Source organism: Streptomyces caeruleatus, from assembly GCF_001514235.1.
Classification (GTDB): Bacteria; Actinomycetota; Actinomycetes; order Streptomycetales; family Streptomycetaceae; genus Streptomyces; species Streptomyces caeruleatus.
This window is the reverse complement of the sequence record NZ_KQ948945.1, coordinates 60,088-117,758: the sequence shown is the minus strand read 5'-3', so window position 1 is coordinate 117,758 and position 57,671 is coordinate 60,088. Positions and strand designations below refer to the sequence as shown.

Genomic DNA, 57,671 nt, shown 5'->3' with positions numbered 1-57,671 from the left:
GGACTGAACGACACTGGGCAAGCGACAGCCCGTAGGCCCGCCGCCCGCACCCGCGGTGCAGCGCATCCGACTGCGCTACACCAAGCGCGGCCGCCTCCGGTTCACCAGCCACCGTGACTTCCAGCGCGCCTTCGAGCGTGCGCTGCGCCGTGCCGAGGTGCCCATGGCGTACTCGGCGGGGTTCACGCCGCATCCGAAGGTGTCGTACGCCAATGCCGCACCCACCGGCACGGGCAGTGAGGCGGAGTACCTGGAGATCGCGCTCACCGAGGCGCGCGACCCGGAGCAGCTGAGGCTGCTCCTCGACGAGTCGATGCCCGCCGGGCTCGATGTCGTCGAGTCGGTCGAGGCCCGCACCTCCGGGCTCGCCGACCGGCTCACGGCGTCCGTCTGGGAGCTGAGACTCGACGGCGTGGACCCGGCCGAGGCCGACCGCGCGGTCGCCGTCTTCAACGCAGCGGAGGCCGTCGAGGTCCAGCGCATGACCAAGAACGGCGTACGCACCTTCGACGCCCGTCCGGCGGTCGCCCACCTGGAAAGCACCAACGGAACAGAAACACACAGTACGCAGGCTGATAGGCCGACCGACCAGCCCTGTGCGATACTGCGGCTGGTTGTTCGGCACGTGACGCCTGCCGTACGACCCGACGACGTCCTGTCCGGTCTCCGCGCCGTGGCCGACCTGGCGCCGCCGGTCCCCGCAGCGGTGACCAGGCTGGCGCAGGGGCTGTTCGATGAAGAGACCGGCACGGTAACCGACCCGCTCGCGCCCGACCGCGAGGCAGCGACGGCCCCAACCGAGGCCGAGAACGCTGCCGCCGCGACGGCGCCGGCGTAAGGAAGGTTCCGCGTAGGGACGGACGTCGAAGCGCCGCCCTCGTACTCGGGAGCCACCTGGGTCGGGCAGCGCACCGACCAGAAGACTTTCGCCAGGCCGTACGCATTCGGCGTACGGAACCGGCGAGACAGGACACAGAGAGCTCCCGTGCGGCGCCCGCGCCCCGGACGGCGGCAGTCGCGCAACGCGCGAGCCGCGGACGTCACCGGCATACCGCCGGACCAGGCGCGGCGCCCGGGAGCCTGACGGGAGAAACGCCCGCATGCTCGAACCGACCGAACCCACCGAGGGTTCCGAACTGAACACTCCCAGCGACACCCTGCCGCCGCGTCGTCGGCGCCGTGCCGCGTCCCGACCGGCGGGCCCGCCGACGGCTGCCGCCGAGACCCAGCCCGCAGAGGTGGTCGAGCCAGCCATACCGGTCGCCGAGGCCGCCGATGTGGCGGCGCTGAGCGACGAGGCCGAGACGGCTGAGAAGCCGGACGAGAGCGTAGAGGCAGTCGAGGCCGAAGCGAGCGCGGAGACCGAAGCGGCAGAAGAGACGGCCGAAGAGGTCGCTGAAGCCGCACCTGCCGGCCGTACGCGTCGCCGCGCGGTGCGCCGCGCGTCCGCGCCCGCCGGGGCCCCCGCCGCCGAGGCCGCCGAGACCGTGGTCCCCGTGGCCGCCACCGCGCAGGTCGCCGAGGAGTCCCCGGCCGCGGCCGAGAGCACCGAGGTGACCGAGGAGGCGGCGCCGCCTCGCACGCGTCGTCGTGCGGTGCGCCGCGCGTCCGCCCCTGCCGGCGCCCCCGCCGCGGCCGAGGCCGCCGAGAGCGCCGCCCCCGCGGAGGTGCCGGCCGCCGCTGAAGCAGCCGCCCCCGCCGCGGCGGAGGAGACCGTCGAGGCTGCCGAGGAGGCCGCCCCGCGTCGTTCGCGTCGCCGCGCCACGCGCCGGGTGTCCGCACCCGAGAGTGCTCCGGCCGACGAGAGCGCCGAGGCGCCCGCGAGTGCCGAAGCCCCCGCCGCGGCGGAGGAGACCGTCGAGGCTGCCGAGGAGGCCGCCCCGCGTCGCTCGCGTCGCCGTGCCACCCGCCGTGTCTCGGCTCCCGCCGAGGCCGCTGCCGAGGAGGCTCCCGCCGAGACCCCGGTGACGGCGGAGACGCCCGTGACCGCCGGTACCGAGACCGAGGCCGCCGCTGTCGCCGCGCCCGCCGAGGCGCCCGCGGCCGAGGCCGACGAGGACGCCGGCCCCCGCCGTCGCCGCAGGGTCGTCCGCCGGGCCGCCGCCGGATTCGCCGCGCCCGCTCAGGCCGCCGCCGGCGACTCCCCCGAGGCTCCGCGCCCGGCGCGCCCCGCCGTGGCCGTGTTCCAGGCGCCCGTGTTCACCGAGCCGCAGTTCCAGACGCCCCAGCGGGCTGCCGCCGAGGCCGCCGCCGAGGCGGAGACGGAGGACGTGGCGGAGGACGTGGCGGAGGCGGAGGCTCAGGAGCAGCCCGCGGCCGCGCGGCGGCGTCGTCGCCGCCGTGGCGCCGGCGAGGAGACCGAGGCCAAGGCCGTCGAGACCCCCGTCGAGGACGAGACCGAGGAAGCCGACGAGGCCGCCGAGGACGCCGTCGAGGGCGAGGACTCCGACGAGACCGAGGAGACCGGCTCGCGCCGTCGCCGTCGCCGCGGTGGCCGTCGCCGTCGTCGTGGTGAGGCCTCCGACGCCGACTCCGAGGACACCGAGGGCGACGAGGCCGCTGCCGAGCAGGCCGAGCAGGACGCCGAGGACACCGCCGAGCAGGAGGAAGAGGACGACGAGGACGCCCGCGAGGAGGGCGGTGGCTCCAGTTCCAGCAGCCGTCGCCGCCGTCGCCGTCGTCGTCGCGCCGGTGACTCCGCCGTCGACACCGAGCCCGGTGACGGCGACCCCGAGCGCACCGTCGTCAAGGTCCGCGAGCCCCGCCCGAAGGCCGAGCCGTCCGACGAGGTGCAGTCCATCAAGGGCTCCACGCGTCTGGAGGCCAAGAAGCAGCGCCGCCGCGAAGGCCGTGAGCAGGGCCGCCGCCGCGTCCCGATCATCACCGAGGCCGAGTTCCTGGCCCGCCGTGAGGCCGTCGAGCGCGTGATGGTCGTCCGGCAGAGCGGCGAGCGCACGCAGATCGGCGTCCTCGAGGACAACGTGCTCGTCGAGCACTACGTCAACAAGGAGCAGGCGACCTCGTATGTCGGCAACGTCTACCTGGGCAAGGTCCAGAACGTGCTGCCGTCGATGGAGGCCGCGTTCATCGACATCGGCAAGGGCCGCAACGCCGTCCTGTACGCCGGTGAGGTCAACTTCGAGGCGCTGGGCATGGCCAACGGCCCGCGGCGCATCGAGTCCGCCCTGAAGTCCGGCCAGTCCGTGCTCGTCCAGGTGACGAAGGACCCGATCGGCCACAAGGGCGCCCGTCTGACCAGCCAGGTCTCCCTCCCGGGCCGCTACCTCGTGTACGTCCCCGAGGGCTCGATGACCGGCATCAGCCGCAAGCTGCCCGACACCGAGCGCGCCCGGCTGAAGACCATCCTCAAGAAGATCGTCCCCGAGGACGCGGGCGTCATCGTGCGCACCGCCGCCGAGGGCGCGAGCGAGGACGAGCTGCGCCGCGACGTCGAGCGCCTCCAGGCGCAGTGGGAAGAGATCCAGAAGAAGGCCAAGAACGGCAACGCCCCGACGCTGCTGTACGGCGAGCCGGACATGACCGTCCGGGTCGTCCGGGACATCTTCAACGAGGACTTCTCCAAGGTCGTCGTCAGCGGTGACGAGGGATGGGAGACCATCCACGGGTACGTCTCGCACGTCGCGCCCGACCTCGCCGACCGGCTGCAGAAGTGGACCAGCGAGGTCGACGTCTTCGCCACGTACCGGATCGACGAGCAGCTCGCCAAGGCGCTGGACCGCAAGGTCTGGCTGCCCAGCGGCGGTTCGCTGGTGATCGACCGGACCGAGGCGATGGTCGTCGTCGACGTCAACACCGGCAAGTTCACCGGCCAGGGCGGCAACCTCGAGGAGACGGTCACCAGGAACAACCTGGAGGCGGCCGAGGAGATCGTCCGCCAGCTGCGGCTGCGCGACCTCGGCGGCATCATCGTCATCGACTTCATCGACATGGTGCTGGAGTCCAACCGGGACCTGGTGCTGCGGCGCCTGCTGGAGTGCCTGGGCCGGGACCGTACGAAGCACCAGGTCGCGGAAGTGACCTCGCTGGGCCTCGTCCAGATGACCCGCAAGCGGGTCGGCCAGGGCCTGCTGGAGTCCTTCTCCGAGACCTGCGTCCACTGCAACGGCCGCGGTGTCATCGTGCACATGGAGCAGCCGACCTCCGTCGGAGGCGGCGGCAAGCGCAAGAAGCGTGCGCGGGCCGGTGCCGGTCCGGAGCACGTCCACGAGGCAGCCGTCGCCGTCGAGCCGCAGGAGACGGCCGAGGAGGAGGCGGAGACGGAGGCCGAGGTCGCCGCCGAGGCAGCCGAGCCCGCCGCGCTCCCGGAGCCCGCCTTCGCGCCGGACGAGGAGCTGTACAGCAGCGTCGCCGAGGCGGAGGCCGCGGCCGGCCGTGGTGGCCGTTCGCGCCGCCGTGGCGGTCGGCGGGCGTCCGCTCCGGCGGGTGCGCCCAGGAAGTCCGAGGCCGTTCCCACGGCCCAGGACGTGACCGTCGCCGACGAGGTCGCCCGCCCGGTGCAGCCGGAGTCGGCCGCCGAGGCGAAGGCCGAGCCGGTGGCCGTGGAGGACGCGGTCGTCGAGGCCGCGGCCAGCGAGGCCCCGGCCGTCGAGGAGGCCGCGCCCAAGGGGCGTACGCGGCGTCGCGCCACCCGCAAGGTGTCCGCGCCCGCCGGGTCGCCCGCGGGCGCAGAGGCCACCGTGGTGACCGTCGCCGAGACCGCGGCGCAGGCGCCCGAGCAGGTGGCGCAGGCCCCGGCCGAGGCTCCGGCGGAGCAGCCCGAGGCGCCGGCGGCCGAAGCGGTCGCCGAGAGTGCCGCCCCGGCCCGCCCGCGGCGCCGTGCCGTGCGCAAGGCCACCGCGCCGACCGCCTCCGAGGACACGGCCGTCGTGGTCGTCCCGGCCGCGGAGGCCGAGGCCACCGCTGAGGCCCCGGCCGCCGAGGAGGGCGTCGAGGAGACGGCTCCGGCCAAGAAGACGGCCCGTAAGACGGCCAAGAAGGCGACGGCGAAGAAGGCCGCCACCAAGAAGACCGCGGCCAAGAAGACGGTCGCGAAGAAGGCGACGGCCAAGAAGGCGGCGAAGACCGCCAAGACGGCCGCTGCCAAGTCGACGGCGAAGAAGACCACGGTCTCGGCCGCCACCGACGAGAGCTGACCCGCGGGGTGTGCGGCCGGTCCACGTGACCGGCCGCACACCTGCGGGGCCCGACCCGGTTTGACCCCCTCGGCCACGGCCCCGTAACCTTGACCGTCGGCGTGTCCGTGGATATAGGCACGCCACATCCCCGTAAACCCTTTTCCTCCGGAGCACTGGGTGCCCTGGAGAGGCTGTCCGCGTGCGGGCGGCTGGACTGCGGGGGTGCCGTTCCCGAGCGAGAGAGTGAGATCCGCGTGTACGCCATCGTGCGCAGCGGTGGTCGCCAGCACAAGGTTGCTGTCGGCGACATCGTTGAGGTTGACAAGATTTCCACTGCCAAGGTTGGCGACACGGTCGAGCTCTCGACCCTGCTCGTTGTCGACGGCGACGCTGTGACCAGTGACCCGTGGGTGCTGGCCGGCATCAAGGTCCAGGCCGAGGTCGTGGACCACCACAAGGGCGTCAAGATCGACATCCTTCGCTACAAGAACAAGACCGGCTACCGCCGTCGTCAGGGCCACCGCCAGCAGTACACGGCGATCAAGGTCACTGAGATCCCCGCGGCTGCGAAGTAAGGGACTGAGGAGAGATGGCACACAAGAAGGGCGCATCGTCCACCCGTAACGGTCGTGACTCCAACGCTCAGCGCCTCGGCGTGAAGCGCTTCGGTGGTCAGGTCGTCAACGCGGGCGAGATCCTGGTCCGTCAGCGCGGCACCCACTTCCACCCGGGCGCGGGCGTCGGCCGTGGCGGCGACGACACGCTGTTCGCCCTGGAGGCCGGTTCGGTGCAGTTCGGCACCCACCGTGGCCGCAAGGTCGTGAACATCGTTCCGGTCGCCTGATCGGAAGCTTTCGCGAGGCGGACCTCACTTCCCTCACGGGAAGCGGGTCCGCCTTTCGCGTGTTGGTTCTCAGAGAACACCCCGTACGTAACTGGAGGCACATCCCATGACCACCTTCGTGGACCGCGTCGAGCTGCATGTCGCCGCGGGTAGCGGAGGCCACGGCTGTGCCTCCGTCCACCGGGAGAAGTTCAAGCCGCTCGGCGGGCCCGACGGCGGCAACGGCGGGCGCGGCGGGGACGTGATCCTCACCGTGGACCAGTCGATCACCACGCTGCTCGACTACCACCACTCCCCGCACCGCAAGGCCACCAACGGCAAGCCCGGCGAGGGAGGCAACCGGTCCGGCAAGGACGGCCAGGACCTGGTCCTCCCCGTGCCGGACGGCACCGTCGTGCTGGACAAGGCCGGCAACGTCCTCGCCGACCTGGTCGGGCACGGCACCTCGTACGTCGCCGCGCAGGGCGGCCGGGGCGGCCTCGGAAACGCCGCGCTGGCGTCGGCCCGGCGCAAGGCGCCCGGGTTCGCGCTGCTCGGCGTGCCGGGGGACCTCCAGGACATCGTGCTGGAGCTGAAGACGGTCGCCGACGTGGCGCTCGTCGGGTACCCGAGCGCCGGCAAGTCCTCGCTGATCTCCGTGCTGAGCGCCGCCAAGCCGAAGATCGCGGACTACCCCTTCACGACGCTCGTGCCGAACCTCGGTGTGGTGACCGCCGGTTCGACCGTCTACACCATCGCCGACGTCCCCGGTCTCATCCCGGGCGCCAGCCAGGGCAAGGGCCTGGGCCTTGAGTTCCTGCGGCACGTCGAGCGGTGCAGCGTGCTCGTGCACGTCCTGGACACCGCGACGCTGGAGTCCGACCGCGACCCCGTCTCCGACCTGGACATCATCGAGGCGGAGCTGCGGGAGTACGGCGGGCTCGACAACCGCCCGCGGATCGTCGTCCTGAACAAGATCGACGTACCGGACGGCAAGGACCTCGCCGAGATGGTGCGGCCGGATCTGGAGGCCCGTGGCTACCGGGTCTTCGAGGTGTCCGCGGTCGCGCACATCGGGCTGAAGGAGCTGTCGTTCGCGCTGGCCGAGCTGGTCGGCAAGGCGCGTGCCGCGAAGCCGAAGGAAGAGGCGACGCGGATCGTGATTCGGCCGAAGGCCGTCGACGACGCCGGGTTCACCGTGACCCGCGAGGAGATCGACGGCGAGCCGCTGTTCCGGGTGCGCGGCGAGAAGCCCGAGCGCTGGGTGCGGCAGACCGACTTCAACAACGACGAGGCGGTCGGGTATCTCGCGGACCGGCTCAACAGGCTCGGTGTCGAAGAGGAGTTGATGAAGGCGGGGGCCCGCTCCGGTGACGGTGTCGCCATCGGACCCGAGGAGAACGCCGTCGTCTTCGACTGGGAGCCGACCGTGATGGCCGGCGCGGAGATGCTCGGCCGGCGTGGCGAGGACCATCGCTTCGAGGCGCCGCGGCCTGCCGCGCAGCGGCGGCGTGACAAGCAGGCAGAGCGGGACGAGGCGGCGCAGGAGTTCGACGACTTCGAGCCGTTCTGAGGAAGCGGTGGCTGAGGGGGCGCCCGGCGTTGCCGGCGCCCCCGCCCGGGAATCGCCGCCCCCAGGCCCCCGCCCCCACTGGCCGATTTGGTTAACGTCGAGAAAACTCCCGGCGTACCCCGGGGCAACCCCCTCGCTCCCCGGTGAGTCGTACTGGGCGGCGCGGACGAGGATCTTGAACCTCGCCGCGCACTCCAACCGCCCTTCCGATTCCCGGAGTCGACGTGGTCCCCAGAAAGCTCGCCCTCGCCACCGGTATCGCCGTCGCCCTCGGCGCGCTCACGGCACCCGCCGTCCATGCCACCCCCACGAACGCCCCGGCCGCCGCGCCGAGCGGCAAGCCCGCGCACGACGACTTCAACGGTGACGGCTACGCCGACCTCGCGGTCGCGGCGCCCGAGGCCACCGTCGACGGGAAGGTGCGGGCCGGGTACGTCGCCGTGGTGTACGGGTCGGCGAGCGGTCTTGACGCCGGCTCCAGGCAGGTGGTCAGCCAGAACACCCCCGGCGTCACCGACTCCGCCGAGACCGACGACGGGTTCGGCAGCGCGGTCAGCAGCGCCGACCTCGACCAGGACGGGTACGCGGACCTGGTCGTCGGCGTCACCGGCGAGGACTCCGTCGAGGGCGGTGCCGAGACCGGGCTCGTGCAGGTGGTCTGGGGCGGGGCGGGCGGCCTGTCCGGCGGCGCGCCGCTGGCGTACGGGCACGACACCTACGACCGGCTCAGCGCCCGGGCGCAGCTCACCGTCGGGGATGTCGACGGCGACGGGGCCGCGGACCTGGTCGTCGTCGAGGGCCTCGCCAACCTGCGGGTCATCAAGGGCCCCTTCGGACGGGACGGTTCCACGAGTGCCGGGGAGCAGATCGTCCACGACGACTCCGATCCCCGTTTCCTGGACCTGGCCTCCGGCGACGTGAACGGCGACGGCGTCGACGACGTCGTCGGCACCATGAACGACGGCGACGAGTACGACGCCCGCCGCGTCACGTACTGGCAGGGCACGCGGGACGGGCTCGCCGCGGGGGTCGTGCTGCGCGACAGCAGGGGCTGGCGGGTGCAGGGCGGTGAGTCGCTCGACCTCGGTGATGTGAACGGGGACGGGTACGAGGACATCGTGGTCGGCCGGCCCGTCGACGGCTACGACAGCGACGTCGACACCCCGATACCCCTGGGTGGCCGGGTCGCCTTCGTCCCGGGTTCCGCGAACGGGCCCGTCGGCACCAAGGCGATGTACGTCAACCAGGACAGCGCCCAAGTCCCGGGCGCGGCCGAGCGCTCCGACGGCTTCGGCTCCGACGTCGCGGTCGCCGACGTCGACGGTGACGGGTACGCCGACGTGTCGACGGGCGTACCCGGCGAGGACTTCGACGGGCTGAGCAACGCGGGCGGGGCGATCGTGCTGCGCGGCGCCGCGAGCGGCCTGTCAGGCACCGGTGCCACGGGCGTCAACCAGGACACCGCCGGCGTGCCGGGCGCGGCGGAGACCGACGACGCCTTCGGCCGCACCACCCATCTGGTCGACGGCGACGGCGACGGCCGCGCGGAACTTGTCGTCGGCGCACCGGGGGAGAACGCGAACGCCGGGTCGGTGTGGGTGTTCAGGTCGACGTCGGCCGGGGTCACCGCGACCGGGTCCGTCACCTTCGGAGCCGGGACCCTCGGCACGGTCGCCGCCAACGCGAAGCTCGGCTCCGGGTTCAACTACTGATCGACCGCCAGACCCGTTGTGGCAAGGGCACGTTCCCGTGCCATGACGGGTCTTCTGTTGTCTCCCTAGTTGTCATGCACGCGAAGCTCGCAGTTCAGCAGCCGGACCGCCCACGGGCGTGAGCATCCGAAGTGTCCAAGAGGCCAGCGAGGCAGGGGAGTTCGTTGATGACCGGTGTTTCCGGATCCGTATCGCCCGACCGACGCCGCTTTCTGACCGCCGGAGCGGCGGTGCTCGGCGCGGCGGCGTCCGCCCAGCTGTGGCTGCCGACCGCCGCCCGGGCCGCGGAAACCCCGCTGCCCGACGGCGTGTTCAGCCTGGGCGTCGCCTCTGGTGACCCGCTGCCCGACGGCGTCGTGCTGTGGACGCGCCTCGCCCCGGACCCGCTGAACGGCGGCGGCATGCCCGACCGCGCCGTGGCCGTGGAGTGGGAGGTCGCCGAGGACGAGCGGTTCAGAAAGCCGGTGCGCCGCGGCGTCGCCCAGGCCCGGCCCGAGCTGGGGCACAGCGTCCACGTCGACGTACGCCGGCTGCGCCCGGGCCGGACGTACTGGTACCGCTTCCGCGTGAGCGGGCAGATCTCGCCCGTCGGCCGCACCCGCACGGCACCCCACCCGGCGAGCTCCGGCGGCCGGCTGCGCATGGCGCTGGCCTCCTGCCAGAACTGGCAGCACGGCTACTTCACGCCGTACGCCGACATGCTGGACCAGGACCCCGACTTCGTCCTCTTCGTCGGCGACTACATCTACGAGTCGGCCCCGTCGGCGACGGGCGTGCGCCGGCACGAGGGCACGGGCGAGCCGTACAGCCTGGTCCAGTACCGCAACCGGTACGCCCAGTACCGCACCGACCCCGACATCGCCGCGATGCACGCGAACGCGCCCTGGGTGGTCACCTTCGACGACCACGAGGTCGACAACGACTTCGCCGGTGACATCCCGCAGGACCCGGACAAGCAGCCGCACGACGCGTTCGTGGCCCGGCTGACCGCGGCCTACCAGGCGTACTACGAGCACATGCCGGTCAGGGCGAGCGCCGTCCCGAACGGCCCGCACATCCAGATGTACCGCCGTCTGGAGTTCGGCCGCCTCGCCCGGCTCAGCGTGCTGGACACCCGCCAGTACCGCAGCGACCAGGCCACCAGCCAGGAAGGCGCCCAGGACTCCTCGCTCACCATGCTCGGCGCCGAGCAGAAGCAGTGGCTGCTCGACGGGCTGCGGCACTCGCCGGCCCGCTGGAACATGATCGGCTCGCAGATCATGATGGCCGAGACCGACCTCAAGGTCGGCGAGGGCAAGCTCTGGTACTACGACGCCTGGGACGGCTACCAGGCCGAACGCAACGCCCTGATGCGGGAGTTGAAGAAGGTCCGCAACCCGGTCGTGTTCTCCGGTGACCGCCATCTGACGATGATCAGCGACCTCAAGGAGGACTACGCCGACCCGAACTCGGCCGTCGTGGGCGCGGAGTTCGTCGGTACGTCCATCTCCAGCAACGGCGACCAGGACCAGGCCGCCTTCCACAAGGAGTGGGACCCGCGCCTGCCGGACAACCCGCACTGGAAGCTGCTCGACGCCCACCGCGGCTACCACCTCTTCGACATCCGCCGCGACGGCATCGACGCGCAGGTGCGGATCGTGGACACGGTGCGCCAGCAGGCGGCCACGCCGAGCACGCTGGCGAGGCTGCGAGTCGAGGCGGGGCGGCCGGGCGTCGAGGTCGTGTGACCCCGTAGCGGCCGGACTCCTCGTAACTCCCGTAACGGCTGGTGAGTGACCTGGGACTCATCCGTGTCCCAGGTCACTCTCAGCACAGTCTCAGGAAGCCCTCTTGCCGTCCTCTGACCATAGAGACGGACCCGGCACCCCATGGAGGCGGTCCTGGCCGCCTGCGCCCGCACCGGGATGATGGGCGACACCGCGCCGACCGAGCGGCACTGGGAGCGGTTCCTTGAGCAGGTGCGCGCCACCAGCAGAACGGTCTGCGCATGGGCTACGGGGACTGGCTGGAGCACATGCTTAGGAAGCCGCCGTACGAGAAGCCCAACCCCAGCTTCTGGCACCGGCACCAGCACCGGCACGACCGACTCGTGTCTTCGAGGCGCTGCTTGGGGCTGCCCGCGCAGCTGCTGAACCCCGTTCCGAACGCGGTGAATCGCTCGCTCACCCTCGCCGAGACCGAAATGCTGCGGAATCTTAATAAGGAATTCCGCGCCAATGAACTGCCCGCGGAGCTCTATTCACAGCTTGTTCGGAACGGCGCCGTGATGCGTATGAAGAACACGTGCGCCCCCGGTCCCAAAGGCGTGAAGATCCGGACCCCGCAGTGGGCCGTGGAGGCCGCCGCCGAGATCGGTGCGGAGATCGCGGAGCGTATTGACGGCACGGGCGTACGGGTCATCGGCGACATGCGCCTTTTGTCCGCAGTGCAGTTGTCCGCCACGCAGCACTCCGCGACCCGGTCCGACCAGGAGCGAGCCGCGCATCGCCCCCGAGGCCGCGGCGCAGGCGCTCTACGGGGCTCTCGCGGCGGCGGCCGCCGCGCCCGTGCGGCACACCGTGGCCGCCAAGTCGCGCACCGTTCACCAGGCGTCGTCGAAGGAACTCGTGCGGGTACTCGGCCATCGTTGCCTCAAGCGGCTACGGCTTCGCTGAGCCTGTGCCGTTACTCACAGCAATTACCGTGAACCGCCGCAGGGTCTCTCGGCAATGACCATGCGTACAAGGTGAATGACAGGTTGCGCGCACATATGCGGCCGGGGACGCTCACCTTGCACTGCGGTAACCCCAAGTGGGACCATTTCCAAGTTCCCAGTCGCCACAAGGTAGGTCACCTGTGTCCCAGCACATAGCCAAGCCCCGTACCACCGCAGTGATCCTGGCCGGTGGCACCGGTCAGCGCGTGGGTCTGTCGATCCCCAAGCAGCTGCTGAAGATCGCCGGCAAGGCAGTCATCGAGCACACGCTGACCACCTTCGAGAAGGCGGACTCGATCGACGACGTCATCGTGCTGATGGCACCCGGTTATGTACCGGACATCGAGAAGATCGTCGCAAAGGCCGGATTCACGAAGGTCAAGAAGATCATCGAGGGCGGCTCGACCCGGAACGAGACGACCGAGCGCGCCATCGACGCCCTCGGCGAGGGCCTGGCCGAGGGCGAGGACCTCAACGTCCTCTTCCACGACGCCGTACGCCCCCTGCTGTCACAGCGCGTGATCGACGACTGTGTCGTGGCGCTGGAGCGTTTCCAGGCCGTCGACGTCGCCATCCCGTCCGCGGACACCATCATCGTCACGCGCACGCACGGCGAGGACGGCGAGTTCATCACCGAGATCCCGGACCGCTCCCGGCTGCGCCGCGGCCAGACGCCGCAGGCGTTCAAGCTGTCCACGATCAAGCGGGCCTACGAGGTCGCCGCCGGCGACCCCAACTTCCAGGCCACCGACGACTGCTCCGTCGTACTCAAGTACCTGCCGGACGTGCCGATCCACGTCGTCGCGGGTGACGAGTACAACATGAAGGTCACCCAGCCCGTCGACGTCTTCATCGCCGACAAGCTGTTCCAGCTGGCCTCCACCGCCACGCCCGAGCAGGTCTCCGAGGAGGCCTACCGCGAGCTGCTCACCGGCAAGACCGTCGTCGTCTTCGGCGGCAGCTACGGCATCGGCAAGGACATCGCCGAACTCGCCGAGTCCTACGGCGCCACGGTGTACGCGCTGGGCCGCTCCACCACCGGCACCCACGTGGAGAACCCGGAGGAGGTCGACGACGCGCTGTCCAAGGCGTACGCCGAGACCGGGCGCATCGACTACGTCGTGAACACCGCCGGTGTGCTGCGCATAGGCAAGCTCGCCGAAACCGACAACGCCACCATCGAGGAGGCGCTGAAGGTCAACTACCTGGCCCCGGTGCAGATCGCGCGCTCCTCGTACAAGTACCTGTCCGAGACCAAGGGCCAGTTGCTGCTGTACACCTCCAGCAGCTACACCCGCGGGCGCGCCGAGTACAGCCTGTACTCCTCGACCAAGGCCGCCATGGTGAACCTCACCCAGGCCCTGTCCGACGAGTGGGCCGGCGACGGCATCCGCGTCAACTGCATCAACCCGGAGCGCACCGCCACCCCCATGCGCACCAAGGCCTTCGGCCAGGAGCCTTCGGGCAGCCTGCTCTCCTCCGAGGCCGTCGCCCGGACCTCCCTCGACGTGCTGCTCTCCGAGCTGACCGGCCATGTGATCGACGTCCGCCAGCAGGACCCGACCGCCCCCGCCGGAAAGGCGTCCGGCTTCGAGCAGGCGCTGGCCAGTGTTCTGGACCGCCAGGACGGCATGGCATAATCGGCAGTTAATAGCCTTATGGAATTCAGGCCTCTGCGATTCTTCGTTCACGAAGAATTCACAGGGGCCTGAGTCCTTCCCCCTTCAGACCGGCCCCTCTCCCTGAGCAGGTTCTCCGTGATATCCACCGCTATTCGCGTCGCCCGGGTGGGCAGCGCGGCCGAGCTGGCCGCGGCGGCCTTCATGATGCTGGGCTTCCCGGCACTCATGCTCGCCGCGCTCGTCCCGAGCGTCCCCGCCTTCGCGGCCGCGGCCGCCGTGACGTACCTGGCGGACCACTATCTGCACCGCAAGAGCAGCTATCTGGTCAACCGCCTCAGCAAGGTGCGGGCAGGTCTGTCGATCCGGTTCCTGATCAGACAGCTCCTGCTGATCCTGCTGCTGGCCCGGATCGGCCTCGCGGACGACCTGATCTACTACGGCGCCATCGCCTGCTTCATCGCCTTCTACGGCCTTCAGGCCCCGCACGGCGCGCTGGTCACCCTGATCCGCAACCGCCGCCGTATGCCGGTCGCCACCCGCAACATCGACCTCGCCTCGCGCATCCGCATCCCGGACGCCCCGCCGCGCGGACTGCTGCACCGCTCCGCCGAGAAGATGCTGCACCTCGACCTCGCGGCCGTCGCCGGCATCCTCGTCTCGGCGTCCCTGGAGTCGTCCGTGGCCGGCTTCGTCGGCATCGGCGTCACGGTCGGCGTGGGTTGCCTGTACGTACTGGCGCTCGTGCCGTACGTCCGCGGCGCGAAGGTCCCGCCGAACGCGGAGAAGGTCCTGGCCGCCGTCGACGCCTGGCTGGCCGAGTACCGGCCCGAGACGGTGCTGTACTTCTCCGGCTCCAAGGACTCCGCCTACCAGGTCAACATGTGGCTGGAGACCATGGAGCAGCTGGACTCCAGGCCGCTGATCATCCTGCGTGAGCGGGCCATCCTGAACAACCTGGCCCCCACCACGGTCCCCGTCGTCTGCGTGCCCGGCGGTGTGCACCTGATGAACCTGGACCTGTCCAACGTGCGCGTCGCGCTGTACGCGGCGAACGTCGGCAAGAACATCCACCTGCTGCGCGTCCCCACCATGAAGCACGTCTTCATCGGCCACGGCGACAGCGACAAGCTGGCCAGCGTCAACCCGTACAGCAAGGTCTACGACGAGGTGTGGACCGCCGGCCGCGCCGGCCGCGACCGCTACGCCATAGCCGACGTCGGCGTCCGCGACGACGACATCGTCGAGGTCGGCCGCCCGCAGCTGGCGCCGATCCAGGGCTGGAGCGGTGTCCCCGAGGGCCGTATCCCGACCGTCCTGTACGCGCCGACCTGGGAGGGCTGGGACGGCAACCCCGGCAACACCTCGATCGTGCTCGCCGGCGAGAACATCGTGAAGAAGCTGGTCAAGGCCGACCCGCCGGTCCGCGTCCTGTACAAGCCGCACCCCTTCACCGGCACCGTCAGCAAGGAGGCCGGCGCCGCGCACCGCCGGATCACCGCCCTGGTCGAGAAGGCCGCCGCCCAGCGCGCCACCGACGCGCGCTTCACGGCCGACGCCGCCGCGCAGACCGCCGCCAAGGCCGAGCTGAGCCGCATCGAGGCCCGCCTCGCCGAGCTGGCCGGCAAGGCCGCCGGCAACGGCAAGGGCGACGAGGCCGAGGCCACCCGTGACGGGCTGGTCGACGTGGCCCGGCACGAGGAGGTCGCGCGGCTGCGCGCCGAGTGGAACACCGCGTACTGGCGTTCCTTCCCCGGCCACGAGCACCGCGTCATCACGGGCGCCGAGCCGCGCCTGTACGACTGCTTCAACGTCTCCGACGCGATGGTCTCCGACATCTCCAGCGTCGTCTCCGACTTCATCGCCAGCGGCAAGCCGTACGCCGTGACGGACTCCGCCGAGCTGGGCGTGGAGGAGTTCAAGCGGCAGAACACCGCGGTGCGCGCCGCGACGATCCTGTCCAACAGCGCGGCCGAGCTGGGCGAGCTGCTGGCCGCCGTACGGGACCCGGCGGCGGACCCGCTGGCCGAGGACCGGGGCGACCTCAAGCGGTATCTGCTCGGCCCGGACGAGCCGACGTCCATCGACCAGTTCAACACCGCCGTGGCGAACCTCGCGATCAAGGCGGAGGCGCGCAACGTCGGCCAGGAGTCACGGACGGCGGCCGGAGCCGCCGAGGCCCAGCCGGGGGGCGTGCCCGCCCAGCGGGTCGTGACGGCAGAGGACGACGTGACGGCCTGACCCCGCGCGACGACAAACGGCGCGGCCCCCGAGGAGCGAATCCTCGGGGGCCGCGCCGTTTCTGGCGGGCCTCTTACGTTGCCCGATTAACGTGATCCCATGTCAGCTCCTGTTTGTGACCTGAGTCACGAAAACACAGGTTCTAGGCAACCGGTTGCATCGCTTGACCGTCTGACCAGTTGGCGAATGAGGCGATACGGGGGAGATATCCCGTTAACAAGGGGGAAACGTGACCGCTGCGCAGCCTGATGTGAGCGTGATCATCGGGGCGTACGAAGCGATGCCGTATCTGGTCGAGTGCCTGGCATCTGTCGAGGCACAGACCATCGACCCGGAGCGCATCGAGGTCATCGCCGTCGACGACGGTTCGACGGACGGGACGGGGGAGTGCCTGGAGGAGTTCGCGGCCCGGGTGGCGATGCCGGTGACCGTCATCCGGCAGGAGAACTCCGGCGGGCCCAGCGGCCCGCGCAACGTCGGCCTGGGCAAGGCGGCCGGGCGGTACGTCTTCTTCCTGGACGCCGACGACCGGCTGGGCCCCGAGGCCCTGGAGCGCATGGTCGCGATGGCCGACCGGAACGGCACCGATGTCGTGCTCGGCCGGGTCGAGGGCGTCAACCGCACCGCGCCCAAGTCGATGTGGGGCAAGACGCTGGACCGCACCGACGTCTACTCCTCCAACATCAAGTTCACGCTGAGCGCGCAGAAGCTGTTCCGCCGCGAGCTGCTGACCCGCCATCACATGCGTTTCGACGAGTCCCTGTGGACCGGCGAGGACGCGCTGTTCACGATGGAGGCCTACCTGCGGGCCGACGGCGTCTCCGTCATCGCCGACTACACCTGCTACTACCTGGTCGGCCGCGACGACGGCAAGCACGTGACGAAGAGCGGCGGTTACACCCTGCGCTTCGACTCCGCGCGCGCCCTGATGAACCTGATAGCCGAGCTCGTACCCGCCGGCGACCGCCGCGACCTGCTCATGGTCCGCCCGTTCCTCATCACCCTGCTCCCGCAGTTCGGGCCCAAGTACGCCAAGGACAGCGAGAAGGTCAGGCAGCACAAGCTGGAACTGGCGAAGCCCCTCATGGACGCCTACTGGACGCCGGACATCGCCCGCCGCCTCAAGGTCGAGGAACGCCTGCGGCTGCACCTGGTCGCCGCCCAGCGCGCCGATCTGCTGCTGCCCGTCGTGGAGTTCGTCAAGGCCAAGAAGCAGGCGGCGGCCCTCCTGGAGAAGAAGGGCCGCCGGGTCTACCTCGCCTACCCGTACTTCCGCGACGCGGCGGCGGGCATACCCGACTCGGTGTACCTCGCCGAGCCGCGTGAGGCCCGCGTCTTCCCGGGCTACCGGGAGGGCGGCGCGGACTCGTTCCTGCGGCGGGCGGTGCGCAAGGCGCGGCGAGTGCTGAGGTCCTCGGGCCGGGCTACGCCGGGTGGGCGGGCCGCCGCGGCGTGACGGACCGCCGCTGATCGGGGATCTCGGGGGCCTCCGCCGCCATGCGCTCGGCCATCCGGGCCCGGTGTTCCAGCGCCGCCGAACACAGCGACTGCACGGCCTCGTTGAAGCGCACCTGCGACGTCGGCTCGTCCGGCCCCAGCAGGTGGCGCTTCAACTCCGCCCGCGCCTCGATCAGTTCGTCCTTCTCCGGGCGCCGCACCGTGTCCAGCAGCTCCGGCACCCCGGCCGCGTCCGGCGTCAGCACGGTCGCCGCGCGCACGGTCGGGAAGGCCTTGCGGAACACGTCCTCCGCCAGGCCGCTGGTGTTCGCCACGGCATACGGCTTCCCGCTCGCCAGGAAGTCGCTGATCACGCTCGACACATCGCTGATCAGCAGGTCCGCCTGGTTGTAGCAGGCGTACAGCGTGGGCCTGACGTCGGTGACGATCTGGTGCTCCCACTCGGGCAGCGACGCCCAGTACGCCTCCTCCCAGGCGGCCGTGGCCCGCGCCACCGCCTCCGCCCGCCCCGGCTCCGGCGCCGACTGGTGCAGCATCCGCTCCACCTGGTCGGCGCTGGCCCGTCCGGCGATCGTGGTCAGGTCGTCCAACTCCGCGGTCAGGCGGGCGAGTTCCTCGCCGCCGCCCGGCCGCTCCCCGGTCCGCTCCCGGTTCGCCGCCCTGATCAGCTCGCGGATCCGCAGATCGGCCGCCCCGGCCCGCGGATCCACGGACCCCGTGAGCGGGTGCGGCTTGTACAGCAGCCTTACGGCCGGGTCCGCGAGCAGCGCGCGCACGAGGTTCTCGCCTGCCTCGATCACCGAGGTGTTGCCGGGATTGCCGTCCCAGCCCTCCCACGTCGGCGCGTACAGCACGGTCGTGCACGCCCCGGCCGGCGCGCCCTCGTACGGCCGTACGCCGTCCAGCTGCGGGCGGCCGATCTCCACCACGTCCTTGTCCTCGACGCCGACCTCGGCGTACGCGTACCGCTCACGCGCCGCCGGACCGGCCACCCACACCTCGTCGTAGGCCTTCGCGTACGGGTTGCAGGACGACAGCTTGTCGCTCTCCCCGTGGTTGACGAAGGTGTGCTTGAGCGTGGGGATGCGCAGGACCTGGGAGGTCTTGCCGGAGTTCGAGGGGTGGATGAGGACCTGGAGCGAGGACTCCTCCAGCCGCATCAGCGTGGAGACCTTCGGCAGACACAGGATCGGGACGTCGGTCGGCGCGATCTTCTGCACCATGAACCGCTCCCGCAGCACGATCAGCGGCCGGCCGTCCAGCTTCGCCAGCGGCTCCAGCCACATGTTCGCCTGGTACGCCGAGGACGCGCCGCCGGAGAAGTAGAGCCCGACCGTCGGCCGGTACTCCGCCAGCCAGGCGTCCAGCCACTCCAGCGACTCCCGCTCGCTCGCCGGGCGACGGCTCGGCAGCAGCCGTACGAGAAGGTCGTACAGGCCGAGGAGGGCGAGCCCCAGGGACAGCGCGATGCCGAGGGCCCCGCAGCGGGGGTCGTCGGTGGCCGCCGTGGCCAGCAGGCCCGCCGTGGCCGGGAGGCCGAACACCAGCAGCCGGTGGGCGGGGCGGCGCAGCAGGACCGACGGGGCGGCGGACAGGCGCAGGGCGGAGGCGTCGATGTTGCGGGTGACCACCGGCAGCGTGCGGGTGCGGCGGACCAGCACCGAGACCGCCTGGATCGCGCAGTGCAGGGCGTAGAAGGCGAGCAGCCCGGCGACGAGCGGCGTGTACAGCGTCTCCCGGTGCTGCTCGCCGAGCCGCAGCAGCGCCACGACCAGCAGCAGGTCCCGCAGCACATGCCGCACGGTGATGTCCGCGTGCGACTTGGCGAACACCGACAGCACGCCGCGATGCCAGCGGTACAGCACGCCCTCGACGGCCAGGGACACGACCGTCGCGGCGAGCAGCAGCGGGACGTGCGGACGCAGCGCCGCCACGGCCTGGGCGCAGAAGGACGCGGCCAGCAGAGCCGTGACGAGCGCTCTGGCCGGGATGCGGGACAGGGGTACGGGCAACGCGGTCACTCCAAGGTCGGCGCGGGACGTCGTGCGTCCGGGTTAACGCGCGGCGGCCTGCAGACGACACGCATGTGTCCCAAGGGCCCGGCGGCGGGCGCGGACGGTCACCGCCGCCCTGTCCGGGGGCTGGAATCCCCGCGCGCCGGACGATCCACTTCGCGTAGATTGCCGAGCAGGCAACCGGATGGACGCGAGGGGAAAGAGCACAGGTGGCAGGGGCAAGGCAGGGTGTGCGCGAGGCCCGCAGGATCGTCGTCAAGGTGGGCTCCTCGTCGCTGACCACCGCCTCGGGCGGCCTGGACGCCGACTGCGTGGACGCGCTCGTCGACGTCCTCGCCAAGAGCCGAAGCGGCGGTGAGAAGGAGGTCGTCCTCGTCTCCTCCGGCGCCATCGCCGCCGGACTCGCCCCGCTGGGCCTGCGCCGCCGCCCCAAGGACCTGGCCCGCCAGCAGGCCGCCGCCAGCGTCGGTCAGGGCCTGCTCGTCGCCCGCTACACCGCGTCCTTCGCCCGGCACGGCGTCCGCGTCGGCCAGGTGCTGCTGACCAGCGACGACATGAGCCGCCGCGCCCACCACCGCAACGCCTCGCGCACCCTCGACAAGCTCCTCGCGATGGGCGCCTTCCCGATCGTCAACGAGAACGACACCGTCGCCACCGACGAGATCCGCTTCGGCGACAACGACCGCCTCGCCGCCCTCGTCGCCCACCTCGTCCGCGCCGACCTCCTGGTCCTGCTGTCCGACGTGGACGGGGTGTACGACGGCGACCCCAGCAAGCCGGGAACCTCGCGGATAGCCGAGGTGCGCGGGCCGGAGGACCTCGCCCACGTCGAGATCGGCAGCGCGGGCAAGGCCGGCGTCGGCACCGGCGGCATGGCCACCAAGGTCGAGGCGGCCCGGATCGCGGCCGCCGCCGGTATCCCCGTGGTCCTGACCAGCGCGATCCACGCGGCCGAGGCGCTGCACGGCGGCGACACCGGCACCTACTTCCACGCCACCGGCAAGCGCTCCGCCGACCGTCTGCTCTGGCTCCAGCACGCGTCCACCCCGCAGGGTTCGCTGACGCTGGACGACGGCGCGGTCCGGGCGGTCGTCGAACGCCGCAAGTCGCTGCTGCCGGCCGGCATCGCCGCCGTCGAGGGCGACTTCAGCGCGGGCGACCCCGTCGAACTGCGGGACACCACCGGGCGCGCCGTCGCACGCGGGCTCGTGAACTTCGACGCCAAGGAGATTCCGCAACTGCTCGGCCGTTCGACACGGGAGCTGGCGCGGGAGCTGGGCGCGGAGTACGAGCGGGAGGTCGTGCACCGGGACGACCTGGTGATCCTGGAGCCGTAGCCACCTCCCGAAAACAGGGGGAACGCCCCGCTTCAAACGTCGCCCTGAGGTGGACGTTCCGCGCCGCATTGCCCCGGGGGCCAACCCCCGGACCCCCGGCCGAAAACAGGGGGAACGCCCCGCTTCAAACGTCGCCCTGAGGTGGACGTTCCGCAAAACCGCCCCGCGAGCCCGTGCGGCCTGCTCAACTTTGTCTCAGGGACATTCCGCACGACCACCGAGTCGGTCACTGCGTAAAGGAGGCCGTCGTGAGACGAGTGCGCCCTGGGACGGCGTCCCGCAGTGCCGGTGGGGCCTCGTCCCGCGCGGCCGGTGAGGAGCGCGCCTTGACGAGCGTCGCGGCCGGCGACCGGTACGAGGAGCCCAAGGACCTGCCCCGTCTGTGGCACGTCACCCTCAGCGTCTCCGGCCAGGAGGCCCCGCTGAAGGAGGTGCGGCGCGCCCTCGAACAGCTCGCCCACGACCACCCCTTTCTGCTGACCAGCCGGTACGCGGGCGACCACGCCGAGATCCGCTACTGGGAAGAGGCCCGCGACCTGCACGACGCGGCCGCCGTCGCCCTGCGCCTGTGGGGCGAGCACCGGCAGAGCGCGGGACTGCCGCCCTGGGAGATCGTCGGCCTGGAGGTCATCGACCGCGAGACCTACCACCAGCGGATCGCGGAGGGGTACGGACTGCCTCCGGCGAGCCCGGTGGGAGTACATCCCTATTGACCGGCCTTGAGTGACCTGCGGTCCTTGTCTCGGGGTTTGGAACGAACGCTGGACCGGCCTCGCAGTCGCACTACCCTTCTTTCATGACCACGCTCTCGCCGTACGACTCCATGTCCCCGGTCAACCGGGCCGCCTACCGCGCCAAGTCCGCCGCCGCCGACCTCGCCCCGCTGCCGCGGGCCGAGAAGGACGACGCGCTGCTCGCCATCGCGGACGCGCTGGAGGTCCGTACGAGCGAAATCGTCGAGGCCAACGCCCGGGACATCGCCAAGGCCCGCGAGGCCGGCACCAGCGAGGCGATCATCGACCGGCTGACGCTGACCCCGGAGCGCGTGCGGGCCATCGCCTCCGATGTGCGCGACGTCGTCGCCCTGCCCGACCCGGTCGGCGAGGTCGTCCGCGGCTCCACCCTGCCCAACGGCATCGACCTGCGCCAGGTCCGCGTCCCGCTGGGCGTCGTCGGGATCATCTACGAGGCCCGCCCGAACGTCACCGTGGACGCCGCCGCCCTCTGCCTGAAGTCCGGCAACGCCGTGCTGCTGCGCGGCTCGGCCTCGGCGTACGAGTCGAACTCGGCACTCGTCCGGGTGATCCGCGACGCCGTCGGCGGGGCCGGGCTGCCCGCCGACGCCGTGCAGCTGGTGCCCGGGGAGAGCCGGGACAGCGTGCGCGAGCTGATGCGGGCCCGCGGCCTGGTCGACGTGCTGATCCCGCGCGGCGGCGCCTCGCTGATCCAGACCGTCGTCACCGAGTCCGTCGTCCCGGTGATCGAGACCGGCACCGGCAACTGCCACGTCTACGTCGACGCCCACGCCGACCTCGACATGGCGATCGAGATCCTGATCAACTCCAAGGCCCACCGGGTCAGCGTCTGCAACGCCGCCGAGACCCTCCTGGTCCACCAGGACATCGCCCCCGAGTTCCTGCCGCGCGCCCTGGACGCCCTCGCGGAGGCCGGCGTGACCGTGCACGCCGACGAGCGGGTGACGGCGTACGCCAAGGACTCCAAGGCGACGGTCGTCGAGGCCACGACCGAGGACTGGGAGACGGAGTACCTGTCGTACGACATCGCCGCCGCGGTGGTCGACTCCCTCGACAAGGCCGTCGAGCACATCCGGCTGTGGACCTCCGGCCACACCGAGGCCATCGTCACCACCTCGCAGCAGGCCGCCCGCCGGTTCACCCAGCTGGTCGACTCCACGACGGTCGCCGTGAACGCCTCCACCCGTTTCACCGACGGCGGCCAGTTCGGCTTCGGCGCGGAGATCGGCATCTCCACGCAGAAGCTGCACGCCCGAGGGCCGATGGGGCTGCCGGAGCTGACCAGCACCAAGTACATCGTCACCGGGGACGGGCACGTACGGCGCTGAGCAATCCCCCGCACCGGGGGCGCGCCCCCGCTGACGGGGGCGCGTCGGAGCGCCGCTCGGCGCGTGACGCACCCGAGGTGTCTCGCAGGCCGGATGAATTTCCATACCGTCTGCCCAAATTGACCCCCCAGGACTACTCTGGATCCGTGCCGGAGGACGTGGGGGGCACGCCGTTCCCTGACGGCTGGGAGCCCGACGACGACCACGACCGCGGGGTGTCGGACGAAGAGTTCGCCTCCGTGGTCTTCGACGAGGCCTTCGTACAGGCGGCCGTGGTGCACGAGCCGACCGCCGTGGAGCGCCTCCTTGCCGCCGCCCAGGCCAGAGCGGAGGCCTCCGAGGCCGAGGCCCGCCGGGCACACGGCCGGGGCGAGCGGTACGACGACGGGTACGGCCCCGACGGCCGCACCGCTTTCGGCCATGATCCCGAGCTGGACGATCTGGACGACCCGGACATCCTCGAAGGTCGCTACGGCGCTCCCGGGGCGTACGGCAAACAGGTCCGCTGGCACCGTCCCGTCGCCTGGATGCTCGCCCTCGTCATGGGCATCGGCATGGTCGCGCTGGCCTTCACGGCGGTCTACCGGGGCGCGTCCTCGAACAGCAGGGACCAGGTTCCGCCGCCGGCGTCCACGGGTCTCGAACAGGGCAGGGAAGCGTCGCCGTCGGCGTCCGCCGACTACTCCCAGCCGGCCGTCTCGGCGACACCGCGCACGCCCTGACCGGACCCCGACCCATGGCCTGAGCACTACCGAGGGCAGCCTTCCCGTCCTGGTGAGAACCTGTCAGAACTTGTCGTGTAGCAGGGCGTTTACCGGACCTCCCGGCGACCTACCCTGAAGATATGGGAGGGCCAGGCGACCCACCTGAGGGGACACCTGAGGGCAGCCCCGGAGGTGGCGAGGACGAGTACCGATCCGTCGTCTTCGACGAGTCGTTCGTCCGTGCTGCCCGCCTCCAGGAGTTCTCCGCGCAGGAGCGCATGGCCGACCACGCGCCCGCCGTACGCCGCCGCGCACCACTTCGCCGGGGCCTGTCCCGGCAGGCGCTGGTCCTGGTCCTGCTGATCGCCGTGGCCTTCGGTACGGCGATCTACATGGGTGTACGGCACCCCTACCAGACCCCCGCGAACTCCGGGCCGCCCGCCGAGCCGCTGCGCATGACCGTCATCCCGCTCGCCCCGCAGGGCACGGTGCCCGGGGCGACCGATCCGGAGTACCTGTACGCGCACAGTCCCGCCGCCCAGTTCCGCATCGGCGCCGAGGGCATCCCGCTGCCGGCCGCGCGGCGCACCGCGCACTTCTCGGACAGTCAGGTGACGAACGCGCTGAGCATCGCGAAGGACTACATCGTGCGGTCCGCGCTGTATCCGGACGTGCTGACCGGCGACCAGATCCGTCCGGTCCGGGTGCTGCTGGACCCCGAGCAACTGGACCAGTTCGATCAGAGCTTCGGGCATCCGGCCGCGGACGGGCGGCATGCGCCGACCGGGTGGCTGGTTCGCTTCGACGCCTCCCAGGCCGAGCTGGCCGACCGCAGGATCCGCGTGCAGGGCACGCTCCAGGCAGCGGAGACCGACTCCGCGACGCTGGAGGTCACGGCCGATCACACGTTCGTGTACGCGTTGCGGGCCGCGGAAGGGGAGGGCGCGGCCGAGGCCTCGCTGTTCACCGTGCGGCGGGAGCTGCACTTCCGCTTCGACCGCGAGGACCTGCGGCTGCGCCAGGCCCAGCTCGTCGTCTCCTATGTCCAGGCGGGGCCGCTGTCCTGCGCCGAGGACTCGACGAACCGGCTCCATCCGCTGCTGGCCGGGCAGACGGCCAAGGAGGGCGGTCCCGCGGGCACCGACCCGTATGCCACGGGTGGGGCTACGGCGCTGTGCGGGTCGTTGGCGGTGGGATCACAGCCGAAGGTGTGAGCGGACGGTTTTCCGCCCCCGCCGCCCCTACCCGTCCCGTCCCTGGTGGCTGCGCCCCCAGACCCCCGCTGTCGGCCCTCCGGGCCTCGTCCTCAAACGCCGGACGGGCTGAAGTAGTCAGCCTCTCCGGCGTTTGAGGAGCGGGGTCTGGGGCGGAGCCCCAGAAGGATGGGACGGGTAGGGGCGGCGGGGGCGGAAAACCGCTGCGGAAGCCACAGGTGGCCGTCAGGCGTTGCCGTCCCCGCCGTCCTCCCGGCGCGGCTCCTCCTTGGGAGCCGTACTCGTGAAGCCGCCGAAACCCCGCCGCACCCGCCCGCTCAGATCGCCCGCCCCGCCCGCGATGTCCGTGACCAGCTTCATCAGGGGGTCCTTGGAGGACTTCACGTGCGTGGCGTAGTGGGAGGCCGACTCACGGAAGGAGTCGGTGACCGAGGTGTCCTTGTCCTCCGCCCGGCGCGGATAGTGCCCGTCCATGATCCGCTGGTGGTCGCGGGACTCGGCCCACTTCTTCAGCTCGGCCGCGCGGACCGTGGTGAAGGGGTGGGATCGGGGCATCACGTTGAGGATCTTCAGAACGGAGTCGCGCAGATCGCCGCCCGCCTCGTACTCCTCGGCCTGCTTCAGGAACGCGTCCACGTTCATCTCGTGCAGATGGTGGCCGCCCGCGAGCTTCATCAGGCCGCGCATCGAGGCCGTGAGGTCCTGCCCGACGAGCAGCCCCGCCCGGTCGGCGGACAGCTCCGACTTGCGGAACCACTCCCGCAGCGCCGTCACGATCGCCATGATCGCTATGTTGCCCAGCGGGATCCAGGCGACCCGGACGGCGAGGCTGGTGAGGAAGAGGAGGATCGTGCGGTAGACCGAGTGGCCGGAGAGGGCGTGGCCCACCTCGTGGCCCACCACCGCCCGCATCTCCTCCTCGTCGAGCAGCTCCAGCAGCCCCGTGGTGACCACGATGATCGGCTCGTCCAGGCCGATGCACATCGCGTTCGGCACCGGGTCCTGGTTGACGTACATCGGCGGGACCTTCTCCAGGTCCAGGATGTAACAGGCGTCCCGCAGCATGTCGTTGAGGTGCGCGAACTGCTGGTCCGAGACGCGGACCGAGTCGGACAGGAACAGCAGCCGCAGACTGCGCTCGGGCAGCAGGCCGCTCAGGGCCTTGAAGACGGTGTCGAAGCCGCTGAGCTTGCGCAGGGCCACCAGCGCCGAGCGGTCCGCCGGGTGTTCGTACGCACGCGAGGAGATCCCCGGGAAACGCCTGCGCTGCCTGCTCGGCACGTTCTCGTGCCCGTCGTGCTCGTGGCCTTCGGACATGTCTTCCCCCATGTGCGTCTGGATGGCTCTGTGCGGCCCTTTGCAGAGCCTTGTTCCGCCCTTTGCGCCCCCGAAGCAGAGCCCAGCCTAAGCGGAGTTACCTTGGACGGGCACTACAGCGAAGGAGTTCCGCGTCATGGAGCACAACCCCCCGGCCACCTGGCTCACCGAGGCCGCGAGCGCGGCCGAGCAGCAGGGGGCGGGGAATCTGCTCCGGGTGGTGCTGATCGTGATGGTCGTGGGCTGTGTGCTGACCGCGTGGTTCCTGCTGCGGGGCTACAGGCGGAAGGACGACTGAGCCCCCGGGAAGGTTCCCCGCCGGCCGCCCCGGCGCCCCAACGGTGGAGTCGGCGTGATCCCCGTCATGGTGCCCGCTTACGATGGGCCGACATCTTTATCCCGCCCACACCCGATAGGTCACGCCGAAGATGAGCTTCCACAGCGCCGCTGCCCAGTTGGTCACCCTCGCCGCCGAGGGCGAGGAGCACGGCGGCAACCACAACAGCATCAGCCCGCTGCTCACCGGGGGTGGCGCCTTCGTCATCCTGCTGCTCCTGCTGTGGATCACCACCCGCTTCAACCGCGACCGCTGAGTCACGGACAGGCCTGGGCCCTCAGACGGGGCCGGTAGGGTCTGCACGCATGGGAGAGCAGGACATGCCTACCGGCCCCGGAAACGGCCCGTCGAACCCCGGCAAGCGCCGCCTCGGCGTCATGGGCGGAACGTTTGACCCGATCCACCACGGCCACCTCGTCGCGGCCAGCGAGGTCGCCGCGCAGTTCCACCTCGACGAGGTCGTGTTCGTGCCCACCGGACAGCCGTGGCAGAAGAGCCACCGCCACGTCTCCCCGGCCGAGGACCGCTATCTGATGACGGTCATCGCCACGGCCGAGAACCCACAGTTCTCCGTCAGCCGCATCGACATCGACCGCGGCGGCCCGACGTACACCGTCGACACCCTGCGTGATCTACGCGCGCTCAACCCCGACACGGACCTCTTCTTCATCACCGGCGCCGACGCCCTGGGCCAGATCCTGACCTGGCGGGACTCGGTGGAGCTGTTCTCCCTCGCGCACTTCATCGGGGTCACCCGTCCCGGCCACGACCTCACCGACGCCGGGCTCCCGGAGGGCGGAGTGTCGTTGGTCGAGGTTCCCGCACTGGCCATCTCGTCCACCGATTGCCGCGCGAGAGTCGCAAAGGGCGACCCCATCTGGTATCTGGTGCCGGACGGAGTCGTGCGCTACATCGACAAGCGCGAGCTGTACCGCGGCGAGTGAGGCGAGTGAGCCGAGAGGGGCGACCGGTGAACGACCGATACGACGCGGGGGCCGCGGGATACGAGGCCGACCAGTACGAACTCGTCGGCTACGACGAGTACGGGCAGCCGGTCTACCGGCAGATCCCGGCGCAGCAGCAGCCACCCCAGCACCAGTACGACCCGTACGCACAGCAGGGCTACGGCTACGACCCGTACGCGACCGGCAGGCAGCAGCCGGTCCCGCCGTACGACCCCTACGGGACCGGCGACACCGGCCAGCAGCCGCCCACGCCGTCCTACGACCCGTACGGCACCGGCACGCACCCCCAGCAGGCCGGCGCGCACTCGCCGCCGTACGACCCGTATGGCCGAACCGCCACCAGCGGACAGCAGCACCGGGTCGCCGAGCAGACCGCCTACATCCCGCAGCAGGCCGGACCGGTCGAGGAACCGCACCCGCAGCCACAGCCCCAGGAACGGGGCGACCGGGAGTACCGCACCGAGCAGTTCGCGTTCGTCGAGGAGCCCGACGGGGACTCCGAGGACGTCATCGACTGGCTGAAGTTCACCGAGAACCGCACCGAGCGCCGCGAGGAGGCCCGGCGACGGGCACGCGCGCGTGTGATCGCCCTCGTGGTCGTCCTGGCGGTCGTCGCGGCCGGCGGCGCCGGCTACCTCTGGTACGCCGGGAAGCTGCCCGGTCTGTCGTCGAGCGACAGCAAGGAGGGCACGGCGACAGCCGTGGGCGCCCAGAAGCGTGACGTGATCGTCGTCCATCTGCACAACACCGCGAAGGGCGGCACCTCCACGGCGCTGCTCGTCGACAACACCACCACCAACCAGGGCACCACCGTCCTGCTGCCGAACTCCCTCGCCCTGACCGGCGACGACGGCACGACCACCCTGGCCAAGTCGGTCGACGACGACGGCTCCTCCGGGACGCGCGACTCGATCGACACCGTCCTCGGCACCCAGATCCAGGGCACCTGGCGGCTGGACACCCCGTATCTGCAGAACCTCGTCGACCTGGTCGGCAACATCGAGGTCGACACCAACGCCGACGTGCCCGACCCGGACGCCAAGGCCAAGGGCAGCGCGCCCCTCGTCCGCAAGGGCAAGGGCCAGACCCTCAGCGGCAAGATGGCCGTCGCCTACGCCACCTACCAGGGCTCGGGCGAGGCGCAGAACGCGCAGCTGGAGCGGTTCGGGCAGGTCATGCAGGCCACGCTGCGCAAGCTGACCTCGGACACCCAGGGCGCCACCGTCACCGTGCAGACGCTGGGCATGATCATCGAGCCGCCCCTGACCGACAAGGACCTCGGCGCCTTCCTCGCCAAGCTCGCCGAGCTCGCCAAGGGCGGCGACTACAAGACGGCCATGCTGCCCGTCCAGACCGACGGCACCCTCAGCGCCGAGGCGAGCGCCAGTGTCGTCAAGAACGTCCTCGGCGGCACCGCCAAGAGCCCCGACAAGGACGCCGCGGTCCGCGTGTCCATCCGTAACGCCAGCGGCGTCAAGGACAACACCGAGAAGGCCCGCGTGGTGCTGCTGAACGGCGGCTTCACCTTCCTGGAGGGCGGCACCGCCTCCGCCGAGGCCACGTCCGAGGTCGTCTACGCCGACGCCGCCGACAAGGCCGACGCCACCGAGGTCGCCAAGACACTCGGACTGTCCGCCGACGCCGTCACGAAGGGCGATGTGTCCGGGAACGCGGATGTCTCGGTGGTGCTCGGCCAGGACTACAAGCCGTCGTCCTCGTAACCCCAGCCTGCACAAAACCGCAGGCCACCCCACGTGAGCCGGTAATCACGTGGGGTGTTGTCACTGGTCCGTGAGACCCTTGAGGTCGATTGAAGCCAAGTGCCCGCCGACCGAAAGCCTTGTAGTGACCGCTACCGACCGTTCCCTCGAGCTCGTCAACACCGCCGCCCAGGCCGCCGCCGACAAGCTCGCGCACGACATCATCGCCTACGACGTCAGCGACGTACTGTCGATCACGGACGCCTTCCTGCTGGCCTCCGCGCCCAACGACCGCCAGGTCAAGTCGATCGTCGACGAGATCGAGGAGCGGCTCCAGAAGGAGCTCGGCGCCAAGCCGGTGCGCCGCGAGGGCGACCGCGAGGCCCGCTGGGTGCTGCTCGACTACGTCGACATCGTCGTCCACGTCCAGCACAGCGAGGAGCGCGTCTTCTACGCCCTGGAGCGGCTGTGGAAGGACTGCCCCGAGCTCGACCTGCCCGAGGACGCCAAGGCCACCCGCGGCAAGGCCGCGGAGCACGCCAAGCTCCAGGCCGCCGAGGAAGCGGCCGAGCTGGGCGGTGAGTGGCGATGAGCACCACCGACGAGGTGCCCACCGGCAGGCCGGGCCGCCGCGTCATCCTGTGGCGGCACGGCCAGACCTCGTGGAACGTGGAGCGTCGCTTCCAGGGCACCACGGACGTCGCCCTCACCGAGGCCGGCCTCGCCCAGGCCCGCCGCGCCGCCCGCCTCCTCGCCGGTCTCAAGCCGGACGCGATCATCGCCTCCGACCTCCAGCGCGCCTCCCGCACGGCCGCCGAGCTGGCCGCGCTCACCGCCCTGGAGGTGACGCACGACGAGGCCCTGCGCGAGACCTACGCGGGCACCTGGCAGGGCCTGACGCACGAGGAGATCATCGAGCGGTACGGCGAGGAGTACGCGGCATGGAAGCGCGGCGAGCCGGTGCGCCGCGGTGGCGGCGAACTGGAGACCGAGGTCGCCGACCGCGCCGCCCCCGTGGTCCTGCGGCACGCCGAGAAGCTCCCCGACAACGGCACGCTCGTCGTGGTCAGCCACGGCGGCACGATCCGTACGACCATCGGGCGCCTCATCGGCCTGGAACCCCGGTCCTGGGAGAGCCTCGGCGGCCTCTCCAACTGCTGCTGGTCCGTCCTCGGCGAGGGCGCCCGCGGCTGGCGTCTGCTGGAGCACAACGCCGGCACCCTGCCGGAGCCGGTCCTCGGCGACGACGACTGACACCGACGACGACTGACGCCGGTCCGGATTTCACTTTCTGGCAGGTCGCAGGCTAAAGTTCTTCTTGTTCGCCCCGCCGAGCGGGGCGAAACACCATGTGGCTCCGCCACGTGGGACCAGGGGCTATAGCTCAGTTGGTAGAGCGCCTGCATGGCATGCAGGAGGTCAGGAGTTCAATTCTCCTTAGCTCCACAGCGAGACAACAAGATCCCGCCGATCGCTTCGATCGGCGGGATCTTCTGGTATCCGCCAAAGTGTTCGGGTCCGGCTTGAGTGACTAGGGCCTCGCGGGCGTATACCTCTCAGGAGGCGCTTGGGGGTGCGGGACCGCACGGTCCGTACGGCGGCGAAGGCTGCTGTGTCCGGACTGGTACTGAGGCGTCGCTGACCGTATTGGTCCGGCCGTGGCAGAATCAAACGGCCGGAAGGGAGCGCGGCCCGACGGGAGGGAGTAGTGATGCCTGCGAGCATCCTCGAGGAGGTCGGTGGCCTCCTCGAAGCAGCTTTGACACGGGATACGATCACCCGCCTCAGCTGCCCTTCCTGCGGCTCCGTCCATGTCGCCCAGCTTCTTGGCGACAACGGCGGAGTTTCCTACGTGTGCACGGCCTGCGGCCACAGCTGGAGCTGATCGATGGGTGCACACAGGCGAAAGTGCGACTGGTGCGGCAGCGGAACACCGATCGTCCGCGACATGGAACCCGTGAACCCCGACTACCAGTACTGGTGCGAGGAATGCGCGCGGGCGCTGATCATAAAAGGCGACCCGATCGAGACCTACCGTGAACTCGAGGGCGAACCGATCTACGGCCGTCTCCTCGAAGAGCACTGCACGCTCAAGCGTTTCTATTCCTTCGTCACGGCTTGAACCGGACATAAGCATCCGTATCGGACCGCACGGGAAACGATTTGGTGCTGCACCAGGTGGACCGGTAATGTTGGCGTCGCCGCCGGGGAAACCGGGCGGACCAAAGCAAGGGGCTATAGCTCAGTTGGTAGAGCGCCTGCATGGCATGCAGGAGGTCAGGAGTTCAATTCTCCTTAGCTCCACAGTAAGATCCCGCCGGGTCGATCGACCCGGCGGGATCTTTTTTCGTTGCGAAGGCCTCTGGGTTCGGCGGCAGTTGAGGGGCCGTCCTGTTTGACGGCCCCTCAACGGGCATCTGCCCGCCCTCGGTCTCAGCGGCCCAGCGCGCGCCTGCCGCGGCCCTGGGAGAGGACCGGCAGGTTGTTGCGGGAGGGGGCACCCGCGCGGGTGTCCTCCTCGATGCGCAGGGCGAGGGCGGGGCAACGGCGTACCGCGCGCAGGGCCTTGGCCTCGGCGTAGCGCGGGACCTTCGCCTGGGCGACGGTCGGGAAGCCGTCGGCGCCCAGTTGGAAGACCTCCGGGAGGATGTCCGCGCACAGGCCGTGGCCGCGGCACAGCGTCCAGTCGACGTAGATCTTCTGCCTGCTGGGGCCGTTCTCCTCCGACTCGGCACCGCCCGGGATACCCGACGGGGCCCTGCCGCCCTCGAAGAGCGGCAGAACGCCCTCCACGGGCCGTCCGCAGCCGTTGCCGAGGACATGCGCCGCCAGGTCGTCGGTGAACGCCTTGATGGTCGACTCCAGGAACATCGCGGAGCCGTCCGGGTGCGAGCAGGCGCCGCGCCGCTTCACGTTCTTGGCGACCTGCTTGAGGGCCTCCAGGGCGGCCGGGCCGCCGCCGTTGAGGATGTCCTCCAGACCGCGCGCGGCGGCCGGTAGACCGAGATAGCAGGGGCCGCACTGGCCGGCGCTCTCCTCCGCCAGCCACTGCGCCACCCGCAGCGACTCGCCCAGTGGGCAGGTCTCCTGAGTGATCGGCAGGATCGCGCCGGCGCCGAGCGCGCCGCCCACCGCGTCCAGGGAGTTGCGGGAGACGACCGCCTCGTTGACGGTCGCGGCGTCGATCCACTTGCCGTGGTAGCCGCCGGTCAGCACGCCCTGCGGGACGGGCGGGGCGCCGGCGAGCTGGAGGACGTAGCGCAGCGGCACGCCGGTGGGGACCTCGATGACCATCGGGCGGGCGACCGCGCCGGAGACCGTGAGCATGACGGTGCCCGGCTCGTCGTACAGGCCGGTGTTGCCGTAGCGCTCCGGGCCTATGCGGGCGGCGATGGCCAGCTGGGCGAACGTCTCGGCGTTGGAGAGCAGGGTCGGGGCGCCGCCGACGCCGTTCTGCGAGGCGCTGACCTTGCGGCCGGGCGGGATCGCCGGGCCGCCGTCGATCGAGCGGATCAGGGAGGCGGCGGCGCCGGTGACCATGCGGACCGGGTTGCGCTGGACGAACGCGCGTAGCGCGGAGCGACGGCTGTTGCTGAGGCCGCGTTCGGCGAGGGCGGCCTCCATGGAGCGCTGGGTCGATTCCCGGGTGACCCCCACCACGAGCGTGCGGGCACCCAGGGCTTCGGCGCACAGCAGCGCGCCGTCCAGGATGAGATGCGGGGCACGGTTGATCATCACCGTGTCCTTGCGGCAAGCGGGTTCGTCCTCGCTGCCGTTGACGACCACGACCGGCCGTACACCGCGCTTGATCGCGGCCTCGGCGACCGAGCGCAGTTTCTTGTGGAAGGGGAAGCCCGCTCCGCCGCGGCCCTTCAGATTGATGTTCTCGGCGAGCTTCGCGAGCTGCTCGCCGCCCATCGGTTCGAGCGGCCCGTGCACCTTGAGGTGCATGGGCAGATCGAGTCTCTCGACAAGGTCGAAGCCCGACGTGAGCTGGGGAAGCCCGACCACGCGGACTTCGGGTACGTCGGGCAGGGCCTCGTTCACTTAAAGCCTCCGGAAGGCGTGTTCCAAGGTTCGCCCGAACCCGGTGCGTCGAAGTCGTAGGACGCACCGGGCATTGATTCAGTGGCGGGACCGCTGTTGTTGTACGTGTCGTTCTGGTTGTACGTACCGAAGACGGCGTTCGTCTCAGCGGTGTCGTACACATCACTCGAGCCGTAGCCCGCGGCGCCGGTGCCATAGCCCTGGGCGCCCGAATTGTCGTACACGGGGATGTTGTACCCCGTGTCGTTGAGCGGGTCGTAGGACGACGGGGGCGCCTCGCCCACGGGCGGCGGGGACGGGATCGGCCAGCTGCCCGAGGTGCTGCCACCGCCGTCCACGCGGGGGATCGCCTCCGTCGGCTGCATGTCCAGGGGCAGGTCCATACGGGCGGTCTGGTCGGCCGCGTAGGACTGCTGTTGCCCGCGGGAACGGGGTGAGACGGCGCGGTAGGCGGCTGCGAAGCCCGAACCGGACGCCTGGGCCGAGGGAGCCTGGTACAGGGGATCGGAGGAGGGTGTCGCCCGGGGCTGGGATCCCGTCGTCGGTTCGGCCCGCCTCGACCGCCTTTCCCTGCCCTCGGAGCCGGGCAGCGGGGACTCCGACGACCGGGCCCTGCTCGCCTCCAGTTCCTCGCGGCCCGCGGGCTCGCCGTTGCCGATGAGCCCGGCGATCCGGTCGGCGACCTTGCGCTTGAACGGGCGCGGTGCCGCGCGCAGGGCGAGGGCGGCGGCGACCGCGACGACGCACAGCTCGTAGGACACCATGAAGAACGTCTTCGCCGGGCGGCCGGCGAACAGGCCGTGGACCAGTGCCGCGCACCAGGCCGGGTAGGCCAGCATGTGCATCGCCCGCCAGCGCGCCGCGACCGGCGCCGGGGACGCGAAGCGGTTGCGCAGCGCGCCGGTGACGCCGACGAAGATCATGAGCATGGCGGCCAGGGAGCCCAGGCCGACGAGGAAGGCGCTGCCCGGGATCTCGCTGCCGCCGGCGAAGAGAAGGCCGAAGGGGATCAGCGCGGCGATCGGGCTGGCGTGGTCCAGCGCCAGCTTGACACCGATGTGCACCAGCAGGAACGCGATCGACGCCACGGCGGTCACCCGGTGGATGGCCTGTGCGATGAGCCGCTGCCGGGTGTTGAGGATCATCCGGTCCTGGGCGACGAGACCCCAGATCACCGAGCAGGTGAGGCAGACGAGGGACAGTACGCCGGCGCCGAAGTTGAGGAACTCCAAGAAGGCGTCGTCCATCACGCTGTCGTTCGGATCCGTCGTCACGGCATGCCTCCCGAGAACGCGATGAGGGGTATGGGCGACCGAGTGTCAGCGACCGACGCCCCCCGGGCCGGGAGATCCGTCCTGGGGGGCGGGCTGGTGTGGGGACGAGGGTTCATGGGGGCAACTCCGAACGGTTCGGGAAGGCGGTCCCGTTGCCGCACTCTAAGTGGCTCCATACCGACGGGTACGGCGTTTGAGTTATTGCGCTGTTATCTACGTACTGGGCGGGGCGTGTGCTGTCCCTTAGCGACTGTTACGCCAGGTAACAGTTGAGCGTTGTTCAACTTTTCGAGGTCTTCACAACTCTCAGGTACGGAACCCGGGGCGCCCATGTTCACGCGCGCCCCCCTTGAGAAGACCGTCGCGCCCCGGATGGAAGCCCGTCGCGACCCGCTCGGGCGCTGCGGTACCCTGACGCCATGCGTGCCGTACGCCTTCTGCTTAGCGGGCCGCGCTGATCAGTCCCGACCACCGGGCGAAACGGATGGTCGGAATCGGCGCGGCGTCCCCTCCTGTGCGAGGGGATTTTTCGTTTCCAGAGAACCGAACCGCAGCCGCTGGCAGAGACGATCGATGGAGCTTTGAGGATCATGAGCGAGACGAACCCCGCTGCCGCCGCCGAGGCGGCAGCGCCGCACCGCTACACGGCGGCCATGGCCGCCGACATCGAGGCACGCTGGCAGGACTTCTGGGACGCCGAGGGCACGTACGCGGCGCCGAACCCCAAGGGCGACCTGGCGGGCGACGCCGAGCTGGCCGCCAAGCCCAAGAAGTTCATCATGGACATGTTCCCGTACCCCTCCGGAGCGGGCCTGCACGTCGGCCACCCCCTGGGCTACATCGCCACCGACGTCTTCGCGCGCTTCCAGCGCATGACCGGCCACAACGTCCTGCACACCCTGGGCTTCGACGCCTTCGGCCTGCCCGCCGAGCAGTACGCCGTGCAGACCGGCACGCACCCGCGTGTCTCCACCGAGGCCAACATCGAGAACATGAAGGTCCAGCTGCGCCGGCTGGGCCTGGGCCACGACAAGCGCCGGTCGTTCGCCACGATCGACCCGGACTACTACAAGTGGACCCAGTGGATCTTCCTGCAGATCTTCAACTCCTGGTACGACGACAAGGCGAACAAGGCCCGCCCGATCTCCGAGCTGATCGCCCAGTTCGAGTCCGGTGAGCGCGCCGTACCCGGTTCCGACGGCGGCACGCGCGCGTGGAGCGAGCTGAGCGCCGCCGAGCGCGCCGACGTCCTGGGCGGATACCGCCTGGCGTACGCCTCGGACGCGCCGGTCAACTGGTGCCCCGGGCTGGGCACCGTCCTGGCCAACGAGGAGGTCACGGCCGACGGCCGCTCCGAGCGCGGCAACTACCCGGTCTTCAAGGCCAAGCTGCGCCAGTGGAACATGCGGATCACCGCGTACGCCGACCGCCTGCTGGACGACCTGACCGAGCTGGACTGGCCCGAGGCCATCAAGCTGCAGCAGCGCAACTGGATCGGCCGCTCCGAGGGCGCCCGCGTCGACTTCCCCGTGGACGGCGAGCGCATCACCGTCTTCACCACGCGCCCCGACACCCTGTTCGGCGCGAGCTACATGGTGCTGGCGCCCGAGCACCCGCTGGTCGAGAAGTTCACCCCCGACGCCTGGCCCGAGGGCACGCACGAGGTGTGGACCGGCGGCCACGCGACCCCGGCCGAGGCCGTCGCCGCCTACCGCGCGCAGGCCGCCTCCAAGTCCGACGTCGAGCGCCAGGCCGAGGCCAAGGACAAGACCGGCGTCTTCATCGGCGCGTACGCGACCAACCCGGTCAACGGCGAGCAGGTCCCCGTCTTCATCGCCGACTACGTCCTGATGGGCTACGGCACCGGCGCGATCATGGCCGTACCCTGCGGCGACCAGCGTGACTTCGAGTTCGCGCGCGCCTTCGAGCTGCCGATCGTCTGCATCGTCGAGCCGACGGACGGGCGTGGCACGGACACCTCGACCTGGGAGGACGCCTTCGCGTCGTACGACGCGAAGATCATCAACTCCGCCAACGACGACATCTCCCTGAACGGCCTGGGTGTCGTCGAGGCCAAGGCCCGCATCACCGACTGGCTGGAGCGGTCCGGCGTCGGCGAGGGCACGGTCAACTTCCGGCTGCGCGACTGGCTGTTCAGCCGTCAGCGCTACTGGGGCGAGCCCTTCCCGATCGTCTACGACGAGGACGGCATCGCCCACCCGCTGCCCGAGTCGATGCTGCCCCTGGAGCTGCCCGAGGTCGAGGACTACAGCCCGCGCACCTTCGAGCCGGACGACGCCGACACCGAGCCCGAGACGCCGCTGTCGCGCAACGAGGAGTGGGTCAACGTCACCCTGGACCTGGGCGACGGACCGAAGCGCTACCGGCGTGAGACCAACACCATGCCCAACTGGGCCGGTTCCTGCTGGTACGAGCTGCGCTACCTGGACCCGCACAACAGCGAGCAACTGGTCGACCCGGAGATCGAGCAGTACTGGATGGGCCCGCGCGAGGGCCAGCCGCACGGCGGCGTCGACCTGTACGTCGGCGGTGCCGAGCACGCGGTGCTGCACCTGCTGTACGCGCGCTTCTGGTCCAAGGTCCTGTTCGACCTGGGCCACGTCTCCTCGGCGGAGCCGTTCCACAAGCTGTTCAACCAGGGCATGATCCAGGCCTACGTCTACCGCGACAGCCGTGGCATCGCGGTACCGGCCGCCGAGGTGGAGGAGCGCGACGGCGCCTACTACTACCAGGGCGAGAAGGTCTCCCGGCTGCTGGGCAAGATGGGCAAGTCCCTGAAGAACGCGGTCACCCCGGACGAGATCGCCGCCGAGTACGGCGCCGACACGCTGCGGCTGTACGAGATGGCGATGGGCCCCCTGGACGTCTCCCGGCCGTGGGACACGCGCGCGGTGGTCGGCCAGTTCCGGCTGCTGCAGCGGCTGTGGCGCAACGTCGTCGACGAGACGACCGGTGCCGTGACGGTGGTGGACGCCGAGCCCGACGAGGACACGCTGCGTGCCCTGCACAAGGCCATCGACGGGGTGCGCGGCGACCTGGAGGGCATGCGGTTCAACACCGCCATCGCCAAGGTCACCGAGCTGAACAACCACCTGACCAAGGCCGGGGGTGCGGTGCCGCGGTCGGTCGCCGAGGCGCTGGTGCTGATGGTCGCGCCGCTGGCCCCGCACGTCGCCGAGGAACTGTGGCGCAAGCTGGGCCACGAGGACTCGGTCGTGCACCAGGACTTCCCGGTCGCCGACCCGGCCTACGTCGTGGACGAGACCGTGACCTGCGTCGTGCAGATCAAGGGCAAGGTCAAGGCCCGCCTGGAGGTCTCGCCGGCCATCTCCGAGGAGGACCTGGAGAAGGTCGCCCTGTCCGACGAGAAGGTCGTGGCGGCACTGGACGGCGCCGGGATCCGGAAGGTGATCGTGCGGGCGCCGAAGCTGGTGAACATCGTTCCGGCGTAGGTCGGCGGTGTAGGCCTGCGGTGTAGGTCTGCGGCCCAGGGCTACGGCACTGGGCTACGGCGCCCGCTCACGGCCGAGATCTACGGCGAGCGCGCCGGGTCGGGCTGCCGTGACCGCGGTGGGCCGGCCGGGGCGGTCATGACCTCGGCTTTCGGCTCGGCGTGATCTTCGCTCGGTGTGATCTTCGCTCGGTGTGCTCTTCGCTCGGGGTGATCCCCTACGGGCAGGTTCGGGGTTCTGCTGGAACTCCGGGCCTGCCCGCTGCGTTTACCGTTGAAGAGTGACGCGGTGTGTGCCGCGGCCGGTCGGAGGAGGAGTTCGTGGAAGCAGTGATCGCAGTCGTGGCCCTGCTCTTCGTGCTCTTCGTCGCGCTGGGCGCCTACGCCACGGTCAAGGTGGTCGGCGCCGCCAAGCGCCGCGTCGACGACACCATCAGCCACGCCCGGCGCACGGTCGAGGACCACACCCTGCGGGCCAAGTCCTTCGCCCAGCCCGGGCCGGCAGGCGAGCTCGCCCAGCTGCGGCTGAAGCTGCGCACTTCCATGCGGGCCACTCAGGACGCGCTGCACGCGGGCGTGGCCGAGGACGAGTCCCTCAAGGAGTCCCTCGACCTCTTCCAGCGCCTCAGCGCGCACGGGCACGAACTGGACGCCGAACTGCGGCGCCTGGAGTCCGAGCCGGACCGCGCGACACTCGCCGAGCGGTTGCCCGACCTGCGCGAACGCACCGAGCGCATCGTCCATGCCGCCGACTCGCTGCGCTGGGCCGCCCGCGACCGGGCTCGCCGCTTCGCCGACGACGACCTGGACACGCTCAGCGCCCAGATCGACGTGGAGACCGGTGCCCTGCGGCACTGGCAGACGGAGGAGACCCTGGCGCCGCCCTCGTCGTCCTCGACCTCCTCCACGACACCCCCGCCCCCGTGGCCGGAGGCCCCCGCCGCCCAGGCCGAGCCGACGGCCGAGCAGACCTGGTCGGACACCTCTCGGACGCAGCGGGCCGAGGAGCCCACGCGGCCCGCGATCACCCCGGCCGACCCTCGCCCGACCTACCCCTGGCAGAAGAAGCCCCGCCCCGAGAGCACGACTTGAGCCGGTTGAACGCCAGTTGATCCGGTCAAGGCATTTCCAGGTGAGCGGGGTCGGGCTGCCGCCCGGGCGCTACGGCAGGTAACCTCCAGCTCATGTCCCGCCATGTCGCGATCGTCACCGATTCAACGGCCTACCTGCCGCCGCGGACGATGGAGCGCCACGGCATCACCTCAGTACCCCTGACCGTGGTCGTCGGCGGTCAGGCGCTGGACGAGGGCACCGAGATCTCGACCCGTTCCCTCGCCCAGGCGTTGCAGAAGCGACGCCCCGTCACCACCTCGCGCCCCAGCCCTCAGGTCTTCGCGGAGCACTACCGCGAGGTCGCCGAGGCGGGCGCCACCGGCATCGTCTCGCTGCACCTGTCCGCCGAGCTCTCCGGCACCTACGACGCGGCGGTCCTCGCGGCGCGTGAGGCGCCGGTGCCGGTGCGGGTGGTGGACACCGGGATGGTCGCGATGGCGCTCGGGTTCAGCGCGCTCGCCGCGGCCGAGGCGGCGGAGACGGGCGGCACGGTGGACGAGGCCGTCACGGCCGCCGAGAAGCGGGCCGGAAGCACGGCCGCCTACTTCTACGTCGACACCCTCGACTATCTGCGTCGCGGCGGCCGTATCGGCGCGGCACAGGCCCTGCTGGGCTCGGCGCTCGCCGTGAAGCCGCTGCTGCAACTGGAGGGCGGTCGGATCGGCCCGCTGGAGAAGGTGCGCACGGCTTCCAAGGCCATCGCCCGCCTGGAGGAGATCGCGGCCGACCGGGCGGGCAGCGCGCAGGTCGACATCGCGGTGCACCATCTCGCCGCTCCCGACCGGGCGTCGGCCCTGGCGGACCGCCTGCGGGCGCGGGTCCCGGGGCTCGCCGACCTGCATGTGAGCGAGGTGGGGGCGGTGATCGGGGCGCATACCGGGCCTGGGTTGCTGGGGGTTGTGGTTTCGCCGCGGTGACGGGGGCTCAGGGGACCGGCGACAGGTTCTCTGAGGGGGAGCCACTCGTGTGGGTGGCGGAGTTTTCCACAACTGGGTGGTAATCCCCGGGAATTGAGCAAGATCATCGCGGGTGGGGCGAGGTGTCCGATCCTCGTCGCATGGCACTTCGATCACGCACACGTACCACGACGGCGACCAGCGGCCCGGGCCGAGGCCCCCACTCCGACAGCCGCATCCACCATCGACGACGCATGCCCGTCCGGGGGCGGGCGCGGCAGCACCATGCGTCGGCGGCGGAGTTGCGGCGCAGGGCGGAGGTGATTTTCGCCGAACGGGCCGAGGAGTGGCGGGAGTCGGGGGCGGGGCCGCCGGAGGAAGGGGGCGGTCGGTACGACGACTGGGTCGAGGGGTCCGAGGTGTTGGACGCCGATGCCGATGCCGATGCCGACTCGGACGCCGGGGCCGGGGTCGGGGTCGGGGTCAGGACACGGGGCCGAGTCGAGGGCGCTGCCGGTGACGCGGGTGGCGGGGCGGCGGCCTGGCGGTCGCGGGCCGGGTCGGCTTTGCGGGAGCGGATGCCGGTGTGGTTGCAGGCGAGGTGTGGGCTGGAGCGGCGGAGCTTGGTCGCGCTCACCGTGGTTCTCGTCCTTGCCGCAGGGTTCGCCGTGCAGCACTTCTGGGCCGGGCGGGCGCAGTCCGTGCGGGCGCCCGAGGTGGTGCGGGCGGCAGCCTCCTACGGCGGAGAACAGCAGGGAGGGGAGGCCGGGGCGGGTGCGTCGGTGGGCGGTGCGGCGGGTTCTGCGGGTGCGTCGGGTATGCCGGGGCCTGCGGGCACGGCCGCGCCCGAGATCGTCGTGGACGTCAGCGGCAAGGTGCGCGAACCCGGTATCCACCGCCTGCCCGCGGGCTCGCGGGTCGCCGACGCCCTGCGCGTGGCCGGCGGGGTGCGTCCCGGCACGAACACCGACAGCCTCAACCGGGCCCGCTTCCTGGTGGACGGCGAGCAGGTGATCGTCGGCACCCCGGCCGCCGTGGCCGGGACCGCTGCCGGTGCGGGCGTGGGCGCGGGCACCTCGGGGGCCGCCGGGGCGGCACCCACCGCACCCGTCTCCCTCAACACAGCCACCGTGGACCAGCTCGACACCCTCCCGGGCGTCGGCCCGGTGCTGGCCCAGCACATCATCGACTACCGCACCCAGCACGCCGGTTTCCGCTCGGTGGACGAACTGCGCGAGGTCAATGGCATCGGCGACCGCAGGTTCGCCGATCTACGAAATCTCGTGCGGCCGTGAGGACCGGGATGGCTGTGAGGACCGGGATGGCCGTGAGGACCACGATGGCTGTGAGGACCGAGATGGCCGTGAGGACCACGATGGCCGTGAGGGCCGGGGCGGTCGGTCGGGCCAGGGCGGTCGGTCGGGTCAGGACGGCCATGGGGCACGACGTCCGCGCACCCGGCCGCGCTGCCGTTCACGCCGCGTCCGGGAGCCGGCTGGGTGCCTCCCATCCCCGGCAGGAAGGGCCGACGGACCTCCGACTCGTGCCTCCGGCGCTGGCGGCCTGGGCGACGGCGGCACTGATGCTGGACGCGTCACCGGAGTGGGCGGTCGGGGCGGCGGTGGTGGGCCTGGTCGCGGCAGGCGTACTGCTGCTGGTGCGGCGAGGAGCCGGGGGTGGGACCAGCGATCGTGAGGGCACTGGGGCCATTCCGGCCACTCCGGCTACTCGGGCCACTTGGGCCACTCCGGCCTCCCGGACCACCCGGGTCACTCGGGCCACCCCGGCCGCCCCGACCATCCGGGTCACCCATGGCACTCAGTCGCGAGGTCAACGCCCCGCGCCCCCGCGCACCACCTGGCCGCGCATTTCAGTCGCCGCGGTGCTGCTCTGCGTCGCCGCGGCCGCCGTCTCCGCAGGGTTGCACGGGGCCGATCTGCGACGTGGGCCCGTGCCCAGGCTGGCGCGGGAGTATGCCAGCGTGACCGCGGAGGTCGAGGTCACCTCCGATCCCCGGCTGACCCGGCCCCGGGTCAAGGGCGATCACATGGCGCCGACCTCCGTGCTGATCAACGCGGATGTACGGCGCGTGGAGGAGGCGCACGGCACGGCGGTGGTCACACGGGCGCCGGTGCTCATGATCATCGACGCGGGTTGGGGGTCGGGGATCTCCAGGGCCGTCGACGAGAGGCCGAACGCGCCCGGGAACGCCCAGGCCCCGCCGAGGTCCGCCGACGGTCGGACTTCACCATGGCTGGGGCTGCTGCCCTCCACGCGCTTGCGGGTGACCGCGACGCTCGCGCCCTCGCTGACGGACGGGGATCGGGTCGCGGCGGTGCTACGGGTGCGGGACCCGGGGGTGCCGGAGGTGGTGGGGGAGCCGTCGGCGGCGCAGCGGTTGGCCGGGCGGCTGCGGGCCGGGCTGCGGGAGGCGACCGACGGTCTGCCGGCGGATGCGCGGGCGCTGTTGCCGGGGCTGGTCGTGGGGGACACCTCGCGGATCACCCCGGAGCTGGACGAGGCGTTCAAGGAGACCGACCTCGCGCACACGCTCGCCGTCTCCGGCAGCAACCTCACGATCATCCTCGCCCTGCTCATCGGCCCACCCGGCAGAGCGCAGTTGGCCGAGCGCCGTGGACTCGCGCCCCGCCTCGGTTTCTCCCTGCGGACGACCGCGTTGCTCGGCGGCGGGCTCACCCTCGCCTTCGTCATCGTGTGCCGGCCCGACCCGAGCGTGTTGCGGGCCGCGGCTTGCGGAGCCGTCGTGCTGCTGGCCCTGGCGACGGGACGCCGCAGGTCGCTGATCCCGGCGCTGGCGACGGCTGTGCTGCTGCTGGTGCTGTACGACCCGTGGCTGGCCAGGAGTTACGGCTTTCTGCTGTCCGTCCTGGCCACGGGTGCCCTGCTCACCCTCGCGCCCCGGTGGAGCGCGGCGTTGCGACGGCGCCGGGTGCCACCGCGGTGGGCCGAGGCGCTGGCGGCCGCGGCTGCCGCGCAGGCCCTGTGCGCGCCGGTCGTGGCGGTGTTGTCGGCGCGGGTGAGTCTGGTGGCGGTGCCGTGCAATCTGCTCGCGGAGTTCGCGCTCGCACCGGCCACGGTGCTGGGCTTCGCGGCGCTGGCGGCGGCACCGCTCGCGATGCCGCTGGCCAAGATGTTGGCCTGGGGCGCGGGTTGGCCGGCCGGGTGGATCGCGGACGTCGCCCGGACGGGTGCCGCACTGCCAGGGGCGGGTGTGGACTGGCCCGGCAGCTGGGCCGGGGCGGCGTTGCTCGCCCTCGCCACGGTGGTCGTCCTGCTCGCCGGGCGACGGCTGCTGCGGCACCCCTGGTGGTGCGGTGTCTGCGGGGTGCTGCTCCTGCTGGTGGTGGTGCAGCCGTCACCGCTGACCAGGGTGGTCACGGGCTGGCCGCCACCCGGGTGGCGGTTCGCGATGTGCGACGTGGGGCAGGGCGACGCGACGGTGCTCGCGGCGGGCGAGGGCACGGGCGTGGTCGTGGACGCCGGCCCCGATCCGACGTCGGTCGACCGCTGCCTGCGCGCACTCGGCATCACCCGGATTCCGCTCGTCGTCCTGACCCACTTCCACGCCGACCATGTGGCGGGCCTGCCCGGCGTTCTGCGCGGGCGTGCGGTGGGCGCGATCGAGACGACGGGGCACGAGGAGCCGGTGGATCAGGTGGAGTTCGTGCGCAGGGAGGCGGCGGATCGGCACATCCCCGTGACGCGCGCCGCCGCCGGGGAGGAGCGGCGCACCGGGGCGCTGAGCTGGCAGGTCGTCTGGCCGCCGGCACAGTCGTCGCCCACGGCCATGGCCCCGGACGGTCCGAACGACGCCAGTGTCACCCTGCTCGTGCGGTCGGCCGGGCTGCGGTTCCTGCTGCTGGGGGATCTGGAACCCCCGGCCCAGCGAGCGCTGTTGAGATCACCGGCCGGGGCCCTGTTGGGCGGCGTGGATGTGCTCAAGGTCGCCCATCATGGCTCGGCGTACCAGGATCCGGAGCTGATACGCAGGGCGGCGCCGCGGCTGGCGTTGATCAGTTGCGGTGCGGACAACCCGTATGGGCACCCGGCTCCCAGTACCGTCGCGGCGCTGCGGGCGCAGGGCGCGGTGGTGCTGCGGACGGACGAGGACGGGGCGCTGGCGGTCGCGGGTACGGGCGCTCAGCTGCGGGTGGCGGGAGACTGAGGGCATGGATTCCGTTGAGGTTGATGCCTATCTCCGGCGCCTGGGGGTCGAGCACCCGGCGTGGCCCACTGTGGACGTGCTGCGTGAGCTGCATCTGCGCCATCTGCAGACCGTGCCGTTCGAGAACCTGTCGGTGCACCGGGGCGAGGAGATCGTCCTGGAGGAGAAGCGGCTGCTGGACAAGGTGGTGGGCGCGGGACGGGGTGGGTTCTGCTACGAACTGAACGGCGCGTTCGGGGCGTTGCTCGGCGCGCTGGGCTTCGACGTGACGCTGCTGGCGGCTCGGGTCCACGGGCCGGAGGGGAAGCTGGGGATTCCCTACGACCACATGGCGCTGAAGGTGCGGACGGTGGACGGCGGCACCTGGTTGGCGGACGTCGGCTTCGGGGCGCACAGTCACCATCCGCTGGCGTTCGAGGCGCGGGGCGAGCAGAAGGATCCGGCGGGCGTGTTCCGGATCGTCGAGGCCGGGCCGGACGCGGCCGGGGTGCGCGGAGGGCACGACGCGGCGGACCTGGATGTCGTCATGGACGGCAGACCGGAGTACCGGCTGGAGCGGCGGCCACGGGTGCTCGGCGACTTCGTGGCCGGGGCGTGGTGGCACAGCACCTCACCGGCCTCGCACTTCACGCAGTCGCTGGTGTGTTCGCGGGTGACGGAGGAAGGAGGGCGGATCACGCTCAGCGGTCGCACGTTCAAGGCGACGGCGGCCGACGGGACACGGGAGGAGTGGGAGCTGGGCACGGACGAGGAGGTGCTCGGGGTGTACCGGGAGCGGTTCGGGATCGAGCTGGACCGGGTGCCGACGGTGCGGGAGCCCGGCCGGGCGGGCTGAGCCGGCAGAGGGGCAGGGGCGCCCGGGGCTGGGCGAGTGAGCGACCCCGGTACGCGTCCGGTGCTCGTCGGTGCCCGAGAATTGTCCCGTGAGCGATGTGAGACATGTGCTGGTGCTGCCCGACCGTGATGCGGCGGAGGAGGTCGCGGAGGCGCTGGGGGAGCGGTTCGGGATCGACGAGGAGCCGCGGCTGGTGCGGGACGCGTTGGCGGGGGAGGACGACGCCGAGGACGCGCAGTGGCTGGTGCTGCTGCGGGACGAGGCCGAGCGGCTCGAACCCGCGGCGCTGAACGAGTTCGTCGGGGACTGGGACGGCTGGCGGGAGGAGCCGTAGCCTGGCTGGTGGCTGGCGGGAGGAGCCGTAGCCTGGCTGGTGGCTGGTGGCTGGTGGCTGGTGGCTGGTGGCTGGTGGCTGGTGGCTGGTGGCTGGTGGCTGGTGGCTGGTGGCTGGCGGCCGGTGACCTGAGACGGGGCATCCCACGCCGCACGCGCTGGCCGACTGTGACCCGCGCCCCGGCACCCACTGGGCACCCGGCACCCGCTGGGCACCCGGCACCCGCGCCCCCGGGCCCCGCCAGGAACCCCGGCGACCTGCGCCCCGCGCCCATCCCCCGCCGGGGCACGCCGCACCCGGCGGGGGTCAGCCCCCCACCCTCAGCGCTCACCCCCCCCAGCGCTCCCCCAGCCGTCACCACCCCAGCCCTCACCCCCTCCAACCCCCACCCCCTCCAACCCCCGCCCCCTCCAACCCCCGCCCCCTTCCCTCGGCGTCGGTTGTCAGTGGCCCGTGCCATGCTTGTCGCGATGGCCAGGAAGAGTGCGAACGACGATCCCCTCGCCCCCGTGACCCTCGCCGTGGGTCAGGAGGAGCTGCTGCTCGACCGTGCCGTGCGGGAGGTGGTGGTTGCCGCCCGGGCCGCCGACGCGGACACGGATGTGCGGGAGCTGACCTCGGACCAGTTGCAGCCGGGCACGCTGGCGGAGTTGACCAGCCCCTCGCTGTTCGCGGAGCGCAAGGTCGTGGTCGTGCGGGGTGCGCAGGATCTGTCGGCCGACACGATCAAGGACGTGACGGCGTATCTGGGGGCGCCGGCCGAGGAGATCACCCTCGTGCTGGTGCATGCCGGTGGGGTCAAGGGCAAGAAGCTGCTCGACGCCGCCCGCAAGGCGGGGGCGCGGGAGGTGGCGTGCCCGAAGATGACCAAGCCGGCGGACCGGTTGGCGTTCGTGCGGAGCGAGTTCCGGGCGACCGGGCGGTCCGCGACGCCGGAGGCCTGTCAGGCGTTGGTCGACGCCATCGGGAGCGATCTGCGGGAGCTGGCGTCCGCGGTGAGTCAGCTGGTCGCGGACGTCGAGGGGACCGTCGACGAGGCCGTGGTCGGGCGGTACTACACGGGCCGTGCCGAGGCGTCGAGTTTCACCGTGGCCGACCGGGCGGTCGAGGGACGGGCAGCGGAGGCGTTGGAGGCACTGCGGTGGTCGTTGGCGACAGGCGTGGCGCCCGTCCTGATCACCAGCGCGCTCGCCCAGGGCGTCCGGGCCATCGGGAAGCTCTCCTCCGCGCGCGGTGGCCGCCCCGCCGACCTGGCGCGTGAGCTCGGCATGCCGCCCTGGAAGATCGACCGCGTACGGCAGCAGATGCGCGGGTGGACGCCCGACGGGGTGGCGGTGGCGTTGCGGGCGGTCGCCGAGGCGGACGCCGGGGTGAAGGGCGGCGGGGACGACCCCGGGTACGCGTTGGAGAAGGCGGTCGTGACCATCGCGCGCGCGGCTCGCTCCAGGGGGCGGGGCTAGGGCCTGTCGTTTGGATCCTGATCCAGAAGACACCTCCCAGGACAAGAGGGGACAATCAGGCGTATCGGCCGTAAAGCCTCGGATTGGGAAAGGTGGCGACCGTCATGGCTGAACACCCGCACGCTGCTCTCGTCCGCAAGGGCTACGAAGCCTTTCAGCGCGGGGACATGGACACCCTGCGCGGGATGATGACCGGGGACTGCACGCACCATGTGCCCGGCTCGCACCCGCTGTCGGGGGACTTCAAGGGGATCGACTCGATCCTCGACGGGTACTACGGCCGGCTCTACTCGGAGACGGGCGGGTCGTTCCGGGTCGAGCTGCGTGACATCTTCGTCGACGGCCGTGGGCACGCCGTGTCCGTGCACCGGTTCACCGCTGACCGGGGCTCCAAGCACATCGACGAGAGCGGCGGCATCGTCTTCCGGATCGTCGGCGACAAGATGACCGACCTCGACGAGTGCGTCGCGGACATCGACATGGCCAACGAATTCTGGACGTGACACGGCCGACGAATTCTGGACGTGACACGGACAGCGGTCTCTGGCCGTGACCCGACAACGGTTTCTGGCCGTGCCCCGGACAGGGGCGCGGGCATGCCGAAGGCCCCGGCGCCCGCCCTGGGGAAGGGCGAGGCGCCGGGGCCTTCGGATCGAGATGCTGGATCCGCACCCGCGTGGCGAACGCAGGCCGCGTGCGGATCCGGGGTGCCGGACGGGAGCGGATGAGAGAGGGCCCGCTCGATTCCCTCCGGCGGTCAGATCAGAAAGGTGTCAGCCCTTGAGGGTCGCGACCTTCGAAGCAAGCGCCGACTTCTTGTTGGCGGCCTGGTTCTTGTGGATGACGCCCTTGGAGACGGCCTTGTCGAGCTGACGCGCGGCAGCGCGCTGGTACTCAGTGGCCTTCTCGACGTCACCCGCGGCAGCGGCCTCACGGGCCTTGCGGATCGCGGTCTTCAGGGAGGACTTCACGGCCTTGTTGCGCAGCCGGGCCTTCTCGTTGGTCTTGATCCGCTTGATCTGGGACTTGATGTTCGCCACGAATGAGCCTTTTCAGGTTCAGGCACGGGGCCAGGAGCCTCACGCGGAGACCGGGTCCCGTACCAGGTGATTTCTTGAGGATGTGCCTCGCGCTGAGAGGGCATGAGACACAGCCACCCAGAGTACCAGTGGGTCTGCGGACGGCCCAAAACGGTCCCCGGTCGCCGCCCGTGGGACCATGGAACCTACGTATCGATCCGACCCGAGGCATAAGGCGCCTCAAGAGACAGGACCCTGCGTGCCCGCGACCCCTAACAATGTGCCCGAGCCGAGCCGTACCGACCCGGCTCTGATCCGCAATTTCTGCATCATCGCGCACATCGACCACGGCAAGTCCACGCTCGCCGACCGGATGCTCCAGCTGACCGGTGTGGTCGAGCAGCGGCAGATGCGTGCTCAGTACCTCGACCGGATGGACATCGAGCGCGAGCGCGGCATCACGATCAAGTCCCAGGCGGTGCGGCTGCCGTGGGCTCCCACCCACGAACCCGGCAACACGCACATCCTCAACATGATCGACACGCCGGGGCACGTCGACTTCACCTACGAGGTCTCGCGGTCGCTCGCCGCCTGCGAGGGGACCGTCCTCCTCGTCGACGCCGCCCAGGGCATCGAGGCCCAGACCCTCGCCAACCTCTACCTGGCGATGGAGAACGACCTCACGATCATCCCGGTGCTGAACAAGATCGACCTGCCGGCCGCGCAGCCCGAGAAGTTCGCCGAGGAGCTCGCGAACCTCGTCGGCTGCGACCCGGACGACGTGCTGCGGGTGTCCGCCAAGACCGGTCTCGGTGTCGATGCCCTGCTCGACCGGGTGGTCAAGGAGGTCCCCGCACCGGTCGGCGTCAAGGACGCCCCGGCCCGCGCGATGATCTTCGACTCCGTCTACGACTCCTACCGGGGCGTGGTCACCTACGTCCGTGTCATCGACGGCCAGCTCAACAAGCGCGAGCGCATCAAGATGATGTCGACGGGCGCCACCCACGAGCTGCTGGAGATCGGGACGAACTCGCCCGAGATGCTGGGCGCCGACGGCCTCGGCGTCGGTGAGGTGGGCTACCTCATCACCGGTGTGAAGGACGTGCGCCAGTCCAAGGTCGGTGACACCGTCACCAGCCAGCAGAAGGGCGCGACGGAGGCCCTCGGCGGGTACAAGGACCCGAAGCCGATGGTCTTCTCCGGGCTCTATCCGCTGGACGGCTCCGACTACCCCGAGCTGCGCGAGGCCCTGGACAAGCTCCAGCTCAACGACGCCGCACTGGTCTACGAGCCGGAGACGTCCGCCGCGCTCGGCTTCGGCTTCCGCGTCGGCTTCCTGGGGCTCCTCCACCTCGACGTGATCCGTGAGCGGCTGGAGCGCGAGTTCGGGCTCGACCTGATCGCCACCGCGCCCAACGTGGTCTACCGGGTCGTGATGGAGGACGGCAGCGAGCACACCGTCACCAACCCGAGCGAGTTCCCCGAGGGCAAGATCAACGACGTGTACGAGCCCGTCGTACGCGCGACGATCCTCGCTCCCTCCGAGTTCATCGGGGCGATCATGGAGCTGTGCCAGACCCGGCGCGGCACCCTCCTCGGCATGGACTACCTCTCCGAGGACCGCGTCGAGATCCGCTACACGCTCCCGCTCGCGGAGATCGTCTTCGACTTCTTCGACCAGCTGAAGTCCAAGACCCGTGGCTACGCCTCGCTCGACTACGAGCCCACCGGCGAGCAGACGTCCTCCCTGGTCAAGGTGGACATCCTGCTGCACGGCGACAAGGTGGACGCCTTCTCCGCGATCACGCACAAGGACGCGGCCTACGCCTACGGTGTGCGGCTCGTCGCCAAGCTGCGTGAGCTCATCCCGCGGCAGGCCTTCGAGGTGCCCATCCAGGCCGCCATCGGCTCCCGGGTCATCGCCCGCGAGACCATCCGCGCCATCCGCAAGGACGTCCTCGCCAAGTGCTACGGCGGTGACATCTCCCGTAAGCGCAAGCTGCTGGAGAAGCAGAAGGAAGGCAAGAAGCGGATGAAGATGGTGGGTTCCGTGGAGGTTCCGCAGGAGGCCTTCATCGCGGTGCTCTCCAGCGATGACAGCGCGGGGTCGGGCAAGGGCAAGAAGTAACCGCTGGTAACGGGCGGTGACCCGGCAAACCGGTGCAACAGGGGCTCGTCGTACGCAAGTGCGGCGAGCCCCTGCATGTACCTGGGGTGACTCTCTGGTGGAAGTGACAGGCCTCGGACCCTTACGCGGTGGCCGGTCGACCTTTACTCTGATCCCTGCTCGATAGTTACTCGCGAGTTAAACAACGGCACGCGAGTGAAGACCGCCGTAATGAGCCGGCCGCACCAGCCGGCTGTTGAGCCAGCCGCACAGTCGCGGGCCCCCGGAGGATGTCGTGAGCGACACACAGACACTGATCGAGAACCGTCCGCCGAGCGTGGCGACCCTCTTCCTGGAGCGTGTGGCGGCCACACCGGACGCCGAGGCGTATCGCCATCCAGTGGCACCGGCCTCGGGCGAGGGCCCGGACGAGTGGAAGTCGCTGAGCTGGGCGCAGGCCGCCGAGCGGGTCTACGCCATCGCGGCCGGACTCATCGAGCTGGGCGTCCAGCCCGAGCAGCGCGTCGCCCTCGCCTCCTCGACCCGGATCGAGTGGATACTGGCCGACCTGGGCATCATGTGCGCCGGCGCGGCCACCACCACCGTGTATCCGCAGACCAACGCCGAGGAATCGGCGTTCATCCTCTCCGACTCCGAGAGCCGGGTGCTGATCGCCGAGGACGCGGCCCAGCTGGCCAAGGCGGTGGAGAAGCGCGCCGAGCTGCCGAACCTCACCCATGTCGTCGTGGTCGACCCGGCCGGCGTCGAGACCGCCGACTGGATCCTCACCCTCGACGAGCTGGAGAAGCGCGGCGCGGCCCGGCTGGAGAAGGAGCCCGGGCTGGTCAAGCAGCGGGTCGGCGCGATCACCAAGGACCAGCTGGCCACCCTGATCTACACCTCCGGCACCACCGGCCGCCCCAAGGGCGTGCGGCTGCCGCACGACAACTGGTCGTACATGGCGAAGGCCATCGCCGCGACCGGGCTGGTCGGCCCGGACGACGTGCAGTACCTGTGGCTGCCGCTCGCGCACGTCTTCGGCAAGGTCCTCACCTCCGGACAGATCGAGGTCGGCCACGTCACCGCCGTAGACGGCCGCGTCGACAAGATCATCGAGAATCTGCCGGTCGTACAGCCGACGTACATGGCGGCCGTCCCGCGCATCTTCGAGAAGGTCTACAACGGGGTCGCCGCCAAGGCCCGCGCGGCCGGCGGCGCCAAGTACAAGATCTTCCAGTGGGCCGCCGAGGTCTCCCGCGAGTACGCCAAGGTCACCCAGGACAACTTCCGGCGCACCGGCACGCACTCCGCGCCCTTCGGGCTCGCCGCCAAGCACAAGGTCGCCGACACGCTCGTCTACGCCAAGATCCGCGAGGCCTTCGGCGGCAACCTGCGCGCCTGTGTGTCCGGCAGCGCCGCGCTCTCCCCGGAGATCGGCTACTTCTTCGCCGGCGCCGGCATCCACATCCTGGAGGGCTACGGGCTCACCGAGTCCTCCGCCGCCTCCTTCGTGAACCCGGGCGAGGCCTACCGCACCGGGACGGTCGGCAAGCCGCTGCCCGGCACGGAGGTGCGGATCGCGGACGACGGGGAGATCCTGCTGCGCGGCCCCGGCATCATGGAGGGCTACCACGGGCTGCCCGACAAGACCGCCGAGGTGCTGGAGTCCGACGGCTGGTTCCACACCGGTGACATCGGGGAGCTGTCGCCCGACGGGTACCTGCGCATCACCGACCGCAAGAAGGACCTGATCAAAACCTCGGGCGGCAAGTACATCGCACCGGCCGAGGTCGAGGGGCAGTTCAAGGCGGTGTGCCCGTACGTCTCCAACATCCTGGTGCACGGGGCCGACCGGAACTTCTGCACGGCGCTGATCGCGCTGGACGAGCCCTCGATTCTGACGTGGGCCGAGGAGAACGGGCTCGGCGGGAAGTCGTACGCGGAGGTCGTCGCCGCGCCGGCCACGGTCGAGATGGTCGACGGGTATGTGCGGCAGCTCAACGCCGGGCTGCAGAAGTGGCAGACGATCAAGAAGTTCCGGTTGCTGCCGCGGGATCTCGATGTGGAGCACGGGGAGATCACGCCGAGTCTGAAGTTGAAGCGGCCGGTTGTGGAGCGGGAGTACAAGGGGCTGATCGAGGAGATGTACGCCGGTACGCGGGAGGCGTAGCGCGGTAGGAGAGGGGGGCGGGGGACCGTTGGCGGCTGCGGCTGCGGCTGCGGCTGCGGGTTCGTGGTGGCTGGTCGCGCAGTTCCCCGCGCCCCTGAAGGTGGGGACGCGCGCCCCTAGACGATGAGTCGGCGTATCTCATGGACCCGTGCGCGAAGGTCCGTCATGTCCGGAGGCGTGTCCTGCGAGAGCTGTGTCTCCAGGGCTGCCAACTGAGCGCTCAGCTCCTTGCTGTGGCCGTGTTCCCGGCTCAGTAGGCGTTCCAGCTGGCGATTCTTGCGGTACAGGTCCAGGAACACCGTCACCTTCGCGCGTAACACCCAGGGGTCGAACGGCTTGGTCAGGTAGTCCGCGGCGCCGGTCGCGTAGCCGCGGAAGGCGTAGGCCGGTTCGTCCTCCGCGCCGGTCAGGAAGATGATCGGGACGTCCTTGGTCTGGTCGAGTCGTTTGATGTTGGTGGCGGTCTCGAAGCCGTCCATGCCCGGCATGCGGACATCGAGCAGGACCAGGGCGAAGCGCTGCCGGAGCAGCGCCTTCATCGCCTCCTCGCCGGAACGCGCGCGGACGAGCGGTTCGTTGAGGGACCCCAGGACGGCCTCCAGCGCGATCAGGTTGTCCTCCATGTCGTCGACCAGGAGGATGCCGGCCCGCTCGTCGGTCGTTGCCTCAGCGCTCATGATGAAGTGGCCTCATTCGGTGATGGTGGGCGGGACCTCTTCCCCCTCGGAAGCGTCCGGTCCCGGTCCTACGGTGTTCTTCGGCTCCGCGACCTCGGGGTCCAGGAGGTCGCAGACGACGGTCAGCAGCTGATCCACGTCCACCGGTTTCGGCACGTAGTCGTTGGCGCCCCGCGCGATGGACTTCTCCCGGTCGCCGGGCATGGCCTTCGCGGTCAGCGCGACGATGGGGAGGTCCGTCCAGCGCGGGGTGCGGCGGATGGCGGAGATCGTCTCGTAGCCGTCCATCTCCGGCATCATGATGTCCATCAGGACGAGTTCGACGTCCGGGTTGCGCTCCAGTGTCTCGATGCCCTCGCGTCCGTTCTCCGCGTACAGGACCGGCATGCCGACCCGGCCGAGGACATGGGTGAGCGCGAAGACGTTGCGGATGTCGTCGTCCACTATCAGCACCCGCCGGCCGGGGAGGACCTGGCCCGCCCGGCCCGTCTGCCACGCCTCCAGCTTGGTCGGCGTCGGCCATGACTCGTCCGCGTCGTGCGCGGCCGGGTACGGCTCGGCCGACAACTGCTCCGGCACCGGCAGAGCCCGGTCCTCGGGCGTCGGGCCGGTGGCGGAGTGGCCGGGGCTGACGACCGGGACGTACAGCGTGAACGTGGAACCCTTGCCGGGTTCGCTCTCGGCGACGATACGGCCGCCCAGCAGGCCCGCGATCTCGCGGCTGATGGAGAGGCCGAGGCCGGTGCCGCCGTACTTGCGGTTGGTCGTGCCGTCGGCCTGCTGGAACGCCTCGAAGATCACCGGGAGTTTCTCCGCCGCGATGCCGATGCCGGTGTCGGACACCGAGAACGCGATCACCTCGTCGCCGTCGCGGACGTAGTGGTGGTCGGGGTCCTTGACCCGGTTCACCCGCAGCTCGACCCGGCCCGTCGCGGTGAACTTGATCGCGTTGGACAGGAGGTTGCGCAGGATCTGCTGCAGGCGCTGCTCGTCCGAGTACATCTCGCGCGGCACGTCCTCGCCGACCGACACCTCGAAGGCGAGCCCCCGGTCCAGGGTGAGCGGGCGGAACGTGGCGTGGACGTAGTCCAGCAGCTTGATGAGCGGCAGCTTCTTCGGGCGTACGTCCATCCGGCCGGCCTCGATCTTCGACAGGTCCAGGATGTCGTTGATCAGCTGGAGGAGGTCCGAGCCCGAGCGGTGGATCGTCGTCGCGAACTGGACCTCCTGGTCGGTGAGATGGCCGTCCGGGTTGTCCGACAGCAGCCTCGCCAGGATCAGCAGGGAGTTCAGCGGGGTGCGCAGTTCGTGCGACATGTTCGCCAGGAACTCCGACTTGTACTGGGAGGAGGTCGCCAGCAGCGCCGCCTTCTCCTCCAGCTCGGCGTTGGAGCGCTGCAGTTCCGCCTGCTGCATCTGGAGTTCGTCCGAGCGTTCCTGGAGCTGCATGGCCAGGCGCTGGGACTCGCCGAGCAGGGACTCCGTACGGGAGTTGGCGATGATCGTGTTGATGGCGACGGCGATGGTGTTCACGAACTGGTCGAAGAAGGCGAGGTGGACGTCGGAGAAGCGGGAGAACGAGGCCAGTTCGATGACGCCGAGGAGCTTGTCCTCGAAGAGGATCGGGATGATGACGACGCTGGTGGGGGCCGCCTCGCCGAGCCCGCTGTTGATCTTGATGTAGTCCGGCGGGGCCTCCTCGACCAGGATCCGCTTCTTCTCGCGGGCCGCCTGCCGGACCAGGCCGTGCACCGGGAGGCCGCCGGTCTCGACGGTCGCGCCCTGCGCCGAGCCGTATCCGGCGATGAAGGCCAGTCCCTTCGCGGGGACCGTCGTCCGCAGCGCGGCGCTCTCCTCGTCCGGGTCGGCCAGGAAGAACGCGCCGTACTGGGCGTTCACCAGCGGCGTCAGCTCGCGCAGCAGCAGGTCGGCGACCTCCATCAGATCGCGGTGGCCCTGCATCAGGGCGGCCAGGCGGGCCAGGTTGGACTCCAGCCAGTCCTTGGCGCGGGTCGTCTCGCGCAGGTTGGCCACCATCAGGTTGATGTTGTCCTTCAGCTCGGCGACCTCGCCACGCGTCTCCACGGTGATCGAGCGGGACATGTCGCCCTGGGCCACGGCGGAGGCGACCTCGGCGATGGCGCGGACCTGCGTGGTCAGGTTCGACGCCAGCTCGTTCACGTTGGTCGTCAGGCGTTTCCAGGTGCCGTACACGCCCTCCACCCGCGCCTGACCGCCCAGCTGGCCCTCGGAACCCACCTCGCGGGCCACGCGGGTGACCTCGGAGGAGAAGGAGGAGAGCGTGTCGACCATCGTGTTGATGGCGGTCTTCAGCTCCAGGATCTCGCCGCGCGCGTCCACGTCGATCTTCTTGGAGAGGTCGCCGTTGGCGACGGCCGTGGTGACCTGGGCGATGTTCCGCACCTGTGAGGTGAGGTTGTCGGCCATGTAGTTGACGTTGTCCGTCAGGTCCCGCCAGACGCCGGAGACGCCCAGTACCTGGGCCCGCCCGCCGAGCCGGCCGTCCGTGCCGACCTCGCGGGCCACCCGGGTCACCTCGTCGGCGAACGCGCGCAGCTGCTGCACCATCGTGTTGACGGTGTCCTTCAGCTCCAGGATCTCGCCGCGCGCGTCGACCGTGATCTTCTTCGACAGATCGCCGTTCGCCACGGCCGTCGTCACCTGGGCGATGTTGCGGACCTGCGAAGTCAGGTTCAGCGCCATGAAGTTGACGTTGTCGGTGAGGTCCTTCCATACGCCGCTGACGCCGCGCACCTGGGCCTGCCCGCCGAGGTTGCCTTCGGTGCCGACCTCGCGGGCGACGCGGGTGACCTCGTCGGCGAAGGCGGAGAGCTGGTCGACCATCGTGTTGATCGTCGACTTCAGCTCCAGGATCTCGCCCTTCGCCTCGACCGTGATCTTCTTGCCGAGGTCGCCCTGGGCCACGGCGGTGGAGACGAGGGCGATGTTGCGGACCTGGGAGGTCAGGTTGTCGGCCATGAAGTTGACGTTGTCGGTGAGGTCCTTCCAGACGCCGGACACGCCCCGCACCTGAGCCCGGCCGCCGAGGTTGCCTTCGGTGCCGACCTCGCGGGCGACGCGGGTGACCTCGTCGGCGAAGGCGGAGAGCTGGTCGACCATCGTGTTGATGGTCGACTTGAGTTCGAGGATCTCGCCCTGGGCGTCGACGGTGATCTTCTGGCTCAGGTCGCCGTTCGCCACGGCCGTCGTCACCTGGGCGATGTTGCGGACCTGCGAGGTCAGATTCGACGCCATGAAGTTGACGTTGTCGGTGAGGTCCTTCCAGACGCCGGACACGCCCCGGACCTGGGCCCGTCCACCCAGCTGGCCTTCCGTCCCGACCTCGCGGGCGACCCTCGTCACCTCGTCGGCGAAGGCGGAGAGCTGGTCGACCATCGTGTTGACGGTCAGTTTGAGTTCGAGGAGTTCGCCGGTCGCCTCGACGGTGACCGTACGGGTCAGGTCACCGCGGGCCACCGCCGTGGTCACCAGGGCGATGTCACGGACCTGGGCGGTCAGCCGGGACGCCATCGTGTTGACGGCCTCGGTCACGTCCCGCCAACTTCCGGACAGACCCTGCACCTTGGCCCGGCCGCCGAGCCGGCCCTCGGTGCCGACCTCGCGCGCCACCCGGGTGACCTCGCCGGTGAACAGGGAGAGCTGGTCGACCATCTTGTTCACGGCACGGCCGAGGCGGCGCAGGTCACCGCGTAACTGACGGCTGCCGTCGTGCAGGTCGACGCGCTGGGTGAGGTCGCCGCCGGCCACCGCGTCCAGCACGCGCGTCGCGTTCGCCGCCGGGGCCACCAGGGCGTCGAGCACCTGGTTGACGTCGTTGACGCGGGTCGTCCAGTCGCCCTGACCCGGGCTCGCGGAGAGCCGCTCGTCCAGCCGGCCGTGCCGCACCAACTCCCTTTTGACCCGCTGCACTTCACCGTTGAAGTGGGTGCTGCGGTCCATGATCTGGTTGAAGACAGCCGTCAGCTCGGCCGCCACCCCCTCACCGGTCTCCGGGAGCCTGCGGAAGTCGCCGTCCCGGGCCGCGGTCATCGCGGCGAGCAGCGGGCGCAGTTCCGATGCTCGAATTTGACCGTCTTTCTGTCCGTCTTCGAGCACACGCGTAGCACGGTTCTCACTCATGGCGGCCCACTTCGGTAACTCGGTGCTTATGGGCGTGGCCAGTCTGTCACTCTGTCCGCGTCGACTGAGGCGTATTCGTCCGAACCGTTCGGGGAGCTGTCCATGGGGGCCATTCCGGCGCAACGGGAGACCGTTACCCGTGCCTCTGGTGTGCCTGTGCACGGGGGCGTGGGCGCGGAAACCCGCACCACCCTCCCCGGTAGCGCGCTCTCCCCGGGCTCCGCGCGCACCCTCGTACGCAGCGCCCTCACCGAATGGGCCGCCTCCGGTCTCCCCGGCACCGAACACCTCAGCGACCGGCTCGTCGACGACGCCGTCGTGGTCGTCAGCGAACTCGTCACCAACGCCGTCGTGCACGCCGGTACCGACGTCGAGCTCGCCTGCCGCCTGGAGGACGAGAGCGGTGACCTTCTCGTGGAGGTCCTGGACCACCACCCCTCGCGCGCCCCGCGCGACGGCGAGGTCGAGGCGCCGTACGAGACACCGGAGTACGGCCGCGGCCTGCGGCTGGTGTCCCGGCTCGCCGAGTCCTGGGGCGTCACCTATCGCACCGGCTCCAAGACGGTGTGGGCGCGGCTGCCCGCCGAGGACCCCGTGGCCGCCAGGGACGACATCGAGGCGTACGCGCAGGAGCGTGCGCTGGAGCGCGGGCTGCGCGTCGCCGAGATCCTCGCGCCCGAGCCCCAGCGCGCCGAGCGCGACCGGGACTGGCTCAACCGGGGCGCCCTGTCCTTCCTCGCCGAGGCCTCCGACCTGCTCGCCGGACAGCTCGACGAGAACCTGGTCGCCGCGCTCGCCGGCCAGCTGATCGTGCCGCGGCTCGCGGACTGGTGCGCGGTGTGGCTGGAGGACGAGGTCGCCGGGCGCTGGGGCTACCCCCGGTCGGGCGAGGCCGAGGGCGGCTGGGCGGTCGACGGCACCGCGGGCACCGGGCCCCGGCTGGCCCGCGTCTGGCACGGCTCCGAGAACCTCATCGAGGAGCTGCGCCGAGC

Annotated in this window: 43 protein-coding genes and 2 tRNA genes (2 of these 45 only partly in view); 38 read left to right on the top strand and 7 right to left on the bottom strand. The window is 70.8% G+C overall.

Going from position 1 to position 57,671, the window contains the following annotated elements; translation table 11 throughout:
- The 12 genes from AQJ67_RS40960 to AQJ67_RS40910 all read left to right on the top strand — a co-directional run.
- Positions 1 to 7: the end of a hypothetical protein gene (locus AQJ67_RS40960; RefSeq protein WP_062724654.1), read on the top strand. 1,109 nt of this gene lie to the left of the window's left edge; 7 of the gene's 1,116 nt are visible here — the last part of the coding sequence; the start codon falls outside the window, past its left edge; its stop codon occupies positions 5 to 7.
- A 48-nt stretch (positions 8 to 55) separates the two neighbouring features.
- The gene (locus AQJ67_RS40955) at positions 56 to 838 is read left to right on the top strand and encodes a TIGR03936 family radical SAM-associated protein (protein WP_062724652.1); all 783 of its coding nucleotides are present in this window, start codon (positions 56 to 58) and stop codon (positions 836 to 838) included.
- A 262-nt stretch (positions 839 to 1,100) separates the two neighbouring features.
- Positions 1,101 to 5,153, top strand: a complete 4,053-nt coding sequence (locus tag AQJ67_RS40950; RefSeq protein WP_062724649.1) for an Rne/Rng family ribonuclease — start codon at positions 1,101 to 1,103, stop codon at positions 5,151 to 5,153.
- Positions 5,154 to 5,389: 236 nt separating this feature from the next.
- Positions 5,390 to 5,710, top strand: coding sequence for a 50S ribosomal protein L21 (gene rplU / locus AQJ67_RS40945; protein ID WP_007381993.1), 321 nt, complete (start codon positions 5,390 to 5,392; stop codon positions 5,708 to 5,710).
- Between the two features lie 14 nt (positions 5,711 to 5,724).
- Positions 5,725 to 5,979 carry a 50S ribosomal protein L27 gene (gene rpmA / locus AQJ67_RS40940; RefSeq protein WP_003990207.1) on the top strand — a complete coding sequence of 85 codons (255 nt, stop codon included), beginning with the start codon at positions 5,725 to 5,727 and terminating at the stop codon, positions 5,977 to 5,979.
- 106 nt (positions 5,980 to 6,085) lie between these two features.
- Positions 6,086 to 7,531 carry a GTPase ObgE gene (gene obgE / locus AQJ67_RS40935; protein ID WP_062724647.1) on the top strand — a complete coding sequence of 482 codons (1,446 nt, stop codon included), beginning with the start codon at positions 6,086 to 6,088 and terminating at the stop codon, positions 7,529 to 7,531.
- A 224-nt stretch (positions 7,532 to 7,755) separates the two neighbouring features.
- The gene (locus AQJ67_RS40930) at positions 7,756 to 9,243 is read left to right on the top strand and encodes an FG-GAP repeat protein (RefSeq protein ID WP_062724645.1); all 1,488 of its coding nucleotides are present in this window, start codon (positions 7,756 to 7,758) and stop codon (positions 9,241 to 9,243) included.
- Positions 9,244 to 9,410: 167 nt separating this feature from the next.
- Positions 9,411 to 10,970: an alkaline phosphatase D family protein gene (locus AQJ67_RS40925; protein WP_062724643.1), complete on the top strand. Its 1,560-nt coding sequence runs from the start codon at positions 9,411 to 9,413 to the stop codon at positions 10,968 to 10,970.
- Positions 10,971 to 11,230: 260 nt separating this feature from the next.
- A complete protein-coding gene (locus tag AQJ67_RS46320; RefSeq protein WP_244190770.1) occupies positions 11,231 to 11,929 on the top strand; it encodes a hypothetical protein in 699 nt (232 codons plus the stop codon).
- A 149-nt stretch (positions 11,930 to 12,078) separates the two neighbouring features.
- Positions 12,079 to 13,578 (top strand): bifunctional cytidylyltransferase/SDR family oxidoreductase, encoded by a 1,500-nt coding sequence (locus tag AQJ67_RS40920; protein ID WP_062724641.1) that lies wholly within the window; start codon positions 12,079 to 12,081, stop codon positions 13,576 to 13,578.
- A gap of 117 nt (positions 13,579 to 13,695) precedes the next feature.
- Complete coding sequence (locus tag AQJ67_RS40915; RefSeq protein ID WP_244190769.1) at positions 13,696 to 15,798, top strand: CDP-glycerol glycerophosphotransferase family protein; 2,103 nt, start codon at positions 13,696 to 13,698, stop codon at positions 15,796 to 15,798.
- A 229-nt stretch (positions 15,799 to 16,027) separates the two neighbouring features.
- Positions 16,028 to 17,254 (top strand): glycosyltransferase family 2 protein, encoded by a 1,227-nt coding sequence (locus tag AQJ67_RS40910; protein WP_062724637.1) that lies wholly within the window; start codon positions 16,028 to 16,030, stop codon positions 17,252 to 17,254.
- On the opposite strand, the gene AQJ67_RS40905 is transcribed toward AQJ67_RS40910, so the two are convergent.
- On the bottom strand, positions 17,223 to 19,268 hold the full coding sequence (locus AQJ67_RS40905; RefSeq protein WP_062724635.1) for a hypothetical protein: 2,046 nt from the start codon (positions 19,266 to 19,268) through the stop codon (positions 17,223 to 17,225). The genes AQJ67_RS40910 and AQJ67_RS40905 overlap by 32 nt on opposite strands.
- A gap of 212 nt (positions 19,269 to 19,480) precedes the next feature.
- Between AQJ67_RS40905 and proB the strand changes: the two genes are divergently transcribed.
- The 5 genes from proB to AQJ67_RS40880 all read left to right on the top strand — a co-directional run bounded on the left by proB (position 19,481) and on the right by AQJ67_RS40880 (position 24,609).
- Positions 19,481 to 20,608, top strand: a complete 1,128-nt coding sequence (gene proB, locus AQJ67_RS40900) for a glutamate 5-kinase (RefSeq protein WP_079056502.1) — start codon at positions 19,481 to 19,483, stop codon at positions 20,606 to 20,608.
- Positions 20,609 to 20,856: 248 nt separating this feature from the next.
- A complete protein-coding gene (locus AQJ67_RS40895) occupies positions 20,857 to 21,321 on the top strand; it encodes a hypothetical protein (RefSeq protein WP_062724631.1) in 465 nt (154 codons plus the stop codon).
- An 83-nt stretch (positions 21,322 to 21,404) separates the two neighbouring features.
- Positions 21,405 to 22,691 (top strand): glutamate-5-semialdehyde dehydrogenase, encoded by a 1,287-nt coding sequence (locus AQJ67_RS40890; protein WP_062724629.1) that lies wholly within the window; start codon positions 21,405 to 21,407, stop codon positions 22,689 to 22,691.
- 146 nt (positions 22,692 to 22,837) lie between these two features.
- A complete protein-coding gene (locus tag AQJ67_RS40885) occupies positions 22,838 to 23,413 on the top strand; it encodes an SCO2584 family spore wall biosynthesis protein (RefSeq protein WP_062724627.1) in 576 nt (191 codons plus the stop codon).
- Positions 23,414 to 23,535: 122 nt separating this feature from the next.
- The gene (locus tag AQJ67_RS40880; RefSeq protein ID WP_062724625.1) at positions 23,536 to 24,609 is read left to right on the top strand and encodes an SCO2583 family membrane protein; all 1,074 of its coding nucleotides are present in this window, start codon (positions 23,536 to 23,538) and stop codon (positions 24,607 to 24,609) included.
- Positions 24,610 to 24,834: 225 nt separating this feature from the next.
- Here AQJ67_RS40880 and AQJ67_RS40875 read toward each other — a convergent pair whose 3' ends face one another.
- On the bottom strand, positions 24,835 to 25,938 hold the full coding sequence (locus AQJ67_RS40875; protein ID WP_425264225.1) for a M48 family metallopeptidase: 1,104 nt from the start codon (positions 25,936 to 25,938) through the stop codon (positions 24,835 to 24,837).
- Positions 25,939 to 26,062: 124 nt separating this feature from the next.
- Here AQJ67_RS40875 and AQJ67_RS48470 point away from each other — a divergent pair, with 124 nt between their 5' ends.
- The 9 genes from AQJ67_RS48470 to AQJ67_RS40840 all read left to right on the top strand — a co-directional run bounded on the left by AQJ67_RS48470 (position 26,063) and on the right by AQJ67_RS40840 (position 31,232).
- Positions 26,063 to 26,224, top strand: coding sequence for a hypothetical protein (locus AQJ67_RS48470; protein ID WP_167366253.1), 162 nt, complete (start codon positions 26,063 to 26,065; stop codon positions 26,222 to 26,224).
- A 130-nt stretch (positions 26,225 to 26,354) separates the two neighbouring features.
- The gene (locus AQJ67_RS48465) at positions 26,355 to 26,519 is read left to right on the top strand and encodes a hypothetical protein (RefSeq protein ID WP_048583900.1); all 165 of its coding nucleotides are present in this window, start codon (positions 26,355 to 26,357) and stop codon (positions 26,517 to 26,519) included.
- Between the two features lie 49 nt (positions 26,520 to 26,568).
- Positions 26,569 to 27,207, top strand: a complete 639-nt coding sequence (nadD, locus tag AQJ67_RS40870; protein ID WP_062724621.1) for a nicotinate-nucleotide adenylyltransferase — start codon at positions 26,569 to 26,571, stop codon at positions 27,205 to 27,207.
- 26 nt (positions 27,208 to 27,233) lie between these two features.
- Positions 27,234 to 28,949 (top strand): LCP family protein, encoded by a 1,716-nt coding sequence (locus tag AQJ67_RS40865; protein ID WP_062724619.1) that lies wholly within the window; start codon positions 27,234 to 27,236, stop codon positions 28,947 to 28,949.
- Between the two features lie 124 nt (positions 28,950 to 29,073).
- Complete coding sequence (rsfS, locus tag AQJ67_RS40860) at positions 29,074 to 29,520, top strand: ribosome silencing factor (RefSeq protein WP_062724617.1); 447 nt, start codon at positions 29,074 to 29,076, stop codon at positions 29,518 to 29,520.
- Positions 29,517 to 30,182, top strand: a complete 666-nt coding sequence (locus AQJ67_RS40855; protein ID WP_062724687.1) for a histidine phosphatase family protein — start codon at positions 29,517 to 29,519, stop codon at positions 30,180 to 30,182. Before rsfS ends, AQJ67_RS40855 begins: the two co-directional genes overlap by 4 nt.
- Before the next feature lie 119 nt (positions 30,183 to 30,301).
- Positions 30,302 to 30,374, top strand: a tRNA-Ala gene (locus tag AQJ67_RS40850).
- A 442-nt stretch (positions 30,375 to 30,816) separates the two neighbouring features.
- On the top strand, positions 30,817 to 31,050 hold the full coding sequence (locus AQJ67_RS40845) for a hypothetical protein (protein WP_003976229.1): 234 nt from the start codon (positions 30,817 to 30,819) through the stop codon (positions 31,048 to 31,050).
- A 109-nt stretch (positions 31,051 to 31,159) separates the two neighbouring features.
- Positions 31,160 to 31,232: transfer RNA gene (locus tag AQJ67_RS40840), tRNA-Ala, on the top strand.
- Between the two features lie 129 nt (positions 31,233 to 31,361).
- On the opposite strand, the gene AQJ67_RS40835 is transcribed toward AQJ67_RS40840, so the two are convergent.
- Both AQJ67_RS40835 and AQJ67_RS40830 read right to left on the bottom strand, forming a co-directional pair.
- Positions 31,362 to 32,975, bottom strand: a complete 1,614-nt coding sequence (locus AQJ67_RS40835; RefSeq protein WP_062724615.1) for an NADH-quinone oxidoreductase subunit NuoF family protein — start codon at positions 32,973 to 32,975, stop codon at positions 31,362 to 31,364.
- Entirely contained in the window at positions 32,972 to 34,222 is a 1,251-nt protein-coding gene (locus tag AQJ67_RS40830) for a ferric reductase-like transmembrane domain-containing protein (protein WP_062724685.1), read from the bottom strand. The genes AQJ67_RS40835 and AQJ67_RS40830 overlap by 4 nt, the downstream gene beginning before the upstream one ends.
- A gap of 617 nt (positions 34,223 to 34,839) precedes the next feature.
- Here AQJ67_RS40830 and leuS point away from each other — a divergent pair.
- From leuS to AQJ67_RS40785, 9 genes are all read left to right on the top strand, one after another.
- Positions 34,840 to 37,722: a leucine--tRNA ligase gene (leuS, locus tag AQJ67_RS40825; protein ID WP_062724613.1), complete on the top strand. Its 2,883-nt coding sequence runs from the start codon at positions 34,840 to 34,842 to the stop codon at positions 37,720 to 37,722.
- Positions 37,723 to 38,042: 320 nt separating this feature from the next.
- Positions 38,043 to 38,813 carry a hypothetical protein gene (locus tag AQJ67_RS40820; RefSeq protein ID WP_062724683.1) on the top strand — a complete coding sequence of 257 codons (771 nt, stop codon included), beginning with the start codon at positions 38,043 to 38,045 and terminating at the stop codon, positions 38,811 to 38,813.
- A 92-nt stretch (positions 38,814 to 38,905) separates the two neighbouring features.
- Positions 38,906 to 39,751, top strand: a complete 846-nt coding sequence (locus tag AQJ67_RS40815; protein WP_062724611.1) for a DegV family protein — start codon at positions 38,906 to 38,908, stop codon at positions 39,749 to 39,751.
- A gap of 140 nt (positions 39,752 to 39,891) precedes the next feature.
- A complete protein-coding gene (locus tag AQJ67_RS40810) occupies positions 39,892 to 41,025 on the top strand; it encodes a ComEA family DNA-binding protein (RefSeq protein WP_107123116.1) in 1,134 nt (377 codons plus the stop codon).
- Positions 41,026 to 41,165: 140 nt separating this feature from the next.
- The gene (locus AQJ67_RS40805; RefSeq protein WP_062724681.1) at positions 41,166 to 43,916 is read left to right on the top strand and encodes a ComEC/Rec2 family competence protein; all 2,751 of its coding nucleotides are present in this window, start codon (positions 41,166 to 41,168) and stop codon (positions 43,914 to 43,916) included.
- Positions 43,917 to 43,920: 4 nt separating this feature from the next.
- Positions 43,921 to 44,751, top strand: a complete 831-nt coding sequence (locus AQJ67_RS40800) for an arylamine N-acetyltransferase family protein (RefSeq protein ID WP_062724607.1) — start codon at positions 43,921 to 43,923, stop codon at positions 44,749 to 44,751.
- An 88-nt stretch (positions 44,752 to 44,839) separates the two neighbouring features.
- A complete protein-coding gene (locus AQJ67_RS40795) occupies positions 44,840 to 45,085 on the top strand; it encodes a hypothetical protein (RefSeq protein WP_062724605.1) in 246 nt (81 codons plus the stop codon).
- A 470-nt stretch (positions 45,086 to 45,555) separates the two neighbouring features.
- A complete protein-coding gene (gene holA / locus AQJ67_RS40790; protein WP_208615135.1) occupies positions 45,556 to 46,545 on the top strand; it encodes a DNA polymerase III subunit delta in 990 nt (329 codons plus the stop codon).
- A gap of 104 nt (positions 46,546 to 46,649) precedes the next feature.
- Positions 46,650 to 47,048, top strand: coding sequence for a nuclear transport factor 2 family protein (locus tag AQJ67_RS40785; RefSeq protein WP_062724679.1), 399 nt, complete (start codon positions 46,650 to 46,652; stop codon positions 47,046 to 47,048).
- 270 nt (positions 47,049 to 47,318) lie between these two features.
- Here the strand turns inward: AQJ67_RS40785 and rpsT are convergent, their stop codons facing one another.
- Positions 47,319 to 47,585: a 30S ribosomal protein S20 gene (gene rpsT, locus AQJ67_RS40780; RefSeq protein ID WP_053750780.1), complete on the bottom strand. Its 267-nt coding sequence runs from the start codon at positions 47,583 to 47,585 to the stop codon at positions 47,319 to 47,321.
- A 238-nt stretch (positions 47,586 to 47,823) separates the two neighbouring features.
- On the opposite strand from rpsT, the gene lepA reads away from it, so the two are divergent.
- On the top strand, positions 47,824 to 49,692 hold the full coding sequence (gene lepA, locus AQJ67_RS40775) for a translation elongation factor 4 (RefSeq protein ID WP_062724601.1): 1,869 nt from the start codon (positions 47,824 to 47,826) through the stop codon (positions 49,690 to 49,692).
- A gap of 274 nt (positions 49,693 to 49,966) precedes the next feature.
- A complete protein-coding gene (locus tag AQJ67_RS40770) occupies positions 49,967 to 51,841 on the top strand; it encodes an AMP-dependent synthetase/ligase (protein ID WP_062724599.1) in 1,875 nt (624 codons plus the stop codon).
- A gap of 116 nt (positions 51,842 to 51,957) precedes the next feature.
- Here AQJ67_RS40770 and AQJ67_RS40765 read toward each other — a convergent pair whose 3' ends face one another.
- Positions 51,958 to 52,518, bottom strand: coding sequence for a response regulator (locus AQJ67_RS40765; RefSeq protein WP_062724597.1), 561 nt, complete (start codon positions 52,516 to 52,518; stop codon positions 51,958 to 51,960).
- Positions 52,519 to 52,530: 12 nt separating this feature from the next.
- Entirely contained in the window at positions 52,531 to 56,679 is a 4,149-nt protein-coding gene (locus tag AQJ67_RS40760; RefSeq protein WP_062724595.1) for a HAMP domain-containing protein, read from the bottom strand.
- Positions 56,680 to 56,781: 102 nt separating this feature from the next.
- Between AQJ67_RS40760 and AQJ67_RS40755 the strand changes: the two genes are divergently transcribed.
- A protein-coding gene (locus tag AQJ67_RS40755; RefSeq protein WP_062724593.1) for an ATP-binding SpoIIE family protein phosphatase crosses the window boundary here: on the top strand, positions 56,782 to 57,671 show its start. 1,045 nt of this gene lie beyond the right edge of the window; 890 of the gene's 1,935 nt are visible here — the first part of the coding sequence; the start codon lies at positions 56,782 to 56,784; its stop codon lies beyond the right edge, outside the window.

Bases quoted from the DNA above. Each gene is read 5' to 3' on its own strand.
- AQJ67_RS40890 (WP_062724629.1), top strand. From the start codon at position 21,405: ATGACCACGCTCTCGCCGTACGACTCCATGTCCCCGGTCAACCGGGCC.
- rpmA (WP_003990207.1), top strand. From the start codon at position 5,725: ATGGCACACAAGAAGGGCGCATCGTCCACCCGTAACGGTCGTGACTCC.
- AQJ67_RS40845 (WP_003976229.1), top strand. From the start codon at position 30,817: ATGGGTGCACACAGGCGAAAGTGCGACTGGTGCGGCAGCGGAACACCG.
- AQJ67_RS40875 (WP_425264225.1), bottom strand. From the start codon at position 25,938: ATGGGGGAAGACATGTCCGAAGGCCACGAGCACGACGGGCACGAGAAC.
- AQJ67_RS40950 (WP_062724649.1), top strand. From the start codon at position 1,101: ATGCTCGAACCGACCGAACCCACCGAGGGTTCCGAACTGAACACTCCC.
- AQJ67_RS48465 (WP_048583900.1), top strand. From the start codon at position 26,355: ATGAGCTTCCACAGCGCCGCTGCCCAGTTGGTCACCCTCGCCGCCGAG.
- AQJ67_RS40855 (WP_062724687.1), top strand. From the start codon at position 29,517: ATGAGCACCACCGACGAGGTGCCCACCGGCAGGCCGGGCCGCCGCGTC.
- AQJ67_RS40880 (WP_062724625.1), top strand. From the start codon at position 23,536: ATGGGAGGGCCAGGCGACCCACCTGAGGGGACACCTGAGGGCAGCCCC.
- AQJ67_RS40815 (WP_062724611.1), top strand. From the start codon at position 38,906: ATGTCCCGCCATGTCGCGATCGTCACCGATTCAACGGCCTACCTGCCG.
- AQJ67_RS40800 (WP_062724607.1), top strand. From the start codon at position 43,921: ATGGATTCCGTTGAGGTTGATGCCTATCTCCGGCGCCTGGGGGTCGAG.
- AQJ67_RS40760 (WP_062724595.1), bottom strand. From the start codon at position 56,679: ATGAGTGAGAACCGTGCTACGCGTGTGCTCGAAGACGGACAGAAAGAC.
- AQJ67_RS48470 (WP_167366253.1), top strand. From the start codon at position 26,063: ATGGAGCACAACCCCCCGGCCACCTGGCTCACCGAGGCCGCGAGCGCG.
- AQJ67_RS40765 (WP_062724597.1), bottom strand. From the start codon at position 52,518: ATGAGCGCTGAGGCAACGACCGACGAGCGGGCCGGCATCCTCCTGGTC.
- AQJ67_RS40810 (WP_107123116.1), top strand. From the start codon at position 39,892: ATGGCACTTCGATCACGCACACGTACCACGACGGCGACCAGCGGCCCG.
- obgE (WP_062724647.1), top strand. From the start codon at position 6,086: ATGACCACCTTCGTGGACCGCGTCGAGCTGCATGTCGCCGCGGGTAGC.
- AQJ67_RS40805 (WP_062724681.1), top strand. From the start codon at position 41,166: ATGGGGCACGACGTCCGCGCACCCGGCCGCGCTGCCGTTCACGCCGCG.
- nadD (WP_062724621.1), top strand. From the start codon at position 26,569: ATGGGAGAGCAGGACATGCCTACCGGCCCCGGAAACGGCCCGTCGAAC.
- AQJ67_RS40785 (WP_062724679.1), top strand. From the start codon at position 46,650: ATGGCTGAACACCCGCACGCTGCTCTCGTCCGCAAGGGCTACGAAGCC.
- AQJ67_RS40925 (WP_062724643.1), top strand. From the start codon at position 9,411: ATGACCGGTGTTTCCGGATCCGTATCGCCCGACCGACGCCGCTTTCTG.
- holA (WP_208615135.1), top strand. From the start codon at position 45,556: ATGGCCAGGAAGAGTGCGAACGACGATCCCCTCGCCCCCGTGACCCTC.
- leuS (WP_062724613.1), top strand. From the start codon at position 34,840: ATGAGCGAGACGAACCCCGCTGCCGCCGCCGAGGCGGCAGCGCCGCAC.
- AQJ67_RS40830 (WP_062724685.1), bottom strand. From the start codon at position 34,222: ATGGACGACGCCTTCTTGGAGTTCCTCAACTTCGGCGCCGGCGTACTG.
- AQJ67_RS46320 (WP_244190770.1), top strand. From the start codon at position 11,231: ATGGGCTACGGGGACTGGCTGGAGCACATGCTTAGGAAGCCGCCGTAC.